Raw genomic sequence first — 56,827 nt, forward strand, 5'->3', positions numbered from 1 at the left:
AACATGTGGGGAATGGATGAGTTGTAAATCCAGGATAAAGAGCGGAGATCTTTTTTACATCTTCCAAATCAGGAACAAAAGGTAATTTATACTCTGGAAAATCTTCGTTAGGGATTGATTTCAAAGTTGCGAGTATTTTCTTTGAGTCGTCGTAAATCGCTCCTCGTTGTCCGCTTTCCGATTCCATAAGGATCGGAGTTTCGACAGGAGTGGGCCCGAGCAAACGTATTTCGGCCGCATTAGTTCTGACAGCCTCAACCAAAATACCTGCAGTAAAACCGCCATTGCCTGTTTTAGGCGGGCCACAGAATCTCTGAGACAATATCATATTATCAAGTTTCATATTTTATCCTTGGATCGAATTTGTTCCGATCCTTTATTGAGTGCAAAAAATGGAAGAAGCATCGGAACTGCTCGTTTGTAATTCAGATACTTTTCGCCAAACATTTTGATCAGATCTCTTTCCTCATAGAATGTTCCTATGATGATATAAAGAGTCATACCTATGGATAGAATTAGATGATCCGCTTTCATGAATGTTGTACTCCATAAGGCCAATAGTATTCCGAACATCATTGGATGGCGTACTAACTTGTATAAGGAAGGAGTAGAGAACTCGGTTGAGTGTGATTCGGATTTTTTTAGAAAACTCCAGGCCTGCTTTAATCCAAAAAGTTCAAAATGATCGATCAAGAAAGAGGAAAGAACAGCTAAGAACAATCCGATCGAAAAGATTACATGGATCAGATATATTCCGAAATTGTTTTGAATGTTCCAAATCTCGATATCGATCGGTTGCCATAGGCAGGAAAGGACGATTAAAGTAATGCTTGTGATAAGAACGTAAAAACTTCTTTCGATCGGCAGTGGTATTATTTTGCGGCAAAAATTTTTGAAACCTGCCCTGGCCATTACGCTATGGGGTACTCCGAAAAACAGTACTAACGCAATGTTTATACAAATCGATCCTATTACTCCGAATTGAAATTCGAATGAGATCGGCTTTAGGAATTGAGTAGTATCGAGCAGCCGAAAGACAAAAACTATTATAGAAAAAAGATAAATTGCATAAGAGATTAAAGCGAATATCAAATAAGAAAGTCGTATAAACATATTATTTTTAGACAAATTTGCCCCCGAAATGCTTGGCATTCAAAGCATTTTATAAATTATCAATTTAGGTAGAAGATTTATGCTCGTTGCTGTAAATCATAAATCGTAGAATATCTTTTGGTGGAACTGAATATTGCTTGGGATTCAAAGCAATTTTTGGTTTTAAATAAAGGTTCCTTTGAAGAGAAGATGGAGGATTGGTAAAGAATGGAACAAGATAGGCTATTAGTCCTAATTACTGGGCTACGAGATCAAATTTTAGATGAAATCAAGAAAGATTATATTCGTTTCGGACTGACCGATATAACCCCTGCGATGGGCGCTGTTCTTTGTGCTCTAAAAGGGGATCGTCCTCAATCTATGAAAGAGATTGCTAAAAAGATTTTTAGAGATCAGTCCAGCATTACTCCATTAGTACAGAAATTGGTCGATTTGGATCTAGCGGTTCAGGAGCGTTCCTCCATTGACGCAAGAGAGAGTCAGGTCCGACTCACTACGTCAGGCAAAAATACACGTTTGAAGGCAATTCGAGCGGGAAGAAAAATGAATGCTCGTTTGTATAAAGGTATGTCCGCTTCAGATCGTAAACATCTGATTTCGCTATTGGCTCAACTCAAAAAATAAAAAATCTCGAAGCACTACTGATTGTAGGTCGAGAAATATCATTTATTGATTTTATTTAAATAATCTAAAGAGTAAGTTTCCGCTTTTGAAAAATTTTTAATACCCGGTCCATAAAGTACTAACTTCAACTCATTATAGAGTTTGGCAGAATTCAATAACGATGTTTTGAGCGAATGGAAATCATATGCCGGGATCGTTGATCTTAATTTTTCAAGATCAGTTGGATCAAGAATAAACTCCAACTTCCGAACGCCGCGAGGAAGAGATTTGTTTTTAAGATGAAGTAAGGGACCTAAAACAACACCTCTAAGAAAGGAAAGAAAATCGATCGTTTCAAAATATTCTCCTCTTCCTAGTTTTGTGGCGGCATAATGTATCCAAACCCAAAATCTATCTTCAATCCATTGAAAATCCGGGTTTGGCCATTGGGCTTCTTTACTTTCAAGGATAGAGTCGATCTCTTTATTCTTTTGATAGATAATTATAGGATTTTCGACCCGATCTCTTAACTCTGAGAGTTGGATAAATTTATAATCTACATGAAGAAATGGATCTTCATAGAGACAGATCAGTAATCTTTTTTCTCCAACGTGCTCTCCTGTGAATGCAGAAAGTAAAGGTCCGAATTGATTCGCGAACTCGATCATTTCTTCTCGAGTGTATTGGATCCCATCTTTTAGAATAATTACGAAATCTATATCAGAATATTTATCTAATTCTTTAGAAATAAAGGATCCTGCGACTGCGACACCTTCAACTATGTCTTGGCTCATACAGAATTGTTTTACTTTATCAACGAATAGATTTATTTTTTCCATAGTATGATCTTATATAATAACTGAGTAAGCCTAAGAAGCGTCGAATTAAAATTGAATCTTGTAGGCAGAATTATTGCTCCGAGCCTCTCAAGATCTTTTCCATAGATTTTCCTTTTGCTAGTTCATCCACAAGCTTATCAAGATAACGGATTTTCTGCATAAGTTTGTCTTCGATGTCTTCTACCCTATAGCCGCAGATCACTCCTTTGATAAGCGAAACATTTTTATTTAGTTGTGGGGCCTGATCAAAAAATTCTTTGAAATTCACTTCGTTCTTAAGCTGTTTTTGAAATCCTTTTTGATCATAACCGGTAAGCCAAAAAATGATCTTATCAACTTCTGCTTTAGTTCGCCCTTTTCTTTCGGCTTTCTGAACATACATTGGATAAACTTTTGCGAAAGACATAGCGAAAACTTTTGAATTTTCCATTTGATCCAATCACCTTTTCTATTTCCGTAAATTCTACTCAATTTACTGAAACTCGTAAATAGCTTTAGTAACCGCATATATGAATGAGTTTTTAAAGTTTATGGATATCCTTAAGAAATCTTTCTTTTTCTTCTTAATTGTTGGTAATTTCCTAAATATTCTAATTGACATGCAGGTATTTACCTGCATATAATTTTCTTAATTAACTAACGAATGGACGCTGATAATGTTTTCAAGGCGCTGGGAGATCCTACACGCAGAAAGCTGCTCGACCTTCTATATGAGAAGAACGGCCAGACTTTGGGGCAACTTTGCGAACATCTGGATATGACTCGGCAATCTGCTACTCAGCATATTGGGATCCTGGAGGCGGCCAATTTGATCAGTACGGTTCGACGAGGAAGGGAGAAGCTCCATTTCATCAATCCCGTGCCGTTGCATGAGGTCTATGAACGCTGGGTGAGAAAATTTGAATACCAACGTCTTAGCCTGCTGCATGACCTGAAGAAGGAACTTGAAGGAGAGAATAACAATGAGTAAAGAGAAGACTAGTTTCGTTTACGTGACTTATATACGCTCTACGCCGGAGAAGGTGTTTGAGGCGATCACCAATCCAGAGATAACAAAACGTTATTGGGGTCACGAGAATATCTCCGACTGGAAACCAGGATCTTCATGGGAACATGTGCGTAATAATGAAGAACGTATTGTGAATATAGTAGGTAAGGTAGTAGAAGTTGCACCTCCAACACGTTTGGTGATCAGCTGGGCAAGTCCTTCTCAAGCTTCTGATCCGGAAAGCTACAGTCGCGTAACCTTCAACGTCGAAGAGTATGAGGATATGGTAAGATTAACTGTTACTCATGATGAGCTTGAGGCGGGCAGCGGAATGGCTAAAGGTATCCAACAAGGATGGCCAATCGTTCTTTCTAGTTTGAAATCATTATTAGAAACAGGACAAGGGATCGATGTCTTCGCTAAACCAAAGGCAACATCAAGCGGGAGTCTTTCATGAGCGAAGCTTATACAGGCGGATGTGCTTGTGGCGCGATCCGTTATTCAACGAAACACAGCCCTATCTTTCAAAATCATTGCCAATGTACTGATTGTCAAAAGAGAAGCGGAACTGGGCATGGTTCTTATCTTACATTTCCTGTAAGATCCGAGATGACGATCACTGGCGAAGCGACTCATTGGGAAGTAAAAGGAGATAGTGGAAATATAAAGATCCATTCCTTCTGTCCGGTATGCGGAACTCCGGTTTACTTAAGTTTTGCTGCAATGCCGGACTTGATCGCGATTCATGCGGGAAGTCTGGATGAGCCGAGCCGCTTTTCACCTCATGTGCTTACTTATAAAGTTCGTGGGCTAAAATGGGATTCAATTGACCCATCATTGAAAACATTTGAGACAATGCCGACCGGCTAAAGGAGGCGAGTGGTGAATATGCGGTTGATTCGCTCATCCACCGGCTCGTAAAGGGGAGAATTTCTCCCCTTTTATTGTAGGAAGGTCAATGAGTTTGAAGCCAGTTCACTAAGTCTCCGAGTACTCTTGCTTTGTCTGCAGGAAGTTCATTCATGGTTTCGTGATATAAACCTTCGTAAATTTTCATGCTCTTATCGGAAGAAGGGATTTTTTCAAAAGCTTCTTCTGTTCCGACAGAAAGTGCGATAGAATCTTCTTTTCCATGGAATAGATACACTGGAAAATTAATTTTTGTGGCTTTCTCCAAAGCTTTCTCTTTGGAATTTAATAGGAAATCCCCCAAATAAGCTCCAACAGAACCGTGAACCAGTGGATCTTTTTTATAAGCTTCTACCACTGAATTGTCTCTGGATAATGCTTTTACATCTAAACCTGTAGGAACAGTCAATGTTGGGAACGCACCTGCGAGTAAACTTCCGGCGCCTTTTTTGATATTCATTACTAGATCTGTTTTTACTGAGATTGGAAGCCCGCTTAAAACCAAACGATCTAGGCTTGCTTGATGAGAAGGTTCTCCTGCATAAAAAAGAGAGATCAATGCTCCCATAGAATGCCCTAAGAGAGTGACTTGTTTTACACCTTCTTTTTGTTTTGCGATACTCACTAGGCGATCCAAGTCAGCTAAGAATTGGTTGAAATGGGTTACTACTCCTCTGCTTCCGCCGGATTTTCCGTGTCCCCTTGCATCTATTAGATAAACATTATATCCTTTCCCGGAAAGAGCTTCTAAAAGATTGTCGTATCTTTTTCCATGCTCTCCGATCCCGTGATGGACAACTAATGTTTTAGGTTGGCTTGCGTCTTTTGCACGATAGGCCCTGTAATAAATGGATACGTCTCCGGCTCCGACAAAGGTTCCGTCTTCAATCTGGTAGTTTTGTTCCCAATTCATTCGGTAAATATCCGATGCGTAGCGAAAATGGGGAAGGAAATTTCTACCCTGAGGGGATTCTTTCTTTCAAGTATTTTGAACGAACGTAATGATTAGGGCAAATTTATAGATCCTGGTCTGAGAATAGATCGGGTTGTAAATGTTCCGATTTTTTCTTTTTAGTAAGATAACGAATCGGAACGGAAAATAGATCGGTTCTCAGTTGTCTTCTTGTCGTAAGATTGAATCGTTTCATACAAATGGAGAATCTTTTTTGTAGAAGATCAGCATAATGACCGGCGCCTTTCATTCTTTCTCCCCATTTTGCTTCGTATAATTTTCCGCCTCTTGCCTCGGAGATCACTTTTAGGACTTTTTCTTTTTTAAGGGGGAAATGCCTAGTTAACCAGTCCTCGAAAAGTGGGGCCACTTCGAAAGGAAGTCGGATAAATACCATTCCAGCAGCTTCAGCACCCGAGATAGAGGCTTGCTCCAATAAGTTTTCCATTTCGAAATCGTTGATAAACGGGATTACAGGAGCAAATAATACTCCGGTTGGAACTCCTACTTCGGTTAGCTTTCGAAGAGTTTCCATTCTTTTGTTAGGAGCGGGCGCCCGGGGCTCTAACTTTGCCCAGAGTTCTTTGTCCAAAGTGGTGATAGAAAGAAATACTTTCAAAATACCTAATTTACCCATTTCGGAGAGAATATCCAAATCTCTTTGGATTAGGGAGGATTTAGTAATGATCGCCGCAGGTTGTCGGAATTCCAACAACACTTCCAGAATAGAGCGTGTATTCTTATATATCCTTTCTCCAGGTTGATAGGGATCGGTTGCGGTCCCGAGAGTGATCGGAAGTACTGCCTGCTTCTTCTTTCTTAATTCTTCTGCGAGTAATTTGGCAGGTTCTTTTTTTACGAAAATTTTGGTCTCGAAATCCAATCCGGGAGAAAGATCCACGTAAGAATGATTCGGTCTTGCAAAACAATAAATACAACCGTGCTCGCAGCCTCGATACGGATTGATACTCGCATCGAAAGGAATGTCAGGAGATTTATTTCTGGTTAAGATGGATTTGGAATCTTCCCAAAAAAACTGAGTGGCAGGAGAAGGTTCTTCTCCCAGATCATATCTATCTTCTAACCAAACTTCTCTAGAAGTTTTATCAAATCGGCTCGGAGGTAATTCTTCCGTGCCTCTCCTCTTGAAATTCATGTTTGGATTTTATAGAAATACTAAACATAAAACAAGCAAAAATATGTATGCATTCTGAAAAAGTTCCTACATGAATTTCACTTTTGTTGGAACTCCTACATGAGAGCGGAAATGCCTCTTTGAAGGATTGTGATAGCCTGAAACATTTTACTTTTGGCGAATAATGCATCAGGCAATAAAGATCTGATTCGGATCATCGGAACTCTTCTTGCATGAGAATGAGGAATGCCATTTTTTAAGCGAACAAACTCCAGTTGTCCTTAGAAGTTGAAAAAATTTACTTTTGTTGGAACTCCTACATAAGGACGGAAAAGCCCCCTCCCTGTATAGGGTGGGGGGAGTGGCTTGTGGGAGAGCTTCATTTCCCTATATCAGAAAATTCGCATATAAGCAAGAAGGATTCGCACATACAAAATGTAGGAACTGCCGTAATTCACAGGATCTTTACATAGAGTTTTGTGGTTGTATTGCTTTTTTAAGATTTATTGAGAGTCTGCGGTTTCTGACCCTTTTCGAGTTTTTCGGATTAAATTCCGGGTTTCTCAAACGATAAGATCCTTCTTAAAAGATCTTATCGTTCTACAAATTTTTCTTTAAGATACTTCTAACTTGGCTCCGTCTTCCCAAACTTTGTATGCTGGAAGATTGGAGATTGTTTGTATATATCCGGATGATTTGGAGCTTAATTTTACTCCATAGGTTATGAATCTGGAGACAACCGGAGTATAGAATGCATCTGCGATAGAGAAATCTTTTCCGAATAGGAAGGGGCCTCCGTAGGAACTGATACATTCTTCCCATATCTCTTGGATCCTATCTATGTCTTTTTGAGCCTCGATCGGAGGTTGATAGTCCGTCTTTCTTCCTACAAAGTTCATGCTTAAGTTGGATCTTAATCCTGAAAATCCTGAGTGCATTTCTGCAGTAATGGATCTGGCCTTTGCTCTTGCGGTTTTGTCTTTGGGCCAGAAATCTTTATTGGAAAAGGTTTCCGCCAAATATTCGGATATTCCCAGGCTATCCCATATTTGTAGATTTCCGTCATGTAGAACAGGCACCTTTCCCGAAGGAGAATACTTATCGATCACTTGGGCGTATTCAGGTGTGAAAAGTTTTAGCGGAATTTCTTCGAAAGGAATTCCGAAATGTTTGAGAAGGATCCATGGCCTCAAGGACCAGGAAGAAACGTTTTTATTTCCGATAACAAGTTTCAGATCACTCATAACTTTAGGATTGAAAACGAATGCCAGGGAAGCAAGAAACTAATCCATTCTAGTTATACCATTTTTGTAGGGATTGATACAGTGGATCCCTCTAGCAAGTTTGCCTTTCTTTTGCAACAAATCCCCTAAGAGTTTTGTCTTGGGCCTCTCTTTGTTGGGCTCTTCTATAGATATTATGTTCTTACCGGTGTAGAAGTTCTTTACTGATTCTTAAGAACTGTGTGTAGGATTTTTATATAAATATATGTCTTAAGTTATTAATAAAAGAGAAATCTTTTCGAACGATTCGATCGGTTTCTTTAGATTCAATACGAATCGGATGGATTTAAGTTTGGAAAACGTTAAAGAATTAGTTCAAAGACAAGAAAGTATGCCCGACATTTTGTTAATTTGCGATTCGAACGGACGGATTCTCCATATTAACGAAAATGGAAGAAAGACTCTCGGTATTCAGTCGGTCGAATCTGCAAAAACAATGAGCCTTGCCGATTTTCTTTCCGAAACGGATAGAAAATATTTCGAGACAGTCATTCTACCTAATGTTGCAAAAGTTGGAGAATTCGGAGGAAGAGCACTTCGTTTAATAGGGAAGGACGGGAATTATCTGCAAACCAAGCAGCTTGTATATTCTATGCCTGAGTTATCCTACCTTGTAGTTTTTTCAGAAGATAAGAATTCTGAATCCGAGAAAAAAGACGCATTATATAAAGCATTTCAGCAATCTCAAAACGGAATGTTTTTAACCGACAAAGAAGGTGTGATCCTTGCGGTGAACAAACAATTCGAAAAAATCTCCGGTTTAAAAGAAGAGGAACTTGTAGGTAAAACTCCTAAAGCATTCCAATCAGGCTCTAATTCTTCCAAAACTTTTTATGATGAATTTTGGGAATCGGTTCTTCAGGGTTCCGTGTCTGTCGCAAACTCAAATATTAAAAACGGTTTTGTGAATGTTTCCGATTGGAAACAGAATGTGACCCCGATCAGAGATCGTAACGGAGAAGTTTCCAGTTTTTTAAGCACTATTCTTGCAAATCCTGAAGGAGATGATGTGAAAGCTAAGGTTTCCGATCTTTCTTCTCCTTCAGATACTTTCAGAAAGTATGAGGGAATGGATCGTGAAACTTTGATCGGTATCTTAAGAGATAAGACAAAACTTACTAAAAAAGAGACCGAGATCTGTGCAGGGATCGCATCCGGTAAAGACAAGAGCCGTATCAGCGAAGATTTAGGCATTCATCCAGGAACCATGAAAAACCATTTGAAGTCGATCTATAGAAAGACAATCGATCTTGAAAAAGAGATCCCAGGTCCGGAAAGAGATAAACTTCAAAGACTTACAATCTATCTCTTCCGTTTATTAGGATAATAAGTCGCAGAGTTTGAAGAGACGCGGAGATGTTCACGCAGAGCCGCAAAGACACAGAGGGGTTTTATTTACATTGATCTAAACCTCAGCGACTCCGCGCCTCTGCGTGGAAAAAACCTCTGAGGCTTAGACTCCCAATAACTCTGCGTCTCCTAATCGGCTTTAGCTCCCCAAACTTTGATTACATAATCTTCTCTTCCGGAACCTTTTCTATACTGTTTATAGTGAGTAGGATTCTTTTTATAATAGTCTTGGTGATATTCTTCCGCGGGATAAAATTCACTCGCAGCTAAGATCTCCACGGCAATTGGAGAAGAGAATTTTCCTGAGGCTCCGATCTTATCTTTAAATTCTTGGGCTAATTTTCTCTGAGCCTCATCTTTATAGTAGATCGCAGTTCTGTATTGATTTCCACGATCTGCGAATTGCCCGCCTGAGTCTGTAGGATCAATTTGTCTCCAATACGTATCAAGTAGTTTTGCATAATCGATCTTTTTCGGATCATAGGTTACTAAAACGGATTCTCGATGGCTTGTTCTTCCGTAACCTACGTCTTCATATGTCGGATCCTTCTCCTTTCCGCCTGTATAACCGGATACGACCGAAATTACTCCGGGCAATTTCTCAAAAGGACCTTCCATACACCAAAAACAACCGCCTGCGAAGATGGCAGTCTCAGTCTTTTCTTTTTCTTTCGATATTAGAATATTCGAAAAACTAAATATTACGAAAGTTATAAATATGGATTCTAATCTTATAAGTTTGAACAAATTTTTCTTCATTGCTTCCTTCTCGGTTCCATTTTTTTAAAAAAATTTCATTATATCTTCAACACTCTCTTGCTTTTTCTAAATTCAAGTTTTATAAAAAATCCTGGCAACGAGAGTAGAATCTAATTTCATCTACATATAGATACTTTCGACTGACGTCGGAAAAAGTTACGGCCTTATCAACCGTTTCCAATTCTGGAATTTATTTTTATGTAAATTCCGCCAAGCGGGTATCATGAATACGAAAACAAAACAATTCATTTCTTCACTTCCTTACGATCTTCCAGCAAGTATCGCGGTGTTTTTAGTAGCTATTCCTCTTTGTTTGGGGATCGCTCATGCATCCGGTGCTCCCTTATTTTCCGGAATTATTTCCGGTTTTATAGGCGGGATAGTAGTAGGAACTTTTAGTAAATCGGCTCTCAGCGTATCAGGACCAACTGCTAGTTTAACCGCAATTGTTCTTTCCGGGATCAAAGATCTAGGGAATTTCGAAGCGTTTTTATTGGCCCTTTTGATCGCAGGGATCATTCAAACCATCCTAGGGATCCTAAAAACGGGAGCATTATCCGCATATTTGCCTTCTGCAACCGTGATTGGAATGTCTGTCGCGATCGGATTACTTCTAGTGATCAAACAACTTCCTCACTTGATCGGTTACGATGTAGAAGAATTCGGGGTAGAAGAGTTTGATCTTACGAAAGAGGATATCAACGAATCCTATCACGATCCTCACGAACCGAAAGAAACAAACTCTCTCATGTTGATCGTTCATGCTGTACGAAATTTACAGCAGAATGTTTTCATCATAGGGATTATTTCCTTGGTTGCTTTCTGGGTCTGGGATCGTTACTTCTCTAAAAAATTCAAATATATCCCTGCTTCCTTATTCGCGATCCTATTGGGAACATCGGTGAATATTTTTCTAGGAGAGTTTCTACCTGGAGGAACTTTAACCCAGGACCACTTAGTTACTCTTCCGGTATTTAAGAATGCTTCCGAGTTATTCAATCATTTGGACTTTCCGGATTTCTCTTTTTGGAATAATGGAACAGTCTGGACATTGGCTCTCACGATCGCGTTCGCTTCTTCTTTAGAATCTCTTCTTTCCATAGAAGTGGTGGATAAGTTGGACGAAGAGAATCGCAAAAGCCCTATGTCCCGGGAATTGATCGCTCAAGGATTGGGAAATATGGCTTGCGGACTTGCGGGTGGAATTCCGATCACAAGCGTCGTGGTGAGAGGTTCCGTAAACGCTTCTTCAGGAGCAAAAACAAGACTTTCCGCGATTATGCACGGGGTTTGGATCGGTACAAGTGTATTACTTTTCCCTAAACTGATGAATAAGATCCCGCTCGCTTCTTTGGCTGCGATCTTAGCTTTTACAGGGCTAAAACTTGCAAGGCCTGCGATGTTTAAGTTGATGTTCCAGAAGGGATATTCTCAGTTCTTACCATTCCTCGCGACGGTCGCAGTAACTCTATTCACAAATGTTCTTATCGGAACGTTCTGCGGGATCATAGTATCTCTGATTTTTGTTCTATACAGAGACAACCAGGGCGCAGTCATCCGTGTGGAATCTCATGGAAAATTCAGACGGATCGTTCTCGGTGAAGTGATCGGATTCTTGCATAAGTCTAGGATCAAATCGGTTTTAGAAGAGCAACCTTCCGGGATCACGTTAGAGATTGACGGGACCAGGACACTTCATATGGACCTGGATATTCGAGAACTGATACATGATTTTAGAAAAAACGCATATCATAAGGATATTAAAGTAATCCTAGGAGGAATACCGCACATGCATAACGATATCGAATCTTTAAAAGAAGAAATGAACGAATCCTACCAAAGATTGCTTACAAATAACCAACAATGGGTGGAAGAAAGGACTTCGGAAGATCCTGAATTTTTCGCAAGGAATGCGGAAGGCCAAAGCCCTCAGGTACTATTCATAGGTTGTAGTGACTCTAGGGTTCCTGTAAACGTGATCACCAAAACCAATCCTGGAGAAATTTTCGTGACCAGGAATATTGCAAACGTTGTCTCTGTGGACGATATGTCCCTCTTTAGTGTGGTTCAATACGCGATTGAAGCATTAAACGTAAAACATATCATAGTATGCGGGCATTATGGTTGTGGGGGAGTAAGGGCCGCACTTAAGGGCCAGGCAACCGGTCTCATCGACAACTGGATCACTCATATTAAGGATGTGTATCTGAAACATAGGGAAGAATTGGATCTTTTGCCGGATGATAAGAAGGAAGAAAGGCTAATCCAATTGAACGTGGCGGAACAAGTTGTGAACCTATATAAGACCGGAATGATCCAAAACGCTTTAGCGAAGTATGGTTTTCCGAAAATTCACGGATGGGTTTATGATATCCGTAACGGACAGATCAACGAAGTGGATTATAAAGATCTTTTAACTAAGGAATTGGGCGGACTATACGGCTATCCTAAATAGCCGCAGGTTGATACAGTAATTCCTGGACCCTAAGGTATTTGTCCATGCCGTTGATTTCCCAACGAACTACTTCTCCCACTCGAGCTCCTAAAACAGCGGAACCGTGTGCGGAGAAGAGGGAAAGTTTACCGTTCGGTGTTGCGTTCTCCGCAACATCTTCCGGATACACTAAAGTGAACTGAAATGCTTCCGCGTTGCCCAAATCCTTGAGTACGAATTTGGAATTCATGGTGATCAGATCTTGTGGGACTTGGCTTGCGTCTATCTTTTTGGCCTTGGAAAGTGTCTTACGTATCATTTCCAATATGCTTGGTTGTGTGGCCTGGGAGTGGGCAGAACCTTCGATAGTGGATAAGATCTTTTGGTGATCATTCTTAGAAAGAAATCGTTTTCCACTCATAAACATCGGGCCTCCCCTTATAAAACAAATCCGAAACTTACATAAGCGCATAATGTACTCAAGCGTTTTTCCTTTTCTTGAATTTTATGAAAATTGCATTCGATTATGAGACATAGATTTAATTTTTCTAAGATAAATTATACTAAACGAAAGATAAGTTTCGTTCGACAAGTGAAGTAGATATGTTTCTAACTCTGTTCCAACCGACTAGAAATAAATCCTTCGCATTAGTTAAATACCTGTTTCGTTTGGTTCGTAAAGACGTCCGACCGATTCTGATCCTTCCGAAAGGAAGTTTGGGTTTAGAAGATGGATTAAGTTTCGGAAGAATGATATCCAGGATCTCGAATGGTCACTCATCTGCGGTACTTGGCTTTGCGGAAAATTTTTCCCAAGCAATCCGGTTCTGTAAGGAAGTACATTCAGGAGTCCTCGGACATTCGGGTAGAGACCTTCCGATCTTTGTAGACGTGACTCGGCTTTCGACTGGGGACTCGGACCGGGACTTGGAAGAAATGATCCAGGATTTAGGAGAAAATTGGGAAAGGTTTTTTCCTCTCACTTGTTTTTTGGAGATAGGCCGGGACAGTTCCAGACTAGAAGAAGCAAGCGGTCGCACCTCTCTTTTTCAGATCTCATCCCTAGTCTTGGAAAGAAAGGGGAGTCACTGGAGATCTTTAAAGAAAGAAAGCACTGAGGACGAGGACTATGGGGACTGGACCTATGAATTGATCTCCACTCTTCTTCCGGACAAGGGTTAAGGTCCGATAGAAGACTATCGTCGGACTAGAGATAACCTTCTTCTCCCCCTGAAATCATATCTAAAATTTCTAAAAGGGAACGGAAGATAGTCCGAGCCCGGTCCAAACATCCGAAGATCGATCCATCAGAAATTTTTTTCCAAGTACATCTATGTGACCCTTCCGGACCGGTCTTTCTTTTTTAGGGGACAAGCTAGGGGGTATTTCATATTTTTAATTGAAGTTTTTTCGATCTCGGTCTTGACTGATAAAAATTTTGCCCCTAATGGGGAAGAGCAGGTTGATCTTGCATGATCGAAAGACGCACGAACAAGTTCGGGGAAAACGGAATCTTCGCCTCTCAACCAATCGCTAAGGGAACTTTATTGTTCAGTTATAGCGAGTGGATCGAGGATGAGGAATTCGGATGGAAAGTACTCTCCGTTTCGGAAGCTGACGAACTTCCGGAAGAGGAAAAGGAAATCTTCATGAAATACGGCTATGACGTAGACTTCGGGCTAGTCACCGGACCTTCCGGACCTGAATACGTTATCAATAGCTCCAATTTTATGAACCATTCCTGTGATCCGAACATGTGGTACGATCAAACGGATAATATTATAGCCAAACGGGATATAGAGCCCGGAGAAGAGCTGACCATCGACTACGGAAACTTCGTAGTAAACTTTGATCAGACCTTTGAATGCGCTTGTGGTTCAAGTAATTGTAGGAAGTCCATCAGAAAGGACGACTGGAAGGTATTATTGCCTCAGTACAATTTGAATTTCCCTACCTTTATGCATAAGGAAATTAAAAAGATCTTGGTAAAAGTCCCAGCCTAAGGGACTTTTTTCTTTTCCGGGTTTCCGGGGCTTGTCCCCGGGATCATTTCCTTACTCTGGATTGCCTTCTCCATAAAATACGGGCAAAACTTTCTCCTTCCTGTCCTTCAGTCTTCCAAAGTTCCGGATCACTGGTCTTACGCGCATTCTCTATCGTATAGAAAGCTCCTGGAGCCGTTTTCTTTAGGATTGCTAACACGATCGGTATGTCCTTTCTTCTTAAAAAGGAAAGGATCACTTTTACGGGGCCTCTTGCTCCTTGAGCTTCCAGGCTTGTGGTCCTGTATCCGGCTTGGGTCAGATTTTGAACGATCTCTTCTCCTTTCTCCGGAACGATGATGCGGATAAGTGAATGCCCGATTGCAAGCTTCTCTTCTACAACCATTCCTAAGAAGGTGCCTGTTGCAAAACCGCCTGCGTAAGCGATATAGCAGAGAACATTGCTTAGATTTCTCATGATCTGAGTGATTACTATAAGCCAGAGAAGAACTTCCACAAAGCCAAGCATTGCAGCAAAGATCTTTCTTTCTCTTGAGATTAGAATGATTCGAACGGTTCCAATACTTACGTCCGTCATTCTGGCACAGTAAATTCCGAGGGGTAAAAGGATATAATCGAAGGCCCAATCAGGCATTCGATTATTTTGGAGGATCGTCGGCGCTTGGCCAGCAATTTACGGTTTGCAGTACACTTCTACTGTTTTGGTAGTATAGAAGGGGCCGATGAGTGTATGAATGACTAGGTCCAAAAATCCGGTCTTTAGAATGACTTCAGGATGATGTCTATCGCAGCTTGCTTCCATAGGAGCAGTTGTAGAATAAATCCCGAACACAGTACTTCCTTGTTTTACCTTTTTATCCGGGCCAGGGGTGTCTTTGGCAAGAGCGTATGGAGTATCCCCGCCTTTATGTACTACAGTCGTAGTATGACAGCCTAGTCCAAATCCTAAGACCGAAACTAAAACTAGAATTCTAACTACTTGTAACATTCTATCTCCACAGTTTGAGGGGAATATATTGCGAGGGTGAGCTGTTCCCAAAATCCGTTCCAGAATGTTGTGTATTGGTGAACCGATTTAGGTCCGTCTGCACAATATTTGGAAGTATCCACCACTAAGTTTCCGGGATAGAGCCCGAAGAAGTAATACGTATGTTGGATCTTATGGATCTCTCCGCCTTGTTCTGCCTGAGCGGAACGAAGGTCCAATGCTCTCTTACATTCTTTGGATGTAGGATAAACTCTACAAGCCTCAGGAGGAGCTTGCGGATAACGGACCATAGCATGTCTGCAATCCTGGGCAAGGCCTAGGCAAAGAAGAATAATCCCTAAAAATATAATCCTTTTATCTACGTGCAACTTCTTCCTCCCAAATCACCGAAGCGTATCCTGGGCCATGGACTGCTGCAAAAATTCTATAAGTGAGTACATCATTCTCGTTTGGAGAAAGATGTTTCAGTACCAGGGAATAATCCCCTTTCTCCGGATTTTCGATCTCTAGTTTGCATGGAGACTGAGAAGTGATCTTCTCTCCACAATTGGTTTTAGAATCGAATAGAATGCCTTTTTTGGCCAAGGTCACTCCAAGATCCGGTTTATCCGTGAGCACCTCTATGATCAAAGAAACTCTATCCGCTTGTTTGATCCTAAATCTGTATTCCCAAGAACCGGAGAGAATAGTCCCGTCCGTTTGTGCTTGGAAGGCAAGATTTTCCGCACGAGAGATCTTCTCGAAACGAAGAGGCTCGTGTCCTTGCTCTTCTCTACAATTATAAAGAAGAGCTAAAGAGAGTAGGCCGAGTGCAGCGGTAATGAAGAAAGTTTTTCTCATAGGTTTTGCTGCCTGTAAACTCGAACCGGGGTATTGTTTTTACCAACACTCACGTAGAGATAATTTACTCCACCGGTAGCAACGGATACAGCGGAGAAGATTTGCTGCACATTGCTCGAGTCTGTGAGTCCGTTACCCGCAATTTGGGTCCATACATTCGATGCAGAACCTGGATCCGCAGTATTGGTGCGATAGATCCTGATACCGTTCGGGTTATCGAATCCTACATAGAGATAGGTTCCGTTCTTAGCCACCATCGTAATGGTTTTATTCGTAGAATCTCCGAAGTTGGTGATACCGTTACCGTCGTCTCCAACAACCGTCCAATCTCCTGCATCACATTCGTTTGCATTTCCGGTTGTTGCAGGGCTACATTTCCAAAGCTGAGCTCTTCTGTTTGTCTCAGTTCCGTCAGTACAACCCGCTACAGTTCCTGCAGTTTGACGAACCGCGGATGCTTGAGTGCCTTGGACACAGATCGTACGAGTGACGTATAACTTATCGTTGAATTCTGCGAATTGAGCGAATGCTCTATCTGCAGGGATCAAATCGTAGAACTTAGCAAGTTCCAACGAGAACCAGTTATTGGTTGTGCTATTATGCCATTTCGTATTCGTTCTTGGTCCAATTTCTGTCCAATCGGCACAAGTATTTACTCCACTACATGCAGTGGTTGGATTTGAGGAGTTGGAACGAATGATCGAACCGTTATGCCCTACCGCATGCAAACCTCCGTTCGCTGCGTAGATCCTATTTTTGAATACGATGGAAGAATCCACTCCGATATAGTATCCCCAGTTCGGACTACTATTGGAAGAACCGCCGCTGGAAAGTCCGCCGAAATAAGGCATATAATCGATACGGATCCTTCTACCGTTTGTCCCGTCAGTCGCGTCACAGTTGGAACCTGCAGTACAGAATCCTGTAGTTCCTGATCCTGTATCACTTGTATTGAAAGAGATATATCCGAAGTCAGGTGCGTTCAAACCGGAGCCGCTCGTGTTACTCGGTTTTGCAAATCCAGGGAAGACCCTATTATTCATAACTGTAATGGAAGAAGTTCCCGCAGTTACTGTTCCTGTAATCGTTCCCATATCTATGTATTTGTAGTTCAGGTTGGTGGAAGTATCGTTCGAATAGTAGATATAATCGAATAGATAGTTTCCGCTTCCATCCGGAGTGGTTCTCGCAGCAGCGATAAAGATATAAGGATTACTTACCAAACTTCCTGTGGTGAAAATTCCACGTCCACTTTCGTTATCCGGTCCGCAACCGTTTGCAAGAGTCGCATCGTTTTGTGTACAACCAGAGTGTCCCAAGGTTACGTAAGGAGGAACTGCAATGCCGTTCTCTCTCGTAGTAGCAGTGCTTGAGCTTGTGTAAGTTGAATCTTGTCCGCTAAGCTGAGTGGTATCCTTGGTGAAGGAGAACTGAACGGATTCAGGATTTGCTCCATCATAAGCGAAACGTAAAGCTCCGTTACCTGCGTTGTTCGGCCCTGTGTAGATCTTGCTATTGAAGTCTGCAAGATAACCGAATGTAGATCCGTTCGGATCGATTGAGATCGGACCATCAGCAAAGTTTACAGGAGAAGTTCCACAACCTAGGAATGCGGCTCTATCTCTTGGAGAAGATTGAATATTCTCGGAATTTCCCGAGTCTCTGATCGATCCCCAAGAACTATTATTGAAACCGTCTCCATCCACGTTGTTTGCAGCGATGATTGTGTATTGAGCTCCTGTTTGTAGTAAACTATGGGTCACACAAACTTTTGCAGAATCAGCAGTCGCGCCACCGCAAACGATACCGTCCAGGATTTTCGCAGAGCTAATCGTTCCGAGATCTGTAGTTCCTACAAAAGCGTAACGGTTCGCACATTCAGAAGTGCTGCTACATTCTGCAGAGTTTGCCGTGTTATTTCCGGATTTGATCGGTTTAGAGAAGTTGATGATCACAGTGCTTGTGCTTGCGCAAGAAGCAGAACTTACTTTCAACTGTTCTTGTCCTACGAAGTCTCCGTAGTTCGCACAACCTAAATTGTTCGGACTTGCGGAAAGATCTTGGACTCCGCTCTTATTCACGATGATCGTGTAGTTCGTTCCGGAAGTTTGTGAAGAAGCTAAAGTTAGAGTATAGATCGCTCCTGTTCCACTTACCGAAGAAACGGAAATTGTGGATGTAGAAGAGAAGTTACTATTATTCGAACAAGAACCCGTTACTGCGGAAGTTAAAGCTAATTTGTAATTCGAAGCAGTGGTCGCTTGAGTAGCGTTTACGTCTTCGGAGAATGTTACCCGAATTGTAGTAGGGCTCAACGACACAACACTCGAAACTGTAGGAGGAGTCGTATCTAAGAATACTACAGTCAATTGAGTGTTTCCACTCACTGAACCGCTTGTTGCGCTGATCGTTACTGTTCCTGCAGAAACTCCAGTCGCTCTACCTTCTGTTCCGGAAGCATTGCTGATAGTCGCGTTGCTTGTGCTGGAAGAAGCCCAGGTGACTGTAGTTGTCAGGTTCTGAGTAGTGGAATCCGAATAAGTTCCTGTTGCAGTGAAGTCCTTAGTCTGGGTCGTATACACGCTACTATTCGTAGGAGATACAGAGATCGAAACGAGAACCGCAGCAGTTACCGTAAAGTTAGTGGAAGCAGAAACGGATCCCAAAGTCGCCGAGATCGTGCTTGTTCCTACAGCGACCGCAGTAGCTAAACCTTGGTTACCGCTTGCATTACTGATTGTAGAAGAGGCGGTATTAGAAGAAGCCCAAGTGACCTGAGCTGTCAGATCTAAAGTTGTAGCATCCGAATACACACCATTCGCAGTAAACTGAGTCGTATATCCTTTTGCAAGACTGGAGTTGGTTGGAGTGATCGTAATACTATCCAACACAGCTGCAGTTACTGTGACTACTGTATCAGTGCTTGTGACCGAGTTATATGTTGCAGAGATATTTGTGCTTCCTTCTTGTAGAGCGGTCAATCTTCCGTTGGTTCCACTTGCATTGCTGATAGTCGCTTTCGTTTGATCGAAAGAACTCCAAGTAACAGTAGTAGTTAAGTCGGAAGTGCTATTGTCCGTGTAGTGTCCTGTCGCAGTGAAGTTTTGTGTTCTTCCTTTTGCGATACTCAGAGTAGGAGAAGGAGCGATCGTAATGCTTGTCAAGGCCGCTGCAGTTACAGTCAGAGTGCTTGTAGGAGAAGTTACGGAACCTAAGGTCGCTGTAATATTTGTGGTCCCGGTTTGAAGAGTGGTAGCCACACCTTTCGTTCCGGCCGCATTGCTGATAGTCGCCTTGCTTGTATTGGAAGAAGCCCAAGTAACACTATTTGTCAGATCCTGGGTGCTTGCATCCGTATACGTTCCAGTTGCTGTGAAACTTTGAGTTAAACCTTTTGCAACACTTGGATTTGTAGGATCTACTTGGATAGAAACCAAGGTCGCCGCGGTTACTGTTAAATTCGCGTTTCCGCTGATACTTCCCAAAGTAGCGGTAATATTAGAAGTTCCTAAAGATCCACTATTCGGAGAAGTTAAAGTTTTCTTAGGAGTCGCAGTTAAACTTCCCAATTGGATGATGGAAGTCTGAGAACTTCCCCAAACAACTTGGTCCGTTAGATCTAAAGTGCTTCCATCCGAATAAGTTCCAGTTGCATCTGCCAATGCGGAAGTTCCTTTTGCGATAGAAGAATTATTGAAATGGACCTCGATTGAATCCAATTCCGCAGAAGTGACAGTAAATGTAATAGAACTAGAAACCGAACTAAGAGTAGCGGTAACTGTTGCAGTTCCTACGGAGACTCCGGTTCCTTTTCCTTCTGTTCCATTAGCGTTACTAACTCCTACAGTGGAATTGCTGGAGCTTGACCAAGTAACTTGAGTAGTCAGGTTTTGTGTGCTGGAATCCGAATAAGTTCCTGTTGCGGTTAAATTTTGAGATCTACCTTTTGCGACACTCGGATTAGAAGGAGTGATCGTGATAGATTGTAAGACCGCAGCAGTAACGGTAAGAGTAGTAGACGGAGAGGTTACAGAACCTAAAGTCGCGGAAATATTTGTAGTTCCGACTGCAACACCAGTTGCTTTACCTTCTGTTCCGGAAGCATTGCTGATAGTAGCTTTGCTTGTATCAGAAGAAGACCAGGTGACTTGGGTTGTCAGGTTCTGAGTGCTTGCATCCGTATAAGTTCCTGTCGCAACAAAGTCTCTTGTTAATCCTTTTGCGACGCTTGGATTTGTAGGAGTTACCGCAATCGAAACAAGTTTTGCAGCAGTTACAGTGATATCCACAGTGCCGCTAATACTTCCGGAAGTCGCCGTAATTGTAGAAGTTCCTAAGGATCCGCTGTTCGGAGAGTTTACCTGTTTTTTAGGAGTAGCAGTTAAACTTCCTAATTGAAGTACGGATGTTTGAGAACTAGACCAGGAAACCGAGCTGGTTATATTTTGAGAAGTTCCGTCGGAATAAACTCCTGTAGCAAGGATTGTCGTGCTTGTTCCTTTTGCGATCGAGGAATCATCCGCAGTTAATTGAATGGAATCTAAAACCGCAGCGGTTACTGAGAAAGAAATAGTCTCGTCTATCCCACCGATTTCTGCAGTGATATCAACAGTTCCTACATTGATCCCCGAAGCTCTACCTTCGAAACCGGAACCATTATCCACTGTTGCGATAGAACTGTCATCACTTGTCCAGGTCACTTGATCCGTGATCGTTTCATGATGTCCGTCTGAGAAAATCCCTGTAGCGACCAAGTTTAATGTTCTTCCTTTTGGAGTGCTTGGACTAGAAGGAGTGATCGTAATACTTTCCAAAACTGCAGCGGTAACCGTTACGTCGGTACTTCCCCCGATAGAACTTAAAGTAGCAGTGATTGTAGAAGTTCCTTGGTCTTCAGTGGATAAAAATCCTTTAGAGCCGGATGTATTGCTGATTGTAGCTACGGATGTATCGGAAGAATTCCAAGTCACTGAATTCGTAATATCCTGGCTGGAGCTATCCGAATAGGTTCCTGTCGCAGTATATTGTTGTGTTTTACCTAAGGCTAACGACTTGTTCGTAGGAGTTACTGCTATCGAAACGAGAGAAGCGGAACTTACGGTTAAAGATATATTAGAAGCGTTTAAACTATTATAAGAGGCGCGTACGGTTGTAGTTCCAGTGGCAACCGGAGTCACGAGTCCTGAAGCATCTATTGTAGCAATTGCAGCACTTCCTGTGTTCCAAGAAGTATTCGGATCGTTTGTAAGATCTTGATTGGAACCGTCGGCAAAATTACCGGTAAGAGAACATTGTCTTGTTACTCCCAAAGGAAGAGAATCCGTTTGGTTTACACAAGTGATCGTAATGGAAGAAATAGGAGCTCCAGTCACTGCAAGAGAGAGTTGAGCCGTTTTGTTTTCGTAAGTAATACTGATGTTCGCAGAACCGACTGCCATACCTGTAGCTTGTCCGCCGCTAGCCATAGAAATAACGGAAGCATCGCTAGAATTCCAAAGTGCATCTGCAGTAATATCTTTATGAGTTCCGTTAGAATAAGCAGCTGTCGCAACCAAGGACATGCTGGTAGTTTTTGCAAAACTAGGATTAGGAGAGGAAATTTCTACTCTGCTAAGAGTAGGAGAAGAGGAGCCTCCCGGTAAAAAGAAAAGTCCGCCTCCTTTTTTACCTGCAGCAAGACCCACAGCTCCGGTGAGTAGAGGCCAGGCGACACACCCTTGGAAAAGAATAAAGAAACACGCGAGTGCCGCGTAAAGTTTTTTGGTGTGGTTAATTCTAACGCTCATATCTATCTCTTAGTTCGAAGAGTTACTTTTTCTCTATCGACCTAAACCAATCTGACGATATAGACCTACGGACTATTTCATGAAAAAATAATTATATTGGATTACTGGAGTAAGTATATGCTTACTTGGACCCGAGAGTTGGGGCGGCGAGTTCGGTCGAATGCTGAACTCGTTTTAATTTCAAAAATCACCACTTAAGTGGGTAAAATTTGTTAGGAGCCGAGTTCTGCTATTTGCTTCTAAGATTATTTACTCCAAAAAACTAAAAAAACCGACTGCTCATTCGAAATTATAATATAGAAATTAGAAAGTAAGCGAACGATTACAATACGGATTATATAATTCGGACGAGTTTCTTCTTTCTTCGCTTCGTAAGCACAAAACTTTGACCTGAATTTAACATATATGAATCTGAAATGTTTTTCCTAAAGAAAGAGAGCCGAGCTGTGAGCGGAGAATAAAGGAAGACTAACGTAAAATTTTTTTAATAAATTTTACGTTTATGTCTCTATTGACCGAAATTATTTCCGTCTAGGATGCGTAAAGGTCTGCAATATACGATTACAGTCTTAGTATTGTAGAATGGTCCGATGAAAAAATGGATCAAAGAATCTCCCGGAGAAGTAACTAATTTCACCTCCGCAGGGATATTATTCTTACAAATCGCTTCTTCTTTTTGAGAAAGCAGATAGATACCGAATAAAGTACTTCCTTGTTTCATGTTTTTTTCGGGAGTAGGCGGTCTTTCTTGCTGAGTTACGGGAAGTGCATCCGCCTTATGCATGAGCACGGTAGAGTGGCAGCCTATCCCTGCTAAGATCAGAAAGATCCCTAAACAGATTTTATTTAGATTGGGTAACATTCTATCTCCAGAGTTCTGGGAGAATAGAGCAATAACGTGATCTGCTCCCAGAATGCGTCAGAAAAAGATTGGAATTGATGGGCCGATTTGGGACCGGCAGGACAATATTTTTCTAGATTCACTACGATTTCGGAGGGATAAAGCCCGAACAAATAGTATGTCTGGGGCACTGTGTGAATTTCACCATTACCATGACTCGGTTTAGAAGCTCTTTCTTCCAAAGCAAGTTTACATTCTTTAGAGCCTTGGTACAATCTACAAGGTTCGGGAACCCTTTGAGGATAATTCACCCATGCATGTCTGCAACTAGTGAAGAAACAGACTATGAATATTAGATATGTTGAAAATTTAACGGCGTACAATTTCTTCCTCCCATGCGACCGATGCAAATCCGGGACCGTGAACGGCCGCAAAAATCCTATAAAATAAAGGCTCTGAACTTTCTTTTTGGCTAAGGTCCAGGACCAGGGAATATTCTCCCGCACCTGGATTAGGAATTTCTAACTTACAAAGTTTTTCCTTAATCGTTGCCTTTGGGCAATGATATATATCAGGAAGTAAGAAGTCGTTTCGAACAAGTTTTGCGGATAAACCTTCCTTGTCCGATTGGAGTTCTATAACCAAGCTGACTCGATCCGCTTGTTTGATCCTAAATTTGTACTCCCAACTTCCTGAGGCTAAGGAACTGTCCACTTGGGCCTGGAAAACTAAAGTATCCGCTTTTTGGATCCTTTCGAATCTTAATGGTTCGGATCTTCCTCCAGGCCCGCAATTAGGGCAGGCGATCAAACATATTATGAAAATCAGATGTTTCTTCATTAGTTTTGCTGCCTATACACTCTTACCGGAACGTTGTTCTTACCTACGCTCACATACAGATAGTTAATTCCTCCGGATGGAACCGAAACTGCAGAGAATATCTGCTGCACATTTGTTGAATCTGTCAATCCTGCTCCCGCAACTTGGGTCCATACGTTGGATGCAGATCCAGGATTTGCAGTATTGGTCCTGTAGATACGGATTCCACTCGGATGGTCGAAGCCAACGTATAGATAAGATCCGTTTTTCACGATCATAGTCATGGTCCTGTTCGTGCTATCTCCGAAGTTGGTAATTCCGCTATTATCGTCTCCAACAACAGTCCAATCTCCCGAGTCACAATCTCCTGATCCTCCGGTTAATGTAGGATCACATTTCCATAATTGAGCTCTTCTATTCGTATCACTTCCGTTTGTACAACCGGTGACTGTTCCTGCAGAAGTTCTCATCGCAACAGCTTGAGAACTTTGAACACAAATCGTACGGGTCATATAAAGGTTTCCGTTAAATTCTGCGAATTGTGAGAAAGCTTTATCCCCAGGGATCAAGTCATAGAGTTTGGATAACTCTAAAGAGAACCAGTTATTGGTAGGGCTATTATGCCATTTCTGATTCGCTCTTGGACCGATCTCTGTCCAATCCGAACAATTATCCGGACCGACACAAGCGTTGACCGGATTTGCTGTCGTGCTTCGGATAATGGATCCGTTATGACCTACTGTATGAAGTCCGCCATTCGCTGCATAAATTCTACTATTGAATGTAAACATCGAATCCACGCCTATATAGTAAGCCCAGTTCGGAGAAGAGTTGTTTGATACCACTCCGAGTAGATTTGTAGGACCTCCAAAGAACGGCATATAGTTGATCATGAATCTTCTTCCGTTCGTTCCATCAAAGGCATCACAATTGGAACCCGAAGTACAGTTTCCTGTAGTTCCGGAATCGGAGGTATTGAATGTGATATAACCTAGATCCGGAGCATTCAATCCACCGAGTAATCCTCCGAGGATCGGACCTCCCACGTTACTGATTTTCGCGAAACCAGGATAGATCCGATTGTTTTGGACAGCCATTGCGGTAGATGTAGCCGTTACGGTTCCTGTAATGGAGCCCATATCGATATACTTGTAATTCAGGTTCGTGGAAGTATCCGATGAATAATACAGGTAATCGAACATGTAATTACCGCTTCCATCCGGAGTAGTTCTCGCTCCTCCGATGAAGATGTAAGGTACTCCGTTCAGATTTCCTGTAGTAAATATACCTCTACTGTTTTCATTATCCGGTCCGCATCCTGTTGCAAGGGTCGCATTGTTCACAGTGCAACCGGAATGTCCGAGAGTGATGTAAGGTGGAACTGCAATACTACTTTCTCTAGTAGTCGCGGTGTTTGCGCTAACATTTGCAGAATCGCCGTCTTGAACAAACGTGTCCTTAGTGAATGTGAACTGAACGTTTTCAGGAGTGGTTCCATCGTAACCGAATCTAAGAGCTCCACTTCCTGCATTGTTCGGTCCATTATAGATCTTACTGTTAAAGTCGGCCAGATATCCGAAAGTAGAACCGTTCGGATCGATAGATATTGGACCATCGGAGAAGTTTACAGGAGAAGTTCCACAACCTATGAAGGAAGCTCTATCTCTAGGAGATGATTGAACGTTTTCTGTATCTCCGGAGTTTCGAATAGATCCCCAGGTAGAGTTATCGAATCCATCCCCGTCCGCATTATTCGCAGCAATGATCGTATACTGAGAACCGTTTTGTATCAGGTTATGCGTTACGCATACCTTGCTCGAGTTCGCAGCCGCGCCACCGCACACTATACCATCTAGAATTTTAGCGGAGTTCACGGTGCCTAAGCTGTTCGTTCCGATAAAGGAGTAACGTTTCGCACATTCAGTAGTTGTGCTACATTCTCCGGATCCGGTAGTGTTATTTCCGGATTTGATCGGTTTGGAGAAGCTGATGACCACAGTGGTTACGCTTGAACAAGATGCAGAAGTGACTTTCAACTGTTCTTGTCCCACGAAGTCTGCATAGTTCGGACAGGTTAATGGGTTAGCCAGAGGAGAAAGATCTACGAGGCTACTTCTACTACCTATCAAAGTATAATTCGCACCTGCAGTTTGTGCAGAAGACAATGTAAGCACATATACCGCTCCACTTCCGCTTACGGAAGAAACCGTAAGTGCAGCAGAATTAGATGTGAAGAAACTATTGTCCGAAGGACTGCAACTGCCGGTTAATCCAGAAGTGGATACAATCTTATAATTCGCAGCGTTCGTTGCTGGAGTTGCCGCCATCGATTCGGAGAATGTTACCTGAATTGTAGTAGGGGTCAGAGATACTACATTCGTGATCGTTGGTGGAATATTATCCGCAGTATTGATCGTGAGGACTTGGCTTCCGTTCAAGGCTCCCAGAGTCGCGGTAATTGTCGTAGTACCTGCAGCCACCGCTGTAGCTTGACCATTGGTTCCTGCAGAATTGCTAATCGTTGCAATACCAGTGCTGCTAGAAGACCAAGTCACTGACGAGGTTATATTTTGGGTACTTGAATCCGTATACGTTCCAGTCGCCACAAGATTCTGCGTCTGGGTGATATAGATAGATGGATTCGTAGGAGATACCGAGATCGAAACCAATAGCGCCGCAGTAACAGTCAGGGTAGAAGAACCACTAACAGAACCTAAAGTCGCGGAGATGGTTGTCGCCCCCGTATTTACTGCGGTAGCTAAACCGTTATTACCTGCAGCGTTACTAATCACCGCTCTTGAAGTCTGAGAAGATGCCCAACTTACTTGAGTAGTCAGATCCAAAGTAGTTCCATCGGAATAAGTACCTGTCGCGGTATAATTTACGGTGTTTCCTTTTGGAAGACTGTAATTCACCGGAGACACTTGGATAGAGTTCAGCGCAGCGGAAGTAACCGATACTGTGGTCGCAGCACTTGCAACTGAGTTATAAGTCGCAACAATATCCGCGGATCCGATGTTTACTGCAGTGACTAAGCCGCTCGAGCCTCCTGAATTTCCTACAGTAGCTTTACTGGAATCACTAGTAGTCCAAGTGGCTTGTAAGGTAAGATCTGTCGTACTTCCATCAGTATAAGTTCCTGTTGCGGTGAAACTTTGAGTTCTACCTTTTGCCAAACTTAAGGTCGGATTCGGAGCGATCGTTACCGAAGCAAGAGTAGGCGAAGTGACAGTTAACGTGCTTGCAGGAGATGTAACCCCGCTATAAGCAGCTGTAATATTCGTAGTTCCAGTCGCTAAGGTGGTAGCTTTACCTTGGGTACCGGAAGCGTTACTGATCGTTGCCTTACTAGTATCCGAAGAACTCCAAGTGACTTGGTTTGTAAGATCCAAAGTGGATCCGTCAGTATATGTTCCGGTAGCTGTAAAGTTTTGAGGCAGACCAGAAGCGATATTAGGATTCGTTGGGTTCACTTGAATGGACACAAGAGTTGCCGCAGTTACGGAAAGTGTAGCAGATCCGGTTTCAGAACCTAGGGTTGCGGATACTACAGAAGATCCTTGGCTTCCTCCGGCCGGAGAATTCATAATTTTGAAAGGTCCTGCAACTAGGTTGCCTACTTGGATCACAGTAGTTTGAGAACTACCCCAAGACACTTGATCACTGATATTTAATGTACTTCCATCGGAATAAGTTCCTATTGCTTGCGCCTGAGTAGAAGTGCCCAATGCGATCGTGGATTGGGATAAATATACCTCTATCGAGTTCAGAACAGCATTAGTAACTTTGAATGTTACGATCCCGGAAACGGATCCTAGAGTTGCTGTGACATTTGTTTGTCCAACTGTGACTCCTGTAGCGTATCCTTGTCTTCCGGAAGTGTTGTCCATCGTTACTACTGCGGTATTATTACTTACCCAGGTAACTTGTGTGGTCAAATCCATCCAGCTTCCATCGGAATAAGTTCCTGTGGCGACTAAAGCTGTCGTTCTTCCTTTCGGAACAGATGGAAGAGAAGGATTGATCGTGATCGACTGTAAGGTTGCCGCGGTCACAGTCAATGTGCTTACTGGAGAAGTAACTCCGCTCAACGTAGCGCTAATATCCGTGGAGCCAGTAGCTTGGCTTGATGCCAACCCTTTGGAACCGGATGCATTACTGATAGTTGCAACACTAGTATTCGAAGAAGACCATACGACTTGGCTGGTCAGATTTTGAGTGGAACCATCGGTATAAGTTCCCGTTGCCATAAAGCTTTGGGTCAAACCTAAAGCTATGCTTGGATTCGTAGGGCTGATCTGGATAGAAGATAGAGCAGCAGGAGTGACCGTAATATCCGAAGATCCCGTTACAGCACCTAGGGTAGCACTCACAGTCGCAGTTCCTAAACTTCCTCCGGTGGCGCTGATATTCTTTTTAGGTACCGAATTCACGCTTCCTAATTGAATGATCGTGTTATCGGAAGTATTCCAAGTGACTTGATCGCTTATATTCAATGTAGTTCCGTCGGAATAAACCCCTGTTGCTAAAACAAAGGTGGATGTTCCTTGGTGAAGAGGATTTTCATCCGCAGTCACTTGGATAGAGGACAGGATCGCAGAAGTCACTTTGAAAGGAGAAGTTCCGGTAATACTGCCTAATGTAGCGGATACATTTGTATTTCCTGTGTTCACACCTGTCGCTTTTCCTTCATTCCCTGTAGAATTATCCAGGGTTACGATAGAGTTCGTATCACTCACCCAAGTAACTTGTGTTGTGATATTTTGAGAAGACCCGTCCGTAAAAATTCCTGTCGCGACTAGATTGAGACTTCTACCCTTAGGCGTACTAGGATTGCCCGGAGTGATCGTAATCGATTGAAGAGTTGCATTCGAAACTGTCAATACGCTCGGATCAGAGGTAGTTGACCCTAATGTCGCAGTAATATTCGTATTTCCTAATGCTAGGCTCGTTGCTTGTCCGTTTGTTCCGGAGCTATTGCTGATTGTAGCGATGTTGGTATTGGAAGAATTCCAAGTCGCCTGAGTAGTCAGATCTTTGGTGGTGCTATCCGAATAAGTACCGATAGCGGTGAAATTTTGACCCAAGCCTAATGCCACATTCGGATTGGTTGGATTTACTTGGATGGAAAGTAAAGTAGCTGCTGTAACAGTAACATCCGAACTTCCGCTGGTCGCTCCAAGAGTCGCAGTGATAGTGGATGTTCCGGTATTTCCAGAATTCTGAGAGAATACTTTGACTTTCGGAACAGAATTCAATGTACCGATCTGAAGGATCGTGGTATCGGAACTATCCCAAGTAACCTGATCGCTTATATTTTGAGAAGTTCCATCTGAATAAACTCCCGTCGCCAATGCATATGTGGAAGTACCCTTAGGAACGGAAGCATTATCCGGTGTAACTTGGATGGAAGTTAAAGTAGCATTCGTTACCTTAAAGGAAACGGTTGCTGTTTTTCCTGAAAGAAGAGCGGAAACATTCGTGGTTCCAGTATTTACTCCAGAGGCACTACCTTCATTTCCAATTGAATTGTCCACAGTTACTATCGAAGTACTTGAACTGCTCCAAGTGACTTGGGTAGTGATATCAGAGCTTGTTCCGTCCGTATAAATTCCGGTCGCTTTTAGATTTAAGGAAGTTCCCTTCGGAATACTAGGATTACCCGGAGTGATCGTGATGGAACTCAAACTTGCATTGCTTACCGTCAATGTATTATCAGGAGAAGTGACTCCGCTTAATGTAGCGCTAATGATCGTGCTACCAGTAGCTAAAGTTGTAGCTTGGCCATTGGATCCGGTAGAATTACTGATCGTTGCGATGGTTGTATCCGAAGAGCTCCAAGTCACAGAGTTTGTAATATCCTGGGTAGATAGATCCGAATAAGTACCTATAGCAGTGAAACTTTGAGACAAACCGTTTGATACAGAAGGATTGGTAGGATTGACCTGGATAGAGTTCAATGAAGCAGCAGTGACGGTGATTGTAGTCGAGCCAGTAACCGAACCCAAGGTTGCAGTAATCGAAACTGGGCCAAGACTTCCGGTATCCAGAGACTGTATCTTCTGTTTAGGTATAGAATTTAAATTACCAAACTGTAATGTACTTGGATCTCCACTGGACCAAGCGACTTGGTCGCTGATATTTTGAGAAGACCCATCGGAATATATACCATTGGCTTGAAGATAAGTTACGGTTCCTTTATGAATTGAGGATTGGTCTGCTATCACTTGGATAGAACTAAGAGTCGCTGCAGTAACTTGTAAGGAAATTGTTTGGTTTACTCCGCCTATTCCGGCTGAGATATTTGTGGAACCTACACTGTTGCCGCTAACTCTTCCCTGTAGACCGGCTCCGTTAGAAACGGAAGCAACCGTAGGAGTAGAACTGGACCAAGTAACTTGAGAAGTAATATCCGAAGAGGTTCCGTCCGAAAAAATCCCGGTCGCAGTCATATTCAGATAAGCTCCGTTAGCGACTTTAGGATTTGCAGGTGTGATGACAACCTTGGTCAGCACTGCAGAAGTTACAGTGACTTGAGTTGTAGAACTTACTGCACCTAGATTGGCAGTGATCGTCGCGGTACCAATAGATTCTGTATCTAAAAGTCCTTTCTTAGTAGAGTTGTCTATAGTAGCAACGCTAGTATCCGAAGAAGACCATCCAACTTGAGTCGTAATATCCTGAGTGGTATTATCACTATACGTTCCTATCGCGGAATATTGTTGTGTACTTCCAAGCGCGTAGGAATTATTACTAGGTGTAATTGAAATCGAATTTAATGCCGCATTACTTACAGTTACATTGATAGTATCTGTAAAAGATTCAAAGCTCGCGGTGATTTGGATCGGTCCTCCCGCTAACACACCATATAGTAAACCGTTTGCATCTACTGTTACGATATTCGTATCAGCTGAATTGAAGAAAGAGTCCGGATCCTTGGTCAGATCTAGATGGGAGCCGTCAGCGAAATTTCCCATAAGTTTACATTGCCTAGTGGTTCCTTGGGGAAGACTAGTATGAGAATTATCACAAACTATGCTGATACCGGTCAAAGGGGAAGAAGTTACTGTAAGATCCAAAGAGTCTGTCTTTCCCAAGTACTCGATCGAGACGGACGTTGTTCCTACACTCTCACCTTTCGCTTGTCCAACAAATAAAGCGGTTAGTTGAATGATCGAAGTGTCTACAACAGACCATGTTGCGTCATCCGTAATATCTACATTGGTATTGTCCGAATAGATTGCGGTAGCCTTCAACTGAATGCTCGAAGATTCTGCGAAACTTGTTGTCGGAGTGGAGATTTCCACTCTATCCAAAGTTGCCGGCCCTAGAGGTGTAAGTGAGCTAGGGAGAAAGAAGAGACCACTTCCTCCTTTTTTACGGGAAGCTAAACCCGCGGCGCCGATAAGAGCAGGCCAAGCAGAACATGCTCCGAAAGTGAATAAAAGTAATATGGGTACGATTACCCTGAAAGTAAGCTTTTGAATGGAAAATCTCATATAGTTACGCGACGTAATTCCAACCAGAAAGGGTTATCAGGAGCAGAAGGAAGATGATTGAACGGAGTCTGGTAACTTCCCCATAAAAGTCCCAAATATGTATATTTATTATGTCCAAACTCATCCCAACGGCCCTTGGTTTTGCGCCGAACATCTCTCTTCAAAAAAGTAAGAAGGGTGTATAACGCATTTATGTTTTTTCTGCAACAATAAAAAGTCGCTGTGAGGTAATGTGATGTAAAAAAGTTATTAATAACACATAATCATTAAAAAAATCATATGTTCGAAAAAAATGATATACTAAAGACGAATATCCAAAACCCGAAAACGAGGGGTTTTACGCAAAAGTTGTATTGAATTATGTCACATATATGGAAATAAATTGAGTAAATAAAGTTATTGGAATATTCTAAAAATCTATTATCTATGATCCGGAAGGACCCAGTCTTTATTCGAAAAGTCGTCTTTGACTTTCATAAGATCCCTGTTCGGATCTATAAACGGTAAACTTTTCTTACCGTTAAGGGATACTTTTACTTCCGCATAAACCGCGATCTCGTCTCCGGTCCTCTTTCTCTCTTTTTCTCCTAAGAAATGAGCGAATCTTAAGATCAGATCCGGTTGAGTACTCATCATTGTTTTTTGCATTTCACTTAAATACGATTCAGGTAATACATATTGTGTTTCGCCTGTTCTCAAATTCACTACTCTAAAACTTGCGATCCCGTTCTTTTGGATCAGCATGATATGCCATGCGAATCTAAAACCTTGCTCTGTCCAAAGATGGTTTCCCGGATAGAAAAAGTGCCGGATCGGCATGAATACTTGGATGAGTATGTAGGAAGAAATTGTCCAAATTCCTAATTTTGTAGGGATCTTGGATATAAATTTAGAGATCCGATCTTCCCAGGATTTTCCCCATAGATTCGGTTTTTCTAAAATTAATAAGATCAATACAAAAAATTTCGCTACGAGGAATCGGAATCTTACCGGGAATTTATTCCATGCGGTCTTAAAAAGATTTCTAAATTCTCCGTATGGAAATAACCCTCTTATTTTAAAAAACCTTCTGACCTTTAATGGCCAATCCTGTGAAAAGAAGAGTAAGGCAGAAAATGTCATGATCCATGGAAACATTCCGATCGGGAATAATCTCCAAGTAAGAAGATGAAATATCAGAACGGATCCATACGCCCATGGCCTTGTTTTTTTTCTTAATAAATAAAACGGGACTAGTAGATCGAAGAACAAACCGGCGTAACTGAACATATATCCAGCGATCGGATAAGAGAAAAAATTTCCTAATATGGGAAAGTCAGTGCTTCTTACTAACCAAATCCTAAGAGGTTGGGCTTGGAACAACCAATCAGGAACTAACTTGGCTAAGCCACCGAAAAAATACACACATCCGATCTGAAATCTTAGGATCCACAAATTCCATTTCGGGACTTTAGGATAAGTCCATCTTCCGTTGCGATATGCATTTAGAAAATGTTCCAAAGAAAAACATTTGTCTGCAGGGATCCAAAACATAAGGAATAGCAGAAGAAAAACTAAATAATAATGATTTAGATAAATGGTGACATCGATCAGATTGAAATAAGAGAAACCGATGCAATAAATAAAAATAGATGTTCTATAAAGTATCCCGAGAGAGATGAATAAACCTGCGACACATAGTATTATGAAAACAGGATATAGTATCCAGGCCGGAGATGTCTCTACCCAGGAAAATCCGAAATATTTAAAATGAAAACTTGGATCTATGAAGTATTTTTTGACCCATCCGTAATTAAGATATCTTGCGGAGGTGATAAATAAAAGAATACCGAATCCGAATCTAAAAAATCCTAAGGACCAAGCTGGAGATTCTTTAAATAATTCGGACTTATACCGATCCCAAAACGACAAATTAGATTCCCTTTCGATTTTATAAAACGGATCGAAGGAAACCATTTCCTAGGTCGATCCAATTACCATTCAATCTGCTTTTTCCTAATCGAGCAAGCATTCCGGGAAGTTCTTCGAAATTACTCGGGAGAATTTCCTCTAAATGGAAAATTTTTTCCTCAATATTTTGATATTTATCAAAAGAAACAGAGTAAGCTCCCTCTGAGATCAATCTTTTTCCTCCCTGATTATTCATTTGAAGAGGATGATCGAAAACATAGATATCACGATTTTGAGAGATTGCGCTAGACGCAGAAGATAAGGCTCCACTTTTAGAAGGAGCCTCCATGAGTAAGAGAGAAGAACAAATTCCCGTAATGATCCGATTCCTTTTCGGAAAAGCATATTTGCGAACTTCAAAACCGGGAGGATATTCCGTAAGTATAAGTCCCAAAGAGGAAGATTTCATTTTTCGATAAAGATCTTTGTTCTCATAAGGATATTCTTTTTCTGGTCCGGTTCCCATCACTCCGAGCACCGGGATCCCTTCTTCTAATGCTTGGAACATTGCAGAAGCGTCCACACCGAGAGCGAGGCCGGATACGATCCCATCCATATCTAATGAAGAAGAGAATTTTGGGATCAATTTAGAATAATATAATGTGATTGGAGAGGCTTTTCTTGTTCCTACTACCGCCAAATAAGACTTAGATAGTAAGGATGTATCTCCTAAGCAGAAAAGATTGGGAGGTGGATCGTAAATTTCCCTTAGAAGGGGAGGGTATTCTTCATCAAAATAGGAAACAACCTCAGCGCCTAATTTTTCGAGGCCGGAAGAATAGGTTTTAGAATCTAATTCCGCTCTTTCTTTAATATCTTTCGGAAGGATTTTTTCCATTTTTTCGATCACTTCTTCTTTGGAAGAACTGACCGAAAGAAATCCGGATCTCGCGAGTATCTTATATAGACTCGGAGAAGAGAGAGAAAGGAAATCCATGAAAGATCCCTTTTATATTTCCGGAGTTTCTATTTTTTTAAGATTATTGATTACGTTTTTATAGGATTCATTCTCTTCCAAATTTTCTTTGATGAACCCGTCTTTTTTAAGCCCTTCTATAGTACTTTTGAGATGCAAATAGATATCTTTGGCATCTTGCGCTTTTCCGGATCTGTATAAAAAATTCCCTTTTGCAAATAGAACAGGGACATTCCTGGGCTCTTTTTTGAGTACGGACTCCAGAAGAGTGAATGCTTTCTCTTGGTCTTGAAATCCGGCGTTTACTCCTTCCCATGAGGAATCTGCCATGGAGGAATCGAAATAGATCAACGCGAGTTGATAAGGGAATCTGGAATCTCTTGGATCCTGCCTCGTAAGTGATTGAAAGATCTCGATCGCAATTTGTCTTCGTTTCGGCTCCCAGCCCCTGTCTTTAGAAGCGTTTGCATAAGAAAGTGCGGTCTCGAATAATAGCTGTTGATCCACAGGCATTTGTAAAAGGGCCTTATCGAAATAAGGTAATGCGGATTCGAAAAAGTGAACATCTGCTCCGATCACTTCCGATTTTTTTCCAGAGTTTTCTTCCTGTATTGCTTTATTATAATATTTTGATGCTAGATCGTAATCCCCGATCTTCATATAACCTTGAGCGATCTTCCAGCTTAAGGCTCCGGCAGATCTGGTCTTTGCAGCCATTTCTCTGATCTTCTTTTCTAATTCTACGATCTCCGATTCGTCCATATCCAAACGCCTTTTCCAGGCTTCTAGATCTTCTACCGTAGGAGGTTTTGCGTTTTTGCCGGAAAATTTGCTTATGTTCTTACAATCTGAAAATAGAACGAAAAATAGAGTCAGTAGAAGAAGGGCAGTTCTCATGTAATTCCACCTAGGCATGCGGTCGTATCTGAAATACCATGTCCGAGAACTGTAAGAATGGTCGACGGAAAATCCGCAAAAACTGCTTTTTTTTGAAGGAAAGAAATTTTGAAAGAAGGGGAAGGAGAATTCCTTCCCCGTTTAAATTACGCGTTGTCTCTGGAAATTCCAGCGATGATCAATGCTCCACCCAACAAGCCTAGATCTTTTAAGGCCATTGCGATAGATAATTGGTTTCCTTGAGTGACTCCTGGAACATGAATGAGTACGATAAATAAACCGATCAGTACTGCCAATAGGATCATTGCAAGTTTGGTCTTTTTATTGATAAAAATACTGAGTGCGGCCGCTACTAAAGCTGCTCCGGTAACATAGATCCAGATTGCTCCACCTGGGACAGGGACCATTCCTGCCATTGCATTGGCGTTTAAAAAATGGTTAATTCCAAAAACTAAAAGCGGGACAGCATATACATACTTACCGATAGTTTGCATAAAAATTTTCTCCTCAAATTGCCGACAAAAAATTGCTTTCGCAAAGCGACCGCTAATTAGTATGGATGATTGCGTCTCAGGCAAGGAGAAAATCGATTGGATCTTGGAAAAAAAAAGATTCTTCCGGATGGTTGGAGAGAAGCGAAGCCTGAGGATCTGGAAATTTTAGTCCATATGGAAAAGTCTGTATTCGGAAATTCCGCATGGACCAGATATTCTGTCGAAAGTCATTTGGCTCATCATCCAAGTTGGATCAAAGAAAACGTAGGATATCTGTTTTATTTGGATCTAAAAGATTCTTCAGAATTATTACGGATCGGTATCCTCCCGGAAAAAAGAAAAATGGGAGAGGCAGAGAAAATTTTGAAGGTCCTTTGTGATTTATTCCCGAAAACTATTTTAGAAGTTTCTAATTTAAATCCTCCCGCATTATCTTTGTATAATAAGATCGGTTTTTCGGAATCCGGGCGAAGGAAATCTTATTATGGCCCGGGAGAAGATGCGGTCCTAATGAAAAAAAATTCCGATTAGAACGGCCTAGACTTTTTGATCACTCTAATTTGTACCAATTCTTGATCTCTAAACAGGAAATATAGACTCACCCGAAGAGGAAGAGGTTTTTTCCAAAATCTGAATTCTTTCGGATTCATGTACAATCCTAAATTGACTTCTGTGTAATTGTTCTCTGTAGGGATCCAATGGAATGCATTCGATTGAACCGTTCCTTTCTGGGTAAAGACCATTATATCCGCTACGTAATTCGGATTGTCCGGAAATTTTCCGGAATGAAATCCCACCAAATCTAATTTTTTCCGCTTAATGTATTCCATAACCCTTCTTTTGGAACTTCCCAGCGGGACTTGTTCCAGAACTTCTCTTCTTAAAAGAAAAGAAGAAGTTTCTAAATAAGGATTTTTGAATATATAGGACAATACGCCTATGAATAGGAAGAAGATCGCAAAAAATAATGCTACGATCTTATGCCATGGTTTTATTTTTTCTCTAAAAGTACCACGCAACTTGCGCCCAATCCTTCGGTTCTGCCTAAGGCTCCCATTTTTTCGGTAGTAGTGGCTTTAATGGAAACACAATCTTCGGGAAGTTTTAATAGAGAGGAAAGAGAAGATTGGATCTTGATCCTATGAGGTGCGATCTTGGGTCTTTCTCCTATAAGAGTGCAATCGATGTTTACTAAGCCGAAACCTTTTTCGGAAGCGAGCTCCATCGTCTTTTCAAGGATACGTTTAGAGTCCATATTTTTGAGAGAAGGATCTGTATCCGGGAAATAATGTCCTATATCTCCGAGGCCTAAGGCTCCTAAGATCGCATCGGCTAATGCGTGTATTACGATATCCGCGTCGGAATGTCCTACGAGAGCGAATTCCGAATCGATCAAGGCTCCTCCTAAAATTAAGGGGCGAGCCTCATTCGTTTCTAACCTGTGGAAATCTAGTCCTTGTCCGATCCTATACACTGATTATTTGTAGCTCACATCCAACATTCTTTGGACGGCCATTCTTCCTTTTTCTACGACTTCAGGATCTAATTTGATCTCGAAACGTTCGTATAATAGAGCATCTTTAATTTTTTCTAATGTAATCCGTTTCATATGAGGACAGGTCCTGCAAGAAGAAACGAATTGTCTATCAGGGAATTCGGATCTAAGATTATCTCCCATGGAGCATTCCGTAACTAGGAAAACATCTTTTGCACCTGAATCTTTGATAAACTTGGACATTTGAGAAGTGGATCCGGCAAAATCGGAAACTTCCACAACGTCAGTATTACATTCCGGGTGAGAGATCACTGTCACCCCAGGCCATTGTCTACGAACGGAAAGAATATCTTCTGCGGTGTACATCTCATGTACCATACAACGTCCGGGAAAAGAGATGATCTTTTTGCTGGTTTGTTTTTGGACATTTCCAGCAAGATACTCGTCGGGAAGAAAGATCACAGTATCTGAATCTAATGAATTTACGATCTGCACAGCGTTGGCAGAGGTACAACAAATATCAGTCTCGGCCTTCACATCCGCAGTACAATTTACGTAAGTGACTACAGGAACTCCAGGATACTGGGCTTTTAGTTTTTTAACGTCTTCCCTAGTTATACTTTCCGCTAAGGAACACCCAGCTTTTAGGTCTGCGATCAGCACCTTTTTTTCGGGGGACATAAGCTTGGCAGTTTCTGCCATAAAATGTACACCATTAAAAAGAATGATCTCGGCATCCGTTTCGGCAGCCGCCTTACTAAGATACAAAGAATCTCCGATTATGTCGGAAACCCCATGGAATACGTCTGGGGTCATATAATTATGTCCTAAAAGGACTGCGTTCTTTTCCTTTTTTAGGCGATTGATTTCCTGGATGAGGGGAAGTTTCTCCTCTATCTCGTGTTCCATGTAGGTGGATTCCAGGGATTTTCGGATATCCTCTATGGTTTTCATCAGGCCTCCCCGGCCGGTTCTATAGGCGATTTTTTTCTTTTGATAGTTCGACTCTGATCTGTCGGACTTTCGTTTGCCTAAATGTAAAATCCTGGGAAGAAACTAGGTTTTGCAAGTGTTTATAATCGATTTGGATGCAAAACCTGCCGTTTCTAATTCCGAAAAATATAGTCACTCTTTCTTTTTTCGCGCAAAGACTCAGGGTTATTTAGGTTTTGTTCAATAAAGATCCGTATTTTCCGGTTTGTGGTTTTATCTTGGTCTTATTAAGAGGGATTAGGAAACCGCTTCGTTTCTTTTTGTGTAAAATGTTTTAAGAAGATCCTTCTTTTTTGGCGACGGAGCTCTTCTATTTTGAAGAAAAATTGGCCGATCCGAAATTGGCTAGACCGTATCTTAAAATAAATTGACAGAAAAAGAAATACCGGGACCAATACGAAGTTATTCCTAAAAATCATCCATAAAGGATTGGTATTAACCCAATGAAAAAATTTTCTGCTCTGCTCCTCGCAGGAGCTATGGCATTCTCGGTTTCCAACTGCAGCGAAAAAGTGGAAGTCGAATACCCTGTATTTCCTAAGTCGAAAGAGGGACGCCAACTTCAAAAATTCCTAGGCTCTATCCGTAATGTTGGTCTTGCCGTTGAAAAACCTCAAAAAAGCCTTTGGGAAACCGTTTTCGGAGCAGGTTCCAGCTTTATCGATCAAATGCCTTCTAAAGTTTTCGAAGCTTTCGATAAGGAAACTTATTACAAACTGATCGACCTAAGCAAAAGAGCAGACTCTATCAACGAGGCTTCTCTAACTCTTACCGGAATTACTAAAAGCCGCGTAAAACTCGGAAACCAATTAGGTGCTGAGGCAATTTTACATATCGGTTACCAAAAACCTTACACTGAGTGTGGAAGTGAAATGATGGTAGATTACGGTGCTGCTGCACTGAAAGTCGGAGGAGCAATCGCTTCTATCGCAACTGGTAAACAAGTTGATACCGGAAACGGACCTATCAGCAAACAAACCGGTATCCGTTATATGCTCATTCCTTTGGACGCTACTTTGATCAAAGTAGAGACTGGAGAAGTGAAAAAAGCGGTAGTTTCCAACCCTGCAAAAGTAGACGCAGGAGTGGGTAACTTGGATTGCCCTTCCGTTCTTGACTCTTTCGGAAAAGCTTTGGACGAAGCTGCTCTTTACATCAAAGACAGACTTTCTCCAAAAGTTAAAACCGAGTACATTAAAGTATTCAAAGACGACGAAGATCCTGAAGTTGCAGGATACTTAGACGACGGATACCAAGAGATCACTGGAGAAACTCCTAGCTTCAAAAAAGCGAAAGAGAACTGGGACAAAGCTGATAAAAAAGCTGGTGGAAAGTCTTGGGGAGCGAAAGCGAACCTTGGAACTTACTACTTCCAAGCTGGAGATTTCGAGAAAGCTATCAAATACTACGAAGATGCGATGAAACTTAGCGGAGCAGACAAAAACTACGTTAGAGAATTGCGTAAACGTGTAGAAGCGGCAGCAGCCGTTGATGACACTGAAAAGTAAGAATATAGAATATTCTTTCGATTTCGGGAAAAGCGGGCGGTTAACGTCCGCTTTTCTTTTATGTTTGGTATTATTCTTATCAAACTGTAAAAGAACTAAACCGAATCTGGAAGAATGTTCTGATGCACAGATCCATATCTCCAAACTGATCGCAAACGACGAGACCTTGGATAAAGGTGTCCAAGCTCTTATGCTCAGGTCCGTCTTGAAGCCTGAGACAAGTGAGGCGATCATCAGAAGTTGTGTGGAGAATAAAAGTTTACTCCAAGTGCAATGCGAACTCTCGAAAGAGAAGTTTAGCGATCTGCAGGAATGTAAGAAACTTGCTCCTAAAAGAGCTGAAAGCGAAGGCTAGAAGTTTTTCGGACCTACTTGTAGTTACAAATCTTTTAATACCATTATCAATAAAACAAAGCCCCGACATATATCGGGGCTTTATCAAATTTCAAAATATAGGAATCAAATTCACCGAAGGTTTTTGAAAGACTCCACCTGAAGGGGCGCTATAGGCTCCGGATTGTAATTCCGTCCCGGTTTGCAAGTTATACCGTTTCAGATATGCAGTGCTTGTGGAACCTGGATCAATGTATGTAAGAAATACGTCCGAGATAGAACCGGTGCTTGTGATGTCAATTTGCCTGAAGGTATTTGAACTCGGGTTGAGAGGAAATTGGTAAGCCGTATTATTCGGAAAAACTCCTCCTGCCGATACCACATATTGTATTGGAACAACACCAACGCCGCCTCTACTAAATGCAAGGATCGTTTCTCCATTCGATAACGCTGCAAGTTGAGCAGAAGATGTAGATGCATTATTGTAATAGTAATAACTAGGGCTATTCCAGGTAGAGCCGTCGCTACTTGTGCGAATGGTAACACCGTAACCGGGTAGAGGATTTGCATAAGAAAGCCAAATTTTTTCCGAAGCAGATCCTGCGTTTGTCACTACAGCCGATAGAGAGTAATTATAATTTCCCGATCCGCTATATGCGAATACGTAAGTCCAATTGATACAATCGCTACTTCTATAAACAGTCTGACCTCCGTCTGGAGTACTTGCGTAGTTCAGATAAAAATTCCCTTTAAAATAAACGAATCCGAAAGAGGAAAATGTCGAGAAAGTAATATTACTATTAGCTAAATCTGTCATAGGAAGATTTCCTGTAGTAATCTGATTCCGAGGAGCGGAAGCAAAACGAATTATATTCCCTCTCGAATACGCCATATAGCTAAGTCCTCGGTCCGGTGCATTTGCGATTTTTATTCCTTGGACACCTAAGTTTTTAGGATAATAAGCTAGCGGGCTCCAAGGTGGTGGGTTCATAGCCTGTGCTAAAATCTGTCCTCCAGCAGAAACCCCTCCAGAACTACCTCCACTACCAGTTTCAACAGAAAGAGCCAATTCCATTTGATTCACAGGAATTACTTGATTGGGTTGGAAATCGATGTAGTAATTCCCACTTCCTGCAGTACTATGATTTCCATGAGTCGCAGGACACATACTCTGAGAAACTAAAGGCCCATAATGAAGAACCCCGCATTGATCACACCATCTCCACTGATCCTGCTGTGAACCTGGAGAAGAAGTTGTACCTAAAACGTAGGAACCGCTGCCTGTCGAATTATGAGTTCCTCCATTCGGACAAACATTGGGAGCACCAGAAAGATCAAACCAAATCGCCTGACATTTATTACACCAATGCCAATGGTCTTGGTATCCGGACGGAGTTGGTTGCCCATTGCTAAGAAAGGGAACCATATAGTTTCCGCTTCCTATCGCTTCATGGGGAAGGCCATCTCTAGGACATATACTACTATTTTGCTGCCCCGTTCCAAAATAAAAAAGCCCGTTACATTTATGGCACCAAGCCCAATTCGGTTGTGTCGATAAACCCGAAATCACATATTGCGGGCCTGTGGAAATACTCAAATTTTGAGCAGAGGACAAAAGCCCGGAAAGAAAAGAAACTTCCTTATCTCCATGATGTTCGTGAGGTGTACAATTTCCAATGATGGGCAAAAGAATTAGCACCAGCAAAACTACACTGGTAATACGTGAACGCATAAACACTCCTTGAATTAGAGCAAATTCGATTATGAAATAAATTATTTATCTCATAACGATGGCAAATCGAAGAGGTATATAACCATAAATTGAAAACTTTGTATATCGCTCGAATAGGTAGTTTTATTCATTTTTTCTAAAATATAATCCAAATGTTTAGCGCCTTTGTTTCGGCGATCGATGAGAGTGAAAGTAAACAAAAAAGGGCTCTAAAAGCAGGTGAAATGCAGCGATTTCCGGATTGAATAAACCGTAGAAGTCTAAACAATTGTAGTAAGACTTCTATGGCGAAACTGAAACTAGTACAATTGCCGGTTCCTCCACCTACAGCATTTGCTGCTACTGGAAATGTTCCTTTGGCTGCAGGATGTTTGGCCGTTTCTGCTAGAGAAAATGGCCTCGAAAAAAAAGGTCTGGATCTAGAAGTTTTGGATCCGGATATCACGGATAAAGAAGGGGATACCCAGCTCGCAGATCGACTCGCAAAAGACGAGCCTGAGTTCTTAGGATTTTCCTTATATCTATGGAATACTGAAAGAAGCCTTCATCTTGCAAAGGAAGTAAAACGTAGATCTCCTTCTACAAAAATCCTGATCGGTGGGCCGGAAGTAAATCCGGACAATCCTTTTGTATTATCCGAGACAGGTTATGATATTGCTGTGTCCGGCGAGGCAGAACATACATTTTTTGCTTTGATGGAAACTCTTTTGAAAAAAGAAGATCCACGCAAACTTCCCAATATCGCAGTTCGTGGGTCCGACGGAAAGATGGGAATGTTTTCTAGAGAAGAGAACGCTTCCTTTCCTCTTACGAGTTATCCTTCTCCTTATCTGCAAGGATTTGTTCCGGTAGATCCGGCAAGATCCACTTATTTAGAAACTGTCCGAGGTTGTAGATCTCAATGCACTTATTGTTTTTATCCTAAGAGTAGTAACGTATTAAGAACTTTAGATATTCCGGAAACGATCCGTCTTCTATCCAGCTTGAAAGATAGAGGGGCCAAAGAGTTGGTTTTCTTAGATCCTACATTCAATCATAGACCGGGCTTCGAGGATTTTTTGGATGCGATCATTGACGTGAATTCGGACAGATCCATGACCATGTTCGGGGAATTAAGATCGGAAGGGATTACCGAAAAGATCGCAGATAAACTTGCGTTAGCTGGATTCAATCGTATAGAACTCGGAATGCAATCTATCAATAAGGAAACCTTAAAGCGTGTAAAACGTTTCGGAAGTCCTGAAAAAGTCGCAGAAGCAGCTAGAATGCTCGCCGATCGAGGGATAGAACTTTTATTAGATCTGATCATCGGACTTCCTGGAGATACTCCAGATGATGTGATGGAAGGGATTGAATTCTTTTATAGTCATGGTTTGGGAGAATGGGTCCAGGTATTTCCATTATCGATTTTGCCCGGGACTGCGATGCGTAAGGATGCAGAATCGGAAGGTCTGATCTATCTTCCTAAACCTCCTTATAGAGTGATCCGTACTCCGAATTTTAGTGCGGAAGATCTGAGTACTACATTATTTCGTTCCGAAGAAAGGTTAGATAGAAGATTGGATGAGACTCCTAGGAGTTTGCTCTCCGACCCAGATCCGAAAAATCCTGATGTATATTCCTTCTCGCCAGGGTTGAGTGAAAAATTCGGGATAGAGGATCTTTCCATCTCAGGTTCAAGGCATGTCTCGATCTGGTGGAGGGGAGATGATCTAGAAAGATCTAAAAAAGATTTTTTTGAAAAGTTGGATCTAAGGTTTAAGAAAGATCCGTATGCAGTTACCGATCTTATCTTATATCCAAGGAAACCATTCGATCCGGATTTAATTACAGAAATTATGGAAGAATTTTCCAAAGTCCCAGCATCTTATCTTTCTAGGACCTTAGCTCATAGAGGGGAGAATATGTTGCATAGGATCGTGCTCGTACTTCCTAAGGGGATTTCTTTTCCATTAGAATGGGTTTCTGAAATTAGGGAATATATTCCTGTTTTTCAGGAGATGGATTGGGAAGAAGCCTCAAAAAGGGCAGAAGAGCTAGGTGGAGAGTTTCCGGGGGCTCGGATTATTTCTAATTCTGAAAACCAAAATGTATGGAAGATCTTAAAAGAAAACGCGGATCCTGAATCCGTTTCCTTTGCAGATAGGGCTTTGGAAAAGCGTTGGTGCTGGGAAGTTTTAGGCTATTCGGAGAAATAATCCTTTGAAAAAGATATTTCAGACGAATGATTATATGGAAGCTGTTCTTTTGGAATCGAGGCTTTCTGCATTAGAAATTCCTTATGTAAAAGAAGGGGATGAACTAAATCCTCTAAGAGGAATTCTTCCCTTGAACGATACTCTGATCACAATATTCGTTGATGATGAGGACTTTGAGAGAGCGTACGAACTTCTTTCGGAAGAAATGGAAGAAGGCCAATCTTAATCCATACTGTAAAAATCTTATGAAAACGTACATCACACTTCTCAGAGCGGTAAACGTAAGCGGAGTAAACAAGATCAAGATGAAGGATCTTGCCGAAATGTTCTTGGGATTGGGATTCCAAAATGTTCGAACTTACATTCAAAGTGGGAATGTAAGTTTTGAAACGAAATCTTCCAAAACTTCCGAGTTAGATAAAAAGATAGAAGAAGAGATCCAGAAAGTTTTTAAATTGAATATCTCTTCTATTACTTTGGAAAAGAAAAGTTTAGAGGAAGTGATCGGTTCCAATCCTTTTCGAAAAAAAGAAGGGAAGGCATTGTATGTAATGTTCATGAAGGAAGCTCCTAAGATCGACCCAAAAGAAGTTATAGATCCTGTAAAAGATAGAACAGAAGAATATTTTTTGTCCGAAAAACAGATATATCTCCATTTTCCGAACGGATACGGAAAAACAAAACTTTCGAATCCTTTCCTGGAGAAAAAATTAAAAGTAGTCGCTACTACTCGAAATTGGAATACTCTAAACGCTTTGGTCCTCTTATGAAAAATATCTCCTTACTTTATCCAATACTTTTTGCTCTACTCGCAGCAGTCGGGAATGCATTGTTCGCATACGGCCAGAAAAAATCCGCCTCTTCCGAAAATCCTTTTTTATTTTTGATCTTCTTATTGATAGTCTGTTTAGTTTTACTCTTGGTTTCTTCTCTTTTTGTTGGAAAGGAAAATAGCATGGAGTATTTTTCAAAGAATATCGTAGAAATACTTGTAGGAGGCATTGGTCTATATCTTACATTTCTAGGATTTTATTTTTTATTCACAAGATACGGGACTACGTATTATATTCTGTACGCTGTATTTTCGATACTGACCACTTCTATTTTTTTAGGAGCGGTCGTGTTTAAAGAAAGTTTCAATTTTTATCATATTCTTTCAGTTGGCTTTGCTTTGGGTTCTATATTCATGTTCCATTTCGCCCAGTCCTTCGGAAAATAAAGAACCTCTCTGACGATTTTATACAATTTTTTTCTCGATAAAACGCTAAGATTAGATCGTTATCCGGGAGAATTAACATGCAAAACAACCGAAAAAAAGTGTATGACTTCCCACATAAGGCGATCCGATATGCGATCTCTAAACTTGTACAGGAAGCAGGGCAAACGAATTATAGGGATCCAAAAGAGAACCAGGATCTATTTCAATTAGGTACAGAAATCTTTAATATTTTGGAAATTCACGCAAGAGATGAAGAATCAGTAAGCCTGAAATATTTAGAAATAAAAAACCAAGATGCTTCTTCAACAGATAAGGAAGAGCATAAATATCTGGAAGCCAAAATAGACGAATTAAGATCTCTTTTGGAAAGAATTCATTCAGAGGTCAGTCAAGCCGGAGCGATTTCAGATATATTTTATGAAAAACTAATTCGTTTTCAAACGGATTACTTCTCCCATATGACTAGAGAGGAAGAAGAGACCCAATCTTTTTTACATTTATATTTTACGGATACTGAATTGGATTCACATCAACAGGAAATTTTCTCTAAATTCGAAAAAGAAGAATTAAAACTTTGGGCTAAGTATCTTTTACCAAATGTTCCAACTCCCGTAAAGGATCGGTTTGAAGAAATGCTAAAATGAACGTAGGATTTCCCACAGATTGGAATAAGAAACTTGCTTTTTATCAAAATTACAATAGATTCTTATTGAAATGAATTCCGAAAAAGCCTCGATCTTAAAAGAATTTCAAACTCTTCCTGGAGTCGGTAAATCGATTTCGGAAGATCTATGGAATTTGGGAATTCGTAGCCGATTGGAACTTGCAAAATTAGATCCCGAAAAATTGTACGAACAGATCTGCGAGTACCAAGGCACTCATGTGGATCGCTGTATGTTATATGTTTTCCGCTGCGCAGTTTATGTTTCCGGGACATCCGATCCGGAGCCTGAAAAAATGAAATGGTGGTCCTGGAAGGACCCAAAACACTCTTAAATACGATGAGAGTTTTTTGGAATCATAAGGCCTCTTCGGAAACATATACAGTTCTTCCTGGAGAGAATTGTGTAATAGGGATCCAAACCAAAGGCAAGATACTATTAGAGGATGGAAAAGTTTCCAAACCTCTAACTAAGGCAGGAGTCACTGGAATTTTGACTGGATCCAGGACTTTCTCCAACGAAAAAGATACAAGATCGATCCTCATCCAAATATCTCCCTTACTTCTCTCTCTTAGGATCTCTGTTCCTATGAACGAATTGAAAGACCAAAGTTTGAGCTTGGATCATTTTTTCTCCAAACAAGAACTGTCCGAGTTCTTATCAGACTGCGAAGAAGCGGAACTTAAAAATTCGGATCCGAATGAGATCTGGCAGAAATTCTGGAAATCAGGAAGCATAAAAGAAGATAAAGAGCCGTTTTTATCCGAAGCAATCTCTCGGATCAAAAATTCTTTGGGGGAGATCGGGATCAAAGGATTGGCGAAAGATCTAGGAGTTAGTCAAAGTTCTTTGGAAAGAGGATTTAAGTCCAGGATGGGCCTAAATCCGAAAGAATATGCAAGCCTGGTCCGTTTTCGAAATATATTCAAATTTTATAATTCTTCTACAAGTTTAACTCGAATAGGGCTCGAGTCCGGTTATTATGACCAGGCACATTTTATTAGAGAATTTAAAAGAAAGACCGGGATAAGCCCTAAAAAATGGTTTTATAAAAATTCCGAAACTTTGAAGAACGGAGGATTTAATTTTTAGAGAAAAATTCCTCTTTGATCACTGGATGTTTTCTTATTAAGTCCAAGGATTTTGCGATCAATATCTTTCCTTCCCGGGTATGATTCCAAACATTTAGTCCGGAAGGATGAGGAAGAGGGATCCACTCCAGATCTACTCCGTAAAAATTCTTTTTGAATTTCTTGCCGATTACCGCGTCCAGTTTATATTTTTTATCTTCTACCAATTGATCGATCGCTAATTTTCCGATCGGTATGATCAATCTAGGCTGGTTAAATGTCACTTCGAAGTTTAAGTATCTGGAACAGTTTTCCACTTCGGTTGGATTCGGTTTTCTATCTCCACTTTTTGCCTTTCCGGGAAAACATCTACAAACCGCGGCCATATTCACTTTGGATCTATAAATTTCTTCTTGTATCCCGATGGATAAGAACCATTTGAACAAAGTTTTGCCCGCAGTATATGCGAATGGTCTTCCGAATTTTTCTTCGTGAATGCCTGGAGCTTGACCTATACTCATGATCTTTGCGCCCGGAACAAATCCATGCACCGGTCTTCCTATCATTTCAGGGCATAACCTGCAATGGAGTAATGTTTCTAAATGTCTTTTGGATTTTTGGGAGTCGGAACGGGTCAAGGTGCAAGAAGTTTCCATGCTTCTTTTGAAGTGGAGCCTACTCTGATCAGACTTTTCAATTTTGTAAGTTCTAGGATTTTATTCACCTGAGAAGAAGGAGAAAAAACTGCGATCCCTCCCTTTCCGCTCTTTACGAGTCTAGAATGGGTCGCCATAAAAACTCCCAGGCCGGAAGAATCTATATATTTCACATTCTCCATATTCACTAACAGATAAATGAAACCTCGATCTAAAAGATGGAAGAATCTTTCCTTCATAATCTGAGCAGAATATAAATTGATCTCGCCTGAGATTTTTACGACCACTGCTTCTTTTGGGAGACCTTCCGGAATATTTTCCTGATCTAAAAAAACACCTAGTTCGGGTGCGTCATGATCGAAATCTTTACTGTCCAGGTTCCAGGGAGTATCTGCCATATTTCTCGGTCGAATCTGATCGAATGCGAAGACTATCGAATGTCTTCCGGTTTATGCAAGGATTTTATCCGTTTTTTCTCTGATCTAAAAATCGAAGAAAGGTTTAGATCATGTTAGGGGAAGGGATAATATATCTCTTAAGGGTCTTCTCTTACTCCATCTGAAATAGTAAATCTATAAATCTTAGGTTTTAATCCGAATTTCTCGAAATAGATCTTTTCGAACTCGGAAAATAAGGATCCTGATCTTCCCAATTTATCCAAGATTAAAACACAACCTCCGAAACCTCCGCCTATCATTCTAGCTCCTAGAACATTTCGGGACTTGGACCATTCTACTATAAAATCACTTTCCTCGCAGGAAACTTCGAAATCTTCCGAAAGGGATTTATGACAAAGAAATAACTCTCTACCTACAGCTTCAGGATCTTTTTTTTCTAAATAGCGAATAACGTTATTCACTCTGGATCTTTCTCTTACGATATGAGTGGCTCTCTTAAGTTCCACCGGATCTAAGCCTGCCTTTTCTAAGATTGCAAAATCCGCTTCGCTCAAACTTTTTAGATCTGGGGAGAGTTTTTTACATTTTGAAGTCGCTGATTCAACTTCTCTCCTTCTATCATTGTACTCGCTTTCTTTCAGGCTATGTTTGACTTGGGAATCGATCAGATAGAATTCATAACCAGGAAGATCCAGGGAATGATAAGAATATTCCAAAGTATCCGTATTTAAGGAAATACAAGAAGAAGTTTTGGCGACCGAGATGATAAACTGATCCATGATCCCACAATTAACGCCTACGAACTTATTCTCAGCGGCTTGAGAGAGTAATGCGATCTTCTCCAAACTTAAGTCCCAGGAAAAAAGTTTTGAAAGAGCGAAAGTTGTTCCGACTTCCACAGCGGCTGAAGAAGAAAGCCCGGCTCCCTGGGGAATATTTCCGGTAAAGGCAAGATCAAAACCTTCTATCTTTAGCCCTAACTTTTTAGCTTCGGATACAACTCCCAGAATATAATTTGCCCAAGGTTTCTCCTCTGAATACAGAGGTTCTTCCGTAATTAATTCTGATCCAAAATCCAAGGAATGGATCCGAATTAGTTTGGACCCGTTCTTTCGTATTACAAAATGGACTCTAAAATCGATGGCAGCAGGGAAGACAGTTCCTCCGGCGTAGTCTACATGTTCACCGATAATATTTACCCTGCCGGGAGAGGAGAAGTAGCGGAGCTTTGCTTGCCCAGGGAGATCAGGAAATGTTTTGGATAAGGACTTGGAAAGATTTTCTCTTATGGCAAGAGTCATTCTGGAAAATAAAATCGAAGGTTCCAAACTTACAAGGGTTTTTGGAAAATTGACAGTTTCAAAAAGTTTCGTTTTTCCTTGCTATTCTTACTCCAATAACTAATTTGTCTCGGATGTTCGAATTTGAGGAATGCCGATGGCCTTTTCTTTAGAAATAAACGATCGTTTTGCCTCGGAGTTTGTGGACCCAAAATCTTTTGAGGCTTTGCTAAAAGATTCAGGCTCCGCATTACAAAATCTTCTCTCCGGAAAATCTCTAGGCTCTGAATTTTTAGGATGGGTAAAACTTCCTAAAGAGAAAAATCTCCAAGAGTTAGAAAGGATCAATATTGCAGCCGATAGATTTAGGAAACAATCTGAAACTGTAGTAGTGATCGGCATCGGCGGTTCTTATTTGGGAGCAAAGGCTATTATCGAAGCTTCCAAATCCTATTTCTCTTCTCCTTCGATTGGCTCTCCTGAAATCGTATACGCAGGACATCATTTAGATACTCGTTATCATTCTGAACTTTTAAAGTATTTGGAGAATAAGGAATTTTCCATCAATGTAGTTTCCAAGTCCGGAACTACTACGGAACCCGCTCTTGCGTTCCGATTACTCTGGGATTTAGCCAAAAAAAAATACGGAGCGAAAGCAAAGGATAGAATAGTCGCAACAACCGACAGTTCTAAAGGCGCTCTTCGAAAAATGTCCGACGAATTGGGATTCGAGACTTTCTCAATTCCGGATAACGTGGGGGGAAGATACTCCGTATTAACTCCAGTAGGTCTTTTCCCAATTGCGGCTTCCGGAGTGGACATATTATCTCTTTGGAAAGGTTTTGAAGAAGCGGCGGATTTTCTACTTTCGGAAACTTCTCCTCACAAAAATTTAGCCTGCATTTATTCCGCATATAGAAACGTATTTTATAGATCCGGCAAAAAGATAGAAGTTATGGCGAGTTATAATCCATCTCTTCATACTCTTGCAGAGTGGTGGAAACAATTATTCGGAGAAAGCGAAGGAAAACAGGGCCTAGGGATCTTTCCTGCTTCAGTGGATTTAACTACGGATCTACATTCTTTAGGCCAGTATTTGCAGGAAGGGGAAAGAAGTATCTTCGAAACAGTTTTATATCCAAAGAATTCAGAGGCAAATGTTTTGGTCCCTAAGGATGCGGACGATTTGGACGGACTCAATTTTCTTGCAGGAAAGAATATGGAAGAGGTAAATCATCAGGCTCTTCTTGGCACTTTAGTAGCACATTCAGAGGGGAAGGTCCCTTGTTTGGAGATCTTATTTCCGGATACGGGTGCCACGAGTTTAGGCCAATTGATGTATTTTTTCGAACTGGCCTGTGGGATCTCCGGAAATGTATTAGGCGTGAACCCTTTCGATCAGCCAGGGGTAGAAGCTTATAAAAAAAATATGTTCGCATTACTCGGAAAGCCAGGTTTTGAGAATTTGCGTGAATCTCTTCGAAAAAAAGGAGTCTAAGAAATTGATCTCATTTTAGAACAAATAGGTTTTTTACCGATAAGTTCTAAAAGCTTGACAGAGATTCTAACAGGTTTCGGATTAGATCAGTATGGTCCAAAGAGGAAAAAAACTAAGGTTCGTTTCGGCTTCCTTAGCCTTATTTACTCTTCTATTTTTTCTACATTCCGGACTATCCAACAGCCCTTATCCTGGGAAGAAATCCGACTCAACACAAACAATTATCGGATTAGAGACCGATATCGAAGAACTAAGCGATCTCGCAGAAACCATCGACCCTGCCGAATTGGTTTTAGGAGAGCTTTTTGCTTCGGAAATTAATACTCCAGGTCTCGACAATACAAACCCTTCCCACCAGGATAGGTTTCAATTCCAACACAATAAATTATTATCCCAGCATCTGCTGAATATACCTCCCCCTTCTATTTCCTAATCTCTAGTTCGAAAGTTTGGTAACCTAGCCGTTCCCTGCTTTCAGAGCCTAGCCGTGCTTCGCCTACGGCCTAAATAGAAATTTCGGAGAACTGTTTCGTAATATTTTCCCATCCAATATAGCACCAATTTAGCCGGTCCCAGGTTTCGGGTATCTCCTATAGCCTGGGATCGGTTTCTTTTTCAATTTATTGCCTATAAAAAGAAGGCGACAGAGCCTCAAATCTCCCGATACTTTTTGGAGAGCCCTAGTCTCCATAAGCGAATGGAAATAGAATTAGCCAAAAAAGAACGTTTGGTCCGAGGAATGGAACTCGGAAAGAGGATCGTTCTTCACGGCGTAGCATTCTCCCAATATTATAAATCCAATCTTGAAAATTACCTCCGCTTCTGTTTAGAATATTATAAAAAGACGGATATACTACCTTCTGCATTATCATTGGCCTATTCTCTTTTAGAAATGGCTTACAAGGAGAATTGTAGGAATTCCTACTATTTAGAAAAAGGTTGGGATCCATTAAGTTTAGAATCCCTAACCGAAAGAGAGTCTGAATTCGAGAATAACTGGGACTTCTCCGAACCCTTAAGATCCAGAGCAAAACTAAAGGAAGAAGGTTCCATACTTAGGACCACGATCCAGCATTCGAATACCGGGATCACATTAGAAATTGCGAATTTAGCTCCGATCACTTTGGAAGCAGAAGAGGCTCTTACCGAGTATCTTTCCAGAGCGAAATCCTATGAAAACTTATTCGAGTATTATGAAGATTATCCTTTTGATGAGGAAGGTCGCGGAATAGGGATCGCGCTGGCAATTTTACAATTTAAGGAAATCGGAATAGATCCGAATCTTCTTCGGTTCGATACAGCCGATGGAGAACATATTTTTAGATTAGAGATCGGTTTCGAGAACGATTATGTGTCTCTTCGAAATAAACTAGAGAATGACGAGGATATTCGACCTTTCCGATCTCATTCTGAACAGGAGAAGGAAGGAGAGACCATTTTCCCTTGGAAACTTTCAGTTTGTAAGATCTGCGGAAGGACTGTTGACGACCGGATCTTCTTTCATTCCGTTCCTCCTGATGTAGTTGCAAAGGCTGTAGATCTTCCTTATACGGAAGAGATTTGTGCCTGGTGTTTATCAGGTTATTTGAAGATTTAGATCTTTTATGATCACTTTGAAAATATGATCTCTTCTACTTATTATCCTCCCAAACCTATACGACTCTCAGGAGATAAGATAGAATTAATTCCTCTTTCCTTGGAACATTCTGATGCTTTAGCGGAAGCTCTTCATGATGGAGAACTCTGGAAATTATGGTACACGAATATTCCTGAACCGGAACAAATGTCTGCTTGGATCCAAAAAGCCTTGGATGAACAATCGGCCGGGCTTTCACTTCCATTTGTAGTTTTGAGAAAGGAAGATTCGAAAATTTTAGGTACTACAAGATATTTGAATATAGAAAAAGATGCACGTAGGTTAGAGATAGGGGCTACTTGGTATCCTAAGTCCGTGCAAAAAACATTCGTGAATACTGAATGTAAACTTTTGTTATTAGATCATGCTTTCGAGACTTTAGGTTGTATTGCAGTGGAATTTAGGACACATATTCTAAACTTCGCATCCAGAAAGGCGATCGAACGTTTGGGTGCTAAGTTAGATGGGATTCTAAGAAATCACAGGATCAGTAAGAACGGTACCTTAAGAGATACCGCCGTTTACAGTATTACAAAAGAAGAATGGCCTACGATAAGAGGAAATCTTTTGTTCAAATTGGGAAAACCTCAGGTTTAGAAGTTTTTACTTCCAATTCTCCAAAACTCCGTCTATCACTCCATAAATCCTTGCTTCTTCAGGTGTGAGCCAAAGATCTCTGTCAGTGTCTCTTTCCACAACTTCTAAGGCTTGTCCTGTTCTTTCTGCTACCAGTTTGTTGATCTCTTTTTTATCTCTTTCTATCATAGAAGCAAAGATGCCGATATCAGTAGCTTTTGCTTGATAGGTTCCAGGAACATGAGGCTGATGCAACATGATCCTGCTATGAGGTAGAGCGAATCTTTTTCCCTTTGTGCCTGAAAGAAGAAGTAATGCACCGAAACTTGCTGCGAGTCCCATACAAACCGTACGTACATCATTCGGGATCAGATCCATCGTATCTAAAATAGACATACCGGAAGTGTTTGCTCCCCCGGGACTATTGATCACAAGAGTAATATCCTTTTCAGGATCTTGATTCGAAAGATATAATAAACGTTCTACTACGTGTTTTGCGGAGTTATCGTCCACTTGTCCCCAAAGGAAAATTTTTCTTTCTTTGAGTTGGTTTTCCTCTAAACGAAGGCCTGGGAATTGTATAGGTTGTTCTGCAACGGTTTCGGACATGTATTTCTCCTAGATTAAGATGCGATCGCCATAGGTCCGTGTAGGACTTCCAACCAATCTTTTCTATCTGATTTGTTCAGAAGTTGCCTGCGTAACAATTCTCTACTTCTTCTGAGCTTGTTTTTGAGGTTTCCGATCGGTATTCCTGTTTGTTCGGTGATCTGTTCGTAGCTCATTTCTCCGAAATATCTAAGATTCAGAAGTTGTCTTTCTTCGCTAGGGAGTTCATCTAACGCGTCTAAAACTTCTTTTCTCCAACTGTCTCCGGATCTAGGAGCAGCTTTCGTGATCTCCGGATTTAATTCAGTTCCGAGTAAATCTTTTTTTCTTAAAATACGATCTGAATGTTTTAGTACCAATCTTCGGAGTAAAAATGGGAACGCCTCCGGCTGCCTGAGAGAAGGTAAAACCTTCCAGGCTTCTAAAAATACTTCTTGGCTTAAGTCTTCCGCTTTGGATTCATCTCTGATCCTTTTTGCGGCTTGGCTAGCTACGTATTTTTCGAAACGGGTCATTAACTCCGTCCACGCCGGTTCTTCTCCCTTGGAAGCTTCTGTGACTAGTACTTTAAAATCGCGCATATCTGTTAGAGGGTCCCAGTTTCCATTTTGGGGTGTACGGATCTAAACTATTTTTACATTTTTGGGACTACTGACCTCGGTCTAGATACGGAAAATACCTCTGTTGGAACTCCTACATACGGTATAGGTCCACGCTAAGCCGCTAAGGAAAGAAGACATCGTCAACTCGAGGTTCCTTTGGTCTCTTATATAAATAATGAATGAAATAAATTGCCTATTTGGAATAAATAGGCCCCGAAAATGCTCATAAACTCGGAACATAGACCTTGGCCAGTTCCTAAGGGATATTGGAGAATGGAACAGATCTGGCACGATCTTCTTTTTATCCATTGGCCCGTTCCGGTTTCGATGATCCGTCCGTTTGTTCCGCAAAGTTTGGATATCGATACGTTTGAGAACCAAACCTGGATAGGTGTCGTTCCATTTCATATGAGTGGAATAAGGCTCAGAGGACTTCCTACAATGCCGTTCGCATCCAAATTTCCTGAGATCAACTTGAGAGTATACGTTACTCGAGATGGAAAACCTGGGGTGTATTTTATCAGTTTGGATGCGGAGAGTTTTCCTGCAGTAAAGATCGCAAGAGCCTTTTACCATCTTCCTTATTATCTGGCCGATTTCAAAGTTTCCGAAAGTAAAGATCAGATCAGTTATTCTTCCAAAAGAAGAAGATTCGATACAAGATTTCATTTTCAGGCTAAATATGGACCTAACTCGGATCCATATTTTTCAAAGAAGGGGAGTCTGGATCATTGGTTGACCGAAAGATATTGTTTGTATGCAAATTGGGGAAAGTCCGTATATCGTTGTGAGATCTTACATGAGCCTTGGCCTTTGCAAAAAGCGGAAGCGGAGATTTTTATCAATACGATGGCAGATATCGAAGGATTAAAACTTCCGGATATAAAACCCATTCTTCACTTTTCCAAAAGATTAGAAGTTCAAATCTGGGGATTAGAAAGACTTAAATAGATTTATCTGAAAGTTTCTTTTTGAAATCTATCCAGCTTGGGGAAAGTCGATCCGAAAAATCGGTATCCTTATATTGTTCGTAAAATTGTTTTTCTCCCAAGTCCAAAAAAGTTCCTGGGAAAATTTTTCCCCCTAATCTTCCTTCTTTTGAAAGTTTACGGAAAGTATCCGCGAGATCGTACGGGCGATTCGGTTCTAATTCCGAGAGGCATTTCGCGTTCATCCAAGAAAGCCCCAAATAAAAATAACCTCCTGGTCCGAAATTTACTTTTCCTTCTTTGAGATCTAGTCCGGTGTAGGTGGCTCCATCTGGAATTTTAGATAAATATAAAATGCAATCGAATTCTTCTTTCTCTTTTTGGACGGGCCAAGGGGAAAAACCATCTTCGGGAAAGAGTATAAAATCAGGATTTAAAACTAGGAATTCATCCTTCAAACTCCAAAATCTTTCTATAGCAGTACGGATCCCTCCTCCTGTTCCTAAAATTTCAGGTTCTTCCCAAGAGAATAAAAGTTTAATATCAGTGAAGGAGCTCAGTTCCTCTTTGATCTTCTCCCCTAGATAATGTAAATTTGCAATACCTTCCGATACTCCCCAGGTTTTTGCATGAAAAAGAGAATAGTAGATCAAAGAAATATTATTTATTTTTAAAATAGGTTTTGGAGAAGATTTGGTCCATTCTCCCATTCTGGTGCCAAAGCCCGCACAAGGAAAGAACGCCTTCATCCTATAGTTTTTCCGAAAATTTTGAATTAGATGTTAATTCTTTTTTCAAAAGATGGAAGAACAAGAAAAGTTGATCTGGAAATAGTCCGACCTGAACAATCTCAATTAAATTATCTAAACAATTTAGTATACTTTTTCTATACTTATCCTGTTTTTTGTCTGCGACCAACATGAAATAGGATCCTAATGCTTTATAGGATCTTTGAAGACATTGCAAATAATAACATTCTTTAGCTCTCGAAAATCTATTATCGCTTAATTTTAAGAAGAGAAGAAATAGTCCCTGTCTCATCGCAAAAGGGATCGGTCTATACGCGTCGTAGAGAAGACTTGCGAGATCATAAAACGGAGTTCCCAATCTTGCATCTTGAAAGTCGATCAAGGTCAACTCTCCCTTTTCGGAAAGCATGATGTTCCTTGCATGAAAATCCCTATGGCAAAATACTTTTTCCGGGTATTCGGATAGAAACCCAGCAGCTTCTTGCATAAAAAAGACGACTTCGGGCCTAAGTTTAGTTTGAATTCCGAACATTTCGGAAAAGCGAGAATATGCAGAAAACGTAAACTGATTCTCGAAGTTCAATTTTTCGTAATCGAACTCTCTTCCTGTAACCGGGGACTCGGGTCTTGTTTTCTGTAATGCGATCAGGATATCTAAAGATCTGACCAATAGATTCCTATATTCCGCATCATCTTGAACGGAAGTTAGATCCGAGTCTCCCTCATCGGAGAGTAGCATAAGTTTATTGAATACATCTGTCTTATAGATCTTAGGTACTTTGAAACCGTGATGCTCTAAAAAATGTCCGACTTCTTGGAAATCGTGTTGGAAGACTTGGTCCTTGCATAGGATGCGAGTGTTTCCATCAGGATAGGTAGCTCTAAAGTATCTGCGAGCAGAGGCCTCCGGATTCAATGCATCTATCTTATCCGGGAATTTACCGTCTAGTGCGAGGAAGCGAAAATCTATCTCCCCTAAAACTTCGTTCATAACCTTTTAGGCTAGTTCTACAATTTGTCCGGAAAGACCAAGCGGAATTCCGTTCCTTTTTCCAACTCGGATTCAATTTCTATTCGGATCCCGAAAATATCCGCGATCTCTTTTGCCACAAACATTCCTAGACCAGTACCTTGGCCGGTCTTTTTAGTGGTGAAGTAAGGCTGAAAGATCTTATTCATGATCTCCTTACTCATACCAACACCGTTATCCTTGATCTTAACCATTGGATGATGGTTTTTCTCACCAACTGTGATCTCTATTCTTCCTTTGTTTTCTGTGGCGTCTG

Annotated in this window: 57 protein-coding genes (2 of these 57 cut by a window edge); 23 read left to right on the forward strand and 34 right to left on the reverse strand. The window is 41.2% G+C overall.

Annotated features, from left to right (window positions below; translation table 11 throughout):
- Together EHQ64_RS06045 and EHQ64_RS06050 are read right to left on the reverse strand one after the other, a co-directional pair.
- A protein-coding gene (locus EHQ64_RS06045; protein ID WP_135648591.1) for a hypothetical protein crosses the window boundary here: on the reverse strand, positions 1–343 show its 5' portion. The gene continues 422 nt to the left of window position 1, outside the view; the window shows 343 of its 765 coding nt (coding positions 1–343); it begins with the start codon at positions 341–343; its stop codon lies beyond the left edge, outside the window.
- Positions 340–912, reverse strand: coding sequence for a methyltransferase family protein (locus EHQ64_RS06050; RefSeq protein ID WP_246048603.1), 573 nt, complete (start codon positions 910–912; stop codon positions 340–342). Before EHQ64_RS06050 ends, EHQ64_RS06045 begins: the two co-directional genes overlap by 4 nt.
- 408 nt (positions 913–1,320) lie before the next feature.
- Between EHQ64_RS06050 and EHQ64_RS06055 the strand changes: the two genes are divergently transcribed.
- On the forward strand, positions 1,321–1,737 hold the full coding sequence (locus EHQ64_RS06055) for a MarR family winged helix-turn-helix transcriptional regulator (protein ID WP_135648592.1): 417 nt from the start codon (positions 1,321–1,323) through the stop codon (positions 1,735–1,737).
- 38 nt (positions 1,738–1,775) lie between these two features.
- Here the strand turns inward: EHQ64_RS06055 and EHQ64_RS06060 are convergent, their stop codons facing one another.
- Both EHQ64_RS06060 and EHQ64_RS06065 read right to left on the reverse strand, forming a co-directional pair.
- Positions 1,776–2,555 (reverse strand): nucleotidyltransferase domain-containing protein, encoded by a 780-nt coding sequence (locus tag EHQ64_RS06060; RefSeq protein ID WP_135648593.1) that lies wholly within the window; start codon positions 2,553–2,555, stop codon positions 1,776–1,778.
- A gap of 70 nt (positions 2,556–2,625) precedes the next feature.
- A complete protein-coding gene (locus EHQ64_RS06065; RefSeq protein ID WP_135648594.1) occupies positions 2,626–2,985 on the reverse strand; it encodes a DUF2200 domain-containing protein in 360 nt (119 codons plus the stop codon).
- A gap of 213 nt (positions 2,986–3,198) precedes the next feature.
- On the opposite strand from EHQ64_RS06065, the gene EHQ64_RS06070 reads away from it, so the two are divergent.
- Genes EHQ64_RS06070 through EHQ64_RS06080 form a run of 3 tightly spaced genes read left to right on the forward strand, consistent with a single transcriptional unit; the run spans position 3,199 to position 4,413 of the window.
- Positions 3,199–3,525 (forward strand): ArsR/SmtB family transcription factor, encoded by a 327-nt coding sequence (locus EHQ64_RS06070; RefSeq protein ID WP_135648595.1) that lies wholly within the window; start codon positions 3,199–3,201, stop codon positions 3,523–3,525.
- Entirely contained in the window at positions 3,518–4,000 is a 483-nt protein-coding gene (locus EHQ64_RS06075) for an SRPBCC family protein (protein ID WP_135648596.1), read from the forward strand. The genes EHQ64_RS06070 and EHQ64_RS06075 overlap by 8 nt, the downstream gene beginning before the upstream one ends.
- A complete protein-coding gene (locus EHQ64_RS06080; RefSeq protein WP_135648597.1) occupies positions 3,997–4,413 on the forward strand; it encodes a GFA family protein in 417 nt (138 codons plus the stop codon). The genes EHQ64_RS06075 and EHQ64_RS06080 overlap by 4 nt, the downstream gene beginning before the upstream one ends.
- A gap of 85 nt (positions 4,414–4,498) precedes the next feature.
- On the opposite strand, the gene EHQ64_RS06085 is transcribed toward EHQ64_RS06080, so the two are convergent.
- The 3 genes from EHQ64_RS06085 to EHQ64_RS06095 form a co-directional block, all read right to left on the reverse strand.
- Positions 4,499–5,365 carry an alpha/beta hydrolase gene (locus EHQ64_RS06085; RefSeq protein ID WP_135648598.1) on the reverse strand — a complete coding sequence of 289 codons (867 nt, stop codon included), beginning with the start codon at positions 5,363–5,365 and terminating at the stop codon, positions 4,499–4,501.
- A 103-nt stretch (positions 5,366–5,468) separates the two neighbouring features.
- Entirely contained in the window at positions 5,469–6,560 is a 1,092-nt protein-coding gene (locus EHQ64_RS06090; protein WP_135648599.1) for a PA0069 family radical SAM protein, read from the reverse strand.
- A 593-nt stretch (positions 6,561–7,153) separates the two neighbouring features.
- Positions 7,154–7,783, reverse strand: coding sequence for a glutathione S-transferase family protein (locus EHQ64_RS06095; RefSeq protein WP_135648600.1), 630 nt, complete (start codon positions 7,781–7,783; stop codon positions 7,154–7,156).
- Between the two features lie 319 nt (positions 7,784–8,102).
- On the opposite strand from EHQ64_RS06095, the gene EHQ64_RS06100 reads away from it, so the two are divergent.
- Positions 8,103–9,149 (forward strand): PAS domain-containing protein, encoded by a 1,047-nt coding sequence (locus EHQ64_RS06100; RefSeq protein ID WP_135648601.1) that lies wholly within the window; start codon positions 8,103–8,105, stop codon positions 9,147–9,149.
- A 152-nt stretch (positions 9,150–9,301) separates the two neighbouring features.
- Here EHQ64_RS06100 and msrA read toward each other — a convergent pair whose 3' ends face one another.
- On the reverse strand, positions 9,302–9,931 hold the full coding sequence (gene msrA / locus EHQ64_RS06105; RefSeq protein WP_135648602.1) for a peptide-methionine (S)-S-oxide reductase MsrA: 630 nt from the start codon (positions 9,929–9,931) through the stop codon (positions 9,302–9,304).
- 223 nt (positions 9,932–10,154) lie between these two features.
- Here msrA and EHQ64_RS06110 point away from each other — a divergent pair, with 223 nt between their 5' ends.
- Positions 10,155–12,386 carry a SulP family inorganic anion transporter gene (locus tag EHQ64_RS06110; RefSeq protein WP_135648603.1) on the forward strand — a complete coding sequence of 744 codons (2,232 nt, stop codon included), beginning with the start codon at positions 10,155–10,157 and terminating at the stop codon, positions 12,384–12,386.
- On the opposite strand, the gene EHQ64_RS06115 is transcribed toward EHQ64_RS06110, so the two are convergent.
- On the reverse strand, positions 12,379–12,786 hold the full coding sequence (locus EHQ64_RS06115) for a GreA/GreB family elongation factor (RefSeq protein ID WP_135648604.1): 408 nt from the start codon (positions 12,784–12,786) through the stop codon (positions 12,379–12,381). The genes EHQ64_RS06110 and EHQ64_RS06115 overlap by 8 nt on opposite strands.
- Positions 12,787–12,968: 182 nt before the next feature.
- Between EHQ64_RS06115 and EHQ64_RS06120 the strand changes: the two genes are divergently transcribed.
- Together EHQ64_RS06120 and EHQ64_RS06125 are read left to right on the forward strand one after the other, a co-directional pair.
- Positions 12,969–13,547 carry a hypothetical protein gene (locus EHQ64_RS06120; RefSeq protein WP_135648605.1) on the forward strand — a complete coding sequence of 193 codons (579 nt, stop codon included), beginning with the start codon at positions 12,969–12,971 and terminating at the stop codon, positions 13,545–13,547.
- A gap of 290 nt (positions 13,548–13,837) precedes the next feature.
- Entirely contained in the window at positions 13,838–14,368 is a 531-nt protein-coding gene (locus EHQ64_RS06125; RefSeq protein WP_135648606.1) for an SET domain-containing protein, read from the forward strand.
- Between the two features lie 43 nt (positions 14,369–14,411).
- Here EHQ64_RS06125 and EHQ64_RS06130 read toward each other — a convergent pair whose 3' ends face one another.
- From EHQ64_RS06130 to EHQ64_RS06190, 13 genes are all read right to left on the reverse strand, one after another.
- Positions 14,412–15,002, reverse strand: a complete 591-nt coding sequence (locus tag EHQ64_RS06130; protein ID WP_135648607.1) for a DUF2179 domain-containing protein — start codon at positions 15,000–15,002, stop codon at positions 14,412–14,414.
- Between the two features lie 39 nt (positions 15,003–15,041).
- Positions 15,042–15,356 carry an LIC_10461 domain-containing protein gene (locus EHQ64_RS06135; protein ID WP_135648608.1) on the reverse strand — a complete coding sequence of 105 codons (315 nt, stop codon included), beginning with the start codon at positions 15,354–15,356 and terminating at the stop codon, positions 15,042–15,044.
- Positions 15,344–15,724, reverse strand: a complete 381-nt coding sequence (locus EHQ64_RS06140) for a Bor/Iss family lipoprotein (protein ID WP_135648609.1) — start codon at positions 15,722–15,724, stop codon at positions 15,344–15,346. Before EHQ64_RS06140 ends, EHQ64_RS06135 begins: the two co-directional genes overlap by 13 nt.
- Positions 15,711–16,196 (reverse strand): LIC_10463 family lipoprotein, encoded by a 486-nt coding sequence (locus EHQ64_RS06145; protein WP_135648610.1) that lies wholly within the window; start codon positions 16,194–16,196, stop codon positions 15,711–15,713. Before EHQ64_RS06145 ends, EHQ64_RS06140 begins: the two co-directional genes overlap by 14 nt.
- A complete protein-coding gene (locus EHQ64_RS06150; RefSeq protein ID WP_135648611.1) occupies positions 16,193–21,982 on the reverse strand; it encodes a beta strand repeat-containing protein in 5,790 nt (1,929 codons plus the stop codon). Before EHQ64_RS06150 ends, EHQ64_RS06145 begins: the two co-directional genes overlap by 4 nt.
- Positions 21,983–22,490: 508 nt before the next feature.
- Positions 22,491–22,844 (reverse strand): LIC_10461 domain-containing protein, encoded by a 354-nt coding sequence (locus EHQ64_RS06155; protein WP_135648612.1) that lies wholly within the window; start codon positions 22,842–22,844, stop codon positions 22,491–22,493.
- Positions 22,829–23,206 carry a Bor/Iss family lipoprotein gene (locus EHQ64_RS06160; RefSeq protein ID WP_135648613.1) on the reverse strand — a complete coding sequence of 126 codons (378 nt, stop codon included), beginning with the start codon at positions 23,204–23,206 and terminating at the stop codon, positions 22,829–22,831. Before EHQ64_RS06160 ends, EHQ64_RS06155 begins: the two co-directional genes overlap by 16 nt.
- Positions 23,193–23,663 (reverse strand): hypothetical protein, encoded by a 471-nt coding sequence (locus EHQ64_RS06165; RefSeq protein ID WP_135648614.1) that lies wholly within the window; start codon positions 23,661–23,663, stop codon positions 23,193–23,195. The genes EHQ64_RS06160 and EHQ64_RS06165 overlap by 14 nt, the downstream gene beginning before the upstream one ends.
- Positions 23,663–31,141, reverse strand: a complete 7,479-nt coding sequence (locus EHQ64_RS06170) for a beta strand repeat-containing protein (protein ID WP_135648615.1) — start codon at positions 31,139–31,141, stop codon at positions 23,663–23,665. The genes EHQ64_RS06165 and EHQ64_RS06170 overlap by 1 nt, the downstream gene beginning before the upstream one ends.
- A gap of 420 nt (positions 31,142–31,561) precedes the next feature.
- Positions 31,562–33,052 carry an HTTM domain-containing protein gene (locus EHQ64_RS06175; RefSeq protein WP_135648616.1) on the reverse strand — a complete coding sequence of 497 codons (1,491 nt, stop codon included), beginning with the start codon at positions 33,050–33,052 and terminating at the stop codon, positions 31,562–31,564.
- Between the two features lie 19 nt (positions 33,053–33,071).
- Entirely contained in the window at positions 33,072–34,028 is a 957-nt protein-coding gene (locus tag EHQ64_RS06180; protein ID WP_135648617.1) for a DNA-processing protein DprA, read from the reverse strand.
- Positions 34,029–34,040: 12 nt separating this feature from the next.
- Positions 34,041–34,904, reverse strand: coding sequence for a tetratricopeptide repeat protein (locus EHQ64_RS06185; protein ID WP_135648618.1), 864 nt, complete (start codon positions 34,902–34,904; stop codon positions 34,041–34,043).
- A 146-nt stretch (positions 34,905–35,050) separates the two neighbouring features.
- Positions 35,051–35,398 carry a DoxX family protein gene (locus EHQ64_RS06190; protein ID WP_135648619.1) on the reverse strand — a complete coding sequence of 116 codons (348 nt, stop codon included), beginning with the start codon at positions 35,396–35,398 and terminating at the stop codon, positions 35,051–35,053.
- A gap of 96 nt (positions 35,399–35,494) precedes the next feature.
- On the opposite strand from EHQ64_RS06190, the gene EHQ64_RS06195 reads away from it, so the two are divergent.
- Positions 35,495–35,929, forward strand: coding sequence for a GNAT family protein (locus EHQ64_RS06195; protein WP_135648620.1), 435 nt, complete (start codon positions 35,495–35,497; stop codon positions 35,927–35,929).
- Here the strand turns inward: EHQ64_RS06195 and EHQ64_RS06200 are convergent.
- The 3 genes from EHQ64_RS06200 to nadA are packed head-to-tail and all read right to left on the reverse strand — an operon-like array spanning position 35,926 to position 37,847.
- The gene (locus tag EHQ64_RS06200) at positions 35,926–36,417 is read right to left on the reverse strand and encodes a hypothetical protein (RefSeq protein WP_135648621.1); all 492 of its coding nucleotides are present in this window, start codon (positions 36,415–36,417) and stop codon (positions 35,926–35,928) included. The two genes, EHQ64_RS06195 and EHQ64_RS06200, sit on opposite strands and share 4 nt — an antisense overlap.
- A complete protein-coding gene (gene ispF / locus EHQ64_RS06205; protein WP_135648622.1) occupies positions 36,390–36,872 on the reverse strand; it encodes a 2-C-methyl-D-erythritol 2,4-cyclodiphosphate synthase in 483 nt (160 codons plus the stop codon). The genes EHQ64_RS06200 and ispF overlap by 28 nt, the downstream gene beginning before the upstream one ends.
- Positions 36,873–36,875: 3 nt before the next feature.
- A complete protein-coding gene (gene nadA, locus EHQ64_RS06210; protein ID WP_135648623.1) occupies positions 36,876–37,847 on the reverse strand; it encodes a quinolinate synthase NadA in 972 nt (323 codons plus the stop codon).
- 482 nt (positions 37,848–38,329) lie between these two features.
- Here nadA and EHQ64_RS06215 point away from each other — a divergent pair, with 482 nt between their 5' ends.
- Positions 38,330–39,394, forward strand: a complete 1,065-nt coding sequence (locus EHQ64_RS06215) for a lipoprotein LipL41 (RefSeq protein WP_135648624.1) — start codon at positions 38,330–38,332, stop codon at positions 39,392–39,394.
- The gene (gene lep / locus EHQ64_RS06220; RefSeq protein WP_135648625.1) at positions 39,378–39,749 is read left to right on the forward strand and encodes a LipL41-expression chaperone Lep; all 372 of its coding nucleotides are present in this window, start codon (positions 39,378–39,380) and stop codon (positions 39,747–39,749) included. Before EHQ64_RS06215 ends, lep begins: the two co-directional genes overlap by 17 nt.
- Positions 39,750–39,839: 90 nt before the next feature.
- Here the strand turns inward: lep and EHQ64_RS06225 are convergent, their stop codons facing one another.
- Positions 39,840–41,459 (reverse strand): hypothetical protein, encoded by a 1,620-nt coding sequence (locus EHQ64_RS06225; RefSeq protein ID WP_135648626.1) that lies wholly within the window; start codon positions 41,457–41,459, stop codon positions 39,840–39,842.
- Between the two features lie 284 nt (positions 41,460–41,743).
- Between EHQ64_RS06225 and EHQ64_RS06230 the strand changes: the two genes are divergently transcribed.
- From EHQ64_RS06230 to EHQ64_RS06260, 7 genes are all read left to right on the forward strand, one after another.
- Entirely contained in the window at positions 41,744–43,657 is a 1,914-nt protein-coding gene (locus tag EHQ64_RS06230; protein WP_135648627.1) for a B12-binding domain-containing radical SAM protein, read from the forward strand.
- A 4-nt stretch (positions 43,658–43,661) separates the two neighbouring features.
- Positions 43,662–43,883 carry a putative signal transducing protein gene (locus EHQ64_RS06235; protein ID WP_135648628.1) on the forward strand — a complete coding sequence of 74 codons (222 nt, stop codon included), beginning with the start codon at positions 43,662–43,664 and terminating at the stop codon, positions 43,881–43,883.
- 19 nt (positions 43,884–43,902) lie between these two features.
- Positions 43,903–44,427: a DUF1697 domain-containing protein gene (locus tag EHQ64_RS06240; RefSeq protein WP_135648629.1), complete on the forward strand. Its 525-nt coding sequence runs from the start codon at positions 43,903–43,905 to the stop codon at positions 44,425–44,427.
- Complete coding sequence (locus EHQ64_RS06245; protein ID WP_135648630.1) at positions 44,424–44,876, forward strand: EamA family transporter; 453 nt, start codon at positions 44,424–44,426, stop codon at positions 44,874–44,876. The genes EHQ64_RS06240 and EHQ64_RS06245 overlap by 4 nt, the downstream gene beginning before the upstream one ends.
- A gap of 77 nt (positions 44,877–44,953) precedes the next feature.
- Entirely contained in the window at positions 44,954–45,520 is a 567-nt protein-coding gene (locus EHQ64_RS06250; RefSeq protein WP_135648631.1) for a hemerythrin domain-containing protein, read from the forward strand.
- A gap of 70 nt (positions 45,521–45,590) precedes the next feature.
- A complete protein-coding gene (locus EHQ64_RS06255; protein ID WP_135648632.1) occupies positions 45,591–45,872 on the forward strand; it encodes a helix-hairpin-helix domain-containing protein in 282 nt (93 codons plus the stop codon).
- A complete protein-coding gene (locus tag EHQ64_RS06260; RefSeq protein WP_135648633.1) occupies positions 45,839–46,630 on the forward strand; it encodes an AraC family transcriptional regulator in 792 nt (263 codons plus the stop codon). Before EHQ64_RS06255 ends, EHQ64_RS06260 begins: the two co-directional genes overlap by 34 nt.
- On the opposite strand, the gene EHQ64_RS06265 is transcribed toward EHQ64_RS06260, so the two are convergent.
- The 3 genes from EHQ64_RS06265 to galK form a co-directional block, all read right to left on the reverse strand.
- Positions 46,620–47,264, reverse strand: coding sequence for a uracil-DNA glycosylase family protein (locus EHQ64_RS06265; RefSeq protein WP_135648634.1), 645 nt, complete (start codon positions 47,262–47,264; stop codon positions 46,620–46,622). The genes EHQ64_RS06260 and EHQ64_RS06265 overlap by 11 nt on opposite strands.
- Complete coding sequence (locus EHQ64_RS06270; RefSeq protein WP_135648635.1) at positions 47,243–47,662, reverse strand: STAS domain-containing protein; 420 nt, start codon at positions 47,660–47,662, stop codon at positions 47,243–47,245. Before EHQ64_RS06270 ends, EHQ64_RS06265 begins: the two co-directional genes overlap by 22 nt.
- A gap of 137 nt (positions 47,663–47,799) precedes the next feature.
- Entirely contained in the window at positions 47,800–48,963 is a 1,164-nt protein-coding gene (gene galK, locus EHQ64_RS06275) for a galactokinase (RefSeq protein WP_135648636.1), read from the reverse strand.
- Positions 48,964–49,099: 136 nt separating this feature from the next.
- On the opposite strand from galK, the gene EHQ64_RS06280 reads away from it, so the two are divergent.
- The 4 genes from EHQ64_RS06280 to EHQ64_RS06295 all read left to right on the forward strand — a co-directional run bounded on the left by EHQ64_RS06280 (position 49,100) and on the right by EHQ64_RS06295 (position 52,673).
- Positions 49,100–50,440 (forward strand): glucose-6-phosphate isomerase, encoded by a 1,341-nt coding sequence (locus EHQ64_RS06280; RefSeq protein WP_135648637.1) that lies wholly within the window; start codon positions 49,100–49,102, stop codon positions 50,438–50,440.
- Positions 50,441–50,531: 91 nt separating this feature from the next.
- Positions 50,532–50,873, forward strand: coding sequence for a hypothetical protein (locus tag EHQ64_RS06285; protein WP_135648638.1), 342 nt, complete (start codon positions 50,532–50,534; stop codon positions 50,871–50,873).
- A gap of 264 nt (positions 50,874–51,137) precedes the next feature.
- Positions 51,138–52,037 (forward strand): hypothetical protein, encoded by a 900-nt coding sequence (locus EHQ64_RS06290; protein WP_135648639.1) that lies wholly within the window; start codon positions 51,138–51,140, stop codon positions 52,035–52,037.
- Positions 52,038–52,061: 24 nt separating this feature from the next.
- Positions 52,062–52,673 carry a GNAT family N-acetyltransferase gene (locus tag EHQ64_RS06295; RefSeq protein WP_135648640.1) on the forward strand — a complete coding sequence of 204 codons (612 nt, stop codon included), beginning with the start codon at positions 52,062–52,064 and terminating at the stop codon, positions 52,671–52,673.
- 6 nt (positions 52,674–52,679) lie between these two features.
- Here the strand turns inward: EHQ64_RS06295 and EHQ64_RS06300 are convergent, their stop codons facing one another.
- Together EHQ64_RS06300 and EHQ64_RS06305 are read right to left on the reverse strand one after the other, a co-directional pair.
- Positions 52,680–53,261, reverse strand: coding sequence for a ClpP family protease (locus tag EHQ64_RS06300; protein WP_135648641.1), 582 nt, complete (start codon positions 53,259–53,261; stop codon positions 52,680–52,682).
- Between the two features lie 14 nt (positions 53,262–53,275).
- Positions 53,276–53,842 carry an RNA polymerase sigma factor gene (locus EHQ64_RS06305; protein ID WP_135648642.1) on the reverse strand — a complete coding sequence of 189 codons (567 nt, stop codon included), beginning with the start codon at positions 53,840–53,842 and terminating at the stop codon, positions 53,276–53,278.
- Positions 53,843–54,136: 294 nt separating this feature from the next.
- Between EHQ64_RS06305 and EHQ64_RS06310 the strand changes: the two genes are divergently transcribed.
- On the forward strand, positions 54,137–54,814 hold the full coding sequence (locus tag EHQ64_RS06310; RefSeq protein WP_246048604.1) for a YqjF family protein: 678 nt from the start codon (positions 54,137–54,139) through the stop codon (positions 54,812–54,814).
- Here EHQ64_RS06310 and EHQ64_RS06315 read toward each other — a convergent pair.
- The 3 genes in view from EHQ64_RS06315 to EHQ64_RS06325 are tightly spaced (at most 17 nt apart) and all read right to left on the reverse strand, a layout consistent with a single transcriptional unit that may run on beyond the window.
- Positions 54,807–55,541, reverse strand: coding sequence for a glycosyltransferase family protein (locus EHQ64_RS06315; RefSeq protein ID WP_135648643.1), 735 nt, complete (start codon positions 55,539–55,541; stop codon positions 54,807–54,809). The genes EHQ64_RS06310 and EHQ64_RS06315 overlap by 8 nt on opposite strands.
- Before the next feature lies 1 nt (position 55,542).
- Complete coding sequence (locus EHQ64_RS06320) at positions 55,543–56,532, reverse strand: phosphotransferase (RefSeq protein ID WP_135648644.1); 990 nt, start codon at positions 56,530–56,532, stop codon at positions 55,543–55,545.
- Positions 56,533–56,549: 17 nt separating this feature from the next.
- On the reverse strand, positions 56,550–56,827 hold the 3' portion of the coding sequence (locus EHQ64_RS06325) for a hybrid sensor histidine kinase/response regulator (protein WP_135648645.1). It continues 1,234 nt past the right edge of the window; the window shows 278 of its 1,512 coding nt (coding positions 1,235–1,512); its start codon lies beyond the right edge, outside the window — the gene reads right to left on this strand; its stop codon occupies positions 56,550–56,552.

It is taken from the genome of Leptospira sarikeiensis (assembly GCF_004769615.1).
Lineage (GTDB): Bacteria > Spirochaetota > Leptospiria > Leptospirales > Leptospiraceae > Leptospira_B > Leptospira_B sarikeiensis.

What these genes read in the sequence shown, in the direction of transcription:
- EHQ64_RS06185 (WP_135648618.1), bottom strand. Translation starts at nt 34,904, where the DNA reads ATGAGAACTGCCCTTCTTCTACTGACTCTATTTTTCGTTCTATTTTCA.
- EHQ64_RS06270 (WP_135648635.1), bottom strand. Translation starts at nt 47,662, where the DNA reads ATGGCAGATACTCCCTGGAACCTGGACAGTAAAGATTTCGATCATGAC.
- EHQ64_RS06315 (WP_135648643.1), bottom strand. Translation starts at nt 55,541, where the DNA reads ATGAAGGCGTTCTTTCCTTGTGCGGGCTTTGGCACCAGAATGGGAGAA.
- EHQ64_RS06215 (WP_135648624.1), top strand. Translation starts at nt 38,330, where the DNA reads ATGAAAAAATTTTCTGCTCTGCTCCTCGCAGGAGCTATGGCATTCTCG.
- EHQ64_RS06155 (WP_135648612.1), bottom strand. Translation starts at nt 22,844, where the DNA reads ATGTTACCCAATCTAAATAAAATCTGTTTAGGGATCTTTCTGATCTTA.
- EHQ64_RS06130 (WP_135648607.1), bottom strand. Translation starts at nt 15,002, where the DNA reads ATGCCTGATTGGGCCTTCGATTATATCCTTTTACCCCTCGGAATTTAC.
- lep (WP_135648625.1), top strand. Translation starts at nt 39,378, where the DNA reads ATGACACTGAAAAGTAAGAATATAGAATATTCTTTCGATTTCGGGAAA.
- EHQ64_RS06065 (WP_135648594.1), bottom strand. Translation starts at nt 2,985, where the DNA reads ATGGAAAATTCAAAAGTTTTCGCTATGTCTTTCGCAAAAGTTTATCCA.
- EHQ64_RS06070 (WP_135648595.1), top strand. Translation starts at nt 3,199, where the DNA reads ATGGACGCTGATAATGTTTTCAAGGCGCTGGGAGATCCTACACGCAGA.
- EHQ64_RS06120 (WP_135648605.1), top strand. Translation starts at nt 12,969, where the DNA reads ATGTTTCTAACTCTGTTCCAACCGACTAGAAATAAATCCTTCGCATTA.
- EHQ64_RS06285 (WP_135648638.1), top strand. Translation starts at nt 50,532, where the DNA reads ATGGTCCAAAGAGGAAAAAAACTAAGGTTCGTTTCGGCTTCCTTAGCC.
- EHQ64_RS06190 (WP_135648619.1), bottom strand. Translation starts at nt 35,398, where the DNA reads ATGCAAACTATCGGTAAGTATGTATATGCTGTCCCGCTTTTAGTTTTT.
- EHQ64_RS06050 (WP_246048603.1), bottom strand. Translation starts at nt 912, where the DNA reads ATGGCCAGGGCAGGTTTCAAAAATTTTTGCCGCAAAATAATACCACTG.
- EHQ64_RS06150 (WP_135648611.1), bottom strand. Translation starts at nt 21,982, where the DNA reads ATGAGCGTTAGAATTAACCACACCAAAAAACTTTACGCGGCACTCGCG.
- EHQ64_RS06245 (WP_135648630.1), top strand. Translation starts at nt 44,424, where the DNA reads ATGAAAAATATCTCCTTACTTTATCCAATACTTTTTGCTCTACTCGCA.
- EHQ64_RS06075 (WP_135648596.1), top strand. Translation starts at nt 3,518, where the DNA reads ATGAGTAAAGAGAAGACTAGTTTCGTTTACGTGACTTATATACGCTCT.
- EHQ64_RS06080 (WP_135648597.1), top strand. Translation starts at nt 3,997, where the DNA reads ATGAGCGAAGCTTATACAGGCGGATGTGCTTGTGGCGCGATCCGTTAT.
- EHQ64_RS06295 (WP_135648640.1), top strand. Translation starts at nt 52,062, where the DNA reads ATGATCTCTTCTACTTATTATCCTCCCAAACCTATACGACTCTCAGGA.
- EHQ64_RS06100 (WP_135648601.1), top strand. Translation starts at nt 8,103, where the DNA reads ATGGATTTAAGTTTGGAAAACGTTAAAGAATTAGTTCAAAGACAAGAA.
- EHQ64_RS06145 (WP_135648610.1), bottom strand. Translation starts at nt 16,196, where the DNA reads ATGAGAAAAACTTTCTTCATTACCGCTGCACTCGGCCTACTCTCTTTA.
- EHQ64_RS06095 (WP_135648600.1), bottom strand. Translation starts at nt 7,783, where the DNA reads ATGAGTGATCTGAAACTTGTTATCGGAAATAAAAACGTTTCTTCCTGG.
- EHQ64_RS06110 (WP_135648603.1), top strand. Translation starts at nt 10,155, where the DNA reads ATGAATACGAAAACAAAACAATTCATTTCTTCACTTCCTTACGATCTT.
- EHQ64_RS06225 (WP_135648626.1), bottom strand. Translation starts at nt 41,459, where the DNA reads ATGCGTTCACGTATTACCAGTGTAGTTTTGCTGGTGCTAATTCTTTTG.
- EHQ64_RS06165 (WP_135648614.1), bottom strand. Translation starts at nt 23,663, where the DNA reads ATGAAGAAACATCTGATTTTCATAATATGTTTGATCGCCTGCCCTAAT.
- EHQ64_RS06290 (WP_135648639.1), top strand. Translation starts at nt 51,138, where the DNA reads ATGGAAATAGAATTAGCCAAAAAAGAACGTTTGGTCCGAGGAATGGAA.
- EHQ64_RS06230 (WP_135648627.1), top strand. Translation starts at nt 41,744, where the DNA reads ATGGCGAAACTGAAACTAGTACAATTGCCGGTTCCTCCACCTACAGCA.
- galK (WP_135648636.1), bottom strand. Translation starts at nt 48,963, where the DNA reads ATGACTCTTGCCATAAGAGAAAATCTTTCCAAGTCCTTATCCAAAACA.
- EHQ64_RS06170 (WP_135648615.1), bottom strand. Translation starts at nt 31,141, where the DNA reads ATGAGATTTTCCATTCAAAAGCTTACTTTCAGGGTAATCGTACCCATA.
- EHQ64_RS06320 (WP_135648644.1), bottom strand. Translation starts at nt 56,532, where the DNA reads ATGAACGAAGTTTTAGGGGAGATAGATTTTCGCTTCCTCGCACTAGAC.
- EHQ64_RS06260 (WP_135648633.1), top strand. Translation starts at nt 45,839, where the DNA reads ATGGTGGTCCTGGAAGGACCCAAAACACTCTTAAATACGATGAGAGTT.
- EHQ64_RS06305 (WP_135648642.1), bottom strand. Translation starts at nt 53,842, where the DNA reads ATGCGCGATTTTAAAGTACTAGTCACAGAAGCTTCCAAGGGAGAAGAA.
- EHQ64_RS06280 (WP_135648637.1), top strand. Translation starts at nt 49,100, where the DNA reads ATGGCCTTTTCTTTAGAAATAAACGATCGTTTTGCCTCGGAGTTTGTG.
- EHQ64_RS06265 (WP_135648634.1), bottom strand. Translation starts at nt 47,264, where the DNA reads ATGGAAACTTCTTGCACCTTGACCCGTTCCGACTCCCAAAAATCCAAA.
- EHQ64_RS06180 (WP_135648617.1), bottom strand. Translation starts at nt 34,028, where the DNA reads ATGGATTTCCTTTCTCTCTCTTCTCCGAGTCTATATAAGATACTCGCG.
- EHQ64_RS06055 (WP_135648592.1), top strand. Translation starts at nt 1,321, where the DNA reads ATGGAACAAGATAGGCTATTAGTCCTAATTACTGGGCTACGAGATCAA.
- EHQ64_RS06060 (WP_135648593.1), bottom strand. Translation starts at nt 2,555, where the DNA reads ATGGAAAAAATAAATCTATTCGTTGATAAAGTAAAACAATTCTGTATG.
- EHQ64_RS06255 (WP_135648632.1), top strand. Translation starts at nt 45,591, where the DNA reads ATGAATTCCGAAAAAGCCTCGATCTTAAAAGAATTTCAAACTCTTCCT.
- EHQ64_RS06115 (WP_135648604.1), bottom strand. Translation starts at nt 12,786, where the DNA reads ATGAGTGGAAAACGATTTCTTTCTAAGAATGATCACCAAAAGATCTTA.
- EHQ64_RS06300 (WP_135648641.1), bottom strand. Translation starts at nt 53,261, where the DNA reads ATGTCCGAAACCGTTGCAGAACAACCTATACAATTCCCAGGCCTTCGT.
- nadA (WP_135648623.1), bottom strand. Translation starts at nt 37,847, where the DNA reads ATGAAAACCATAGAGGATATCCGAAAATCCCTGGAATCCACCTACATG.
- EHQ64_RS06135 (WP_135648608.1), bottom strand. Translation starts at nt 15,356, where the DNA reads ATGTTACAAGTAGTTAGAATTCTAGTTTTAGTTTCGGTCTTAGGATTT.
- EHQ64_RS06125 (WP_135648606.1), top strand. Translation starts at nt 13,838, where the DNA reads ATGATCGAAAGACGCACGAACAAGTTCGGGGAAAACGGAATCTTCGCC.
- EHQ64_RS06090 (WP_135648599.1), bottom strand. Translation starts at nt 6,560, where the DNA reads ATGAATTTCAAGAGGAGAGGCACGGAAGAATTACCTCCGAGCCGATTT.
- EHQ64_RS06310 (WP_246048604.1), top strand. Translation starts at nt 54,137, where the DNA reads ATGGAACAGATCTGGCACGATCTTCTTTTTATCCATTGGCCCGTTCCG.
- msrA (WP_135648602.1), bottom strand. Translation starts at nt 9,931, where the DNA reads ATGAAGAAAAATTTGTTCAAACTTATAAGATTAGAATCCATATTTATA.
- EHQ64_RS06240 (WP_135648629.1), top strand. Translation starts at nt 43,903, where the DNA reads ATGAAAACGTACATCACACTTCTCAGAGCGGTAAACGTAAGCGGAGTA.
- EHQ64_RS06250 (WP_135648631.1), top strand. Translation starts at nt 44,954, where the DNA reads ATGCAAAACAACCGAAAAAAAGTGTATGACTTCCCACATAAGGCGATC.
- EHQ64_RS06085 (WP_135648598.1), bottom strand. Translation starts at nt 5,365, where the DNA reads ATGAATTGGGAACAAAACTACCAGATTGAAGACGGAACCTTTGTCGGA.